General features: G+C 34.6%; 48 protein-coding genes, 5 tRNA genes and 2 pseudogenes (1 of these 55 running past the window's edge). 10 read left to right on the top strand and 45 right to left on the bottom strand.

What is annotated here, in order from left to right; translation table 11 throughout:
• From asp1 to AB5359_RS09200, 18 genes are all read right to left on the bottom strand, one after another.
• Positions 1-431, bottom strand: the start of a protein-coding gene (asp1, locus tag AB5359_RS09285; protein WP_048687369.1) for an accessory Sec system protein Asp1. It extends 1,081 nt beyond the left edge of the window; only the first 431 of its 1,512 coding nucleotides appear in the window; it begins with the start codon at positions 429-431; its stop codon lies off the left edge, out of view.
• A 1-nt stretch (position 432) separates the two neighbouring features.
• Positions 433-1,623 (bottom strand): accessory Sec system protein translocase subunit SecY2, encoded by a 1,191-nt coding sequence (gene secY2, locus AB5359_RS09280; protein ID WP_048687372.1) that lies wholly within the window; start codon positions 1,621-1,623, stop codon positions 433-435.
• Between the two features lie 163 nt (positions 1,624-1,786).
• A complete protein-coding gene (locus AB5359_RS09275; RefSeq protein ID WP_003648278.1) occupies positions 1,787-2,602 on the bottom strand; it encodes a Cof-type HAD-IIB family hydrolase in 816 nt (271 codons plus the stop codon).
• An 8-nt stretch (positions 2,603-2,610) separates the two neighbouring features.
• Positions 2,611-2,820, bottom strand: coding sequence for a hypothetical protein (locus AB5359_RS09270; protein WP_048687374.1), 210 nt, complete (start codon positions 2,818-2,820; stop codon positions 2,611-2,613).
• 52 nt (positions 2,821-2,872) lie between these two features.
• Positions 2,873-3,781, bottom strand: coding sequence for a diacylglycerol kinase (locus AB5359_RS09265; protein ID WP_003648277.1), 909 nt, complete (start codon positions 3,779-3,781; stop codon positions 2,873-2,875).
• Positions 3,782-3,804: 23 nt separating this feature from the next.
• Positions 3,805-5,235, bottom strand: coding sequence for an Asp-tRNA(Asn)/Glu-tRNA(Gln) amidotransferase subunit GatB (gatB, locus tag AB5359_RS09260; protein WP_003648276.1), 1,431 nt, complete (start codon positions 5,233-5,235; stop codon positions 3,805-3,807).
• Positions 5,236-5,238: 3 nt separating this feature from the next.
• The gene (gatA, locus tag AB5359_RS09255) at positions 5,239-6,678 is read right to left on the bottom strand and encodes an Asp-tRNA(Asn)/Glu-tRNA(Gln) amidotransferase subunit GatA (protein WP_368279901.1); all 1,440 of its coding nucleotides are present in this window, start codon (positions 6,676-6,678) and stop codon (positions 5,239-5,241) included.
• Positions 6,678-6,980: an Asp-tRNA(Asn)/Glu-tRNA(Gln) amidotransferase subunit GatC gene (gatC, locus tag AB5359_RS09250; protein ID WP_048687376.1), complete on the bottom strand. Its 303-nt coding sequence runs from the start codon at positions 6,978-6,980 to the stop codon at positions 6,678-6,680. Before gatC ends, gatA begins: the two co-directional genes overlap by 1 nt.
• A 10-nt stretch (positions 6,981-6,990) precedes the next feature.
• Positions 6,991-8,130, bottom strand: a complete 1,140-nt coding sequence (locus AB5359_RS09245) for a CamS family sex pheromone protein (RefSeq protein WP_020807406.1) — start codon at positions 8,128-8,130, stop codon at positions 6,991-6,993.
• A 22-nt stretch (positions 8,131-8,152) separates the two neighbouring features.
• Complete coding sequence (gene ligA / locus AB5359_RS09240; protein ID WP_048687379.1) at positions 8,153-10,159, bottom strand: NAD-dependent DNA ligase LigA; 2,007 nt, start codon at positions 10,157-10,159, stop codon at positions 8,153-8,155.
• A gap of 39 nt (positions 10,160-10,198) precedes the next feature.
• A complete protein-coding gene (gene pcrA, locus AB5359_RS09235; protein ID WP_048687381.1) occupies positions 10,199-12,442 on the bottom strand; it encodes a DNA helicase PcrA in 2,244 nt (747 codons plus the stop codon).
• Positions 12,443-12,540: 98 nt separating this feature from the next.
• The gene (locus AB5359_RS09230; protein ID WP_048687383.1) at positions 12,541-13,167 is read right to left on the bottom strand and encodes a glycoside hydrolase family 73 protein; all 627 of its coding nucleotides are present in this window, start codon (positions 13,165-13,167) and stop codon (positions 12,541-12,543) included.
• 1 nt (position 13,168) lies between these two features.
• Entirely contained in the window at positions 13,169-13,786 is a 618-nt protein-coding gene (locus AB5359_RS09225) for an ECF transporter S component (protein WP_048687424.1), read from the bottom strand.
• 71 nt (positions 13,787-13,857) lie between these two features.
• A tRNA-Leu gene (locus AB5359_RS09220) sits at positions 13,858-13,946 on the bottom strand.
• A gap of 56 nt (positions 13,947-14,002) precedes the next feature.
• On the bottom strand, positions 14,003-14,461 hold the full coding sequence (locus AB5359_RS09215; RefSeq protein ID WP_039155829.1) for a SprT family protein: 459 nt from the start codon (positions 14,459-14,461) through the stop codon (positions 14,003-14,005).
• Positions 14,461-15,162 carry a glycosyltransferase family 32 protein gene (locus tag AB5359_RS09210; RefSeq protein ID WP_020807411.1) on the bottom strand — a complete coding sequence of 234 codons (702 nt, stop codon included), beginning with the start codon at positions 15,160-15,162 and terminating at the stop codon, positions 14,461-14,463. The genes AB5359_RS09215 and AB5359_RS09210 overlap by 1 nt, the downstream gene beginning before the upstream one ends.
• Positions 15,159-16,595 (bottom strand): oligosaccharide flippase family protein, encoded by a 1,437-nt coding sequence (locus tag AB5359_RS09205; RefSeq protein ID WP_048687384.1) that lies wholly within the window; start codon positions 16,593-16,595, stop codon positions 15,159-15,161. The genes AB5359_RS09210 and AB5359_RS09205 overlap by 4 nt, the downstream gene beginning before the upstream one ends.
• Before the next feature lie 11 nt (positions 16,596-16,606).
• On the bottom strand, positions 16,607-17,755 hold the full coding sequence (locus AB5359_RS09200; RefSeq protein WP_048687388.1) for a CDP-glycerol--glycerophosphate glycerophosphotransferase: 1,149 nt from the start codon (positions 17,753-17,755) through the stop codon (positions 16,607-16,609).
• Positions 17,756-17,988: 233 nt separating this feature from the next.
• Between AB5359_RS09200 and AB5359_RS09195 the strand changes: the two genes are divergently transcribed.
• On the top strand, positions 17,989-18,795 hold the full coding sequence (locus AB5359_RS09195) for a helix-turn-helix domain-containing protein (RefSeq protein ID WP_048687389.1): 807 nt from the start codon (positions 17,989-17,991) through the stop codon (positions 18,793-18,795).
• Between the two features lie 102 nt (positions 18,796-18,897).
• Positions 18,898-20,466, top strand: a complete 1,569-nt coding sequence (locus AB5359_RS09190; RefSeq protein WP_368279898.1) for an ATP-binding cassette domain-containing protein — start codon at positions 18,898-18,900, stop codon at positions 20,464-20,466.
• 87 nt (positions 20,467-20,553) lie between these two features.
• On the opposite strand, the gene AB5359_RS09185 is transcribed toward AB5359_RS09190, so the two are convergent.
• The 6 genes from AB5359_RS09185 to AB5359_RS09160 form a co-directional block, all read right to left on the bottom strand.
• Positions 20,554-23,229: a calcium-translocating P-type ATPase, PMCA-type gene (locus tag AB5359_RS09185; RefSeq protein ID WP_048687393.1), complete on the bottom strand. Its 2,676-nt coding sequence runs from the start codon at positions 23,227-23,229 to the stop codon at positions 20,554-20,556.
• 171 nt (positions 23,230-23,400) lie between these two features.
• Positions 23,401-24,234: an ammonia-dependent NAD(+) synthetase gene (gene nadE / locus AB5359_RS09180; protein ID WP_048687395.1), complete on the bottom strand. Its 834-nt coding sequence runs from the start codon at positions 24,232-24,234 to the stop codon at positions 23,401-23,403.
• Position 24,235: 1 nt separating this feature from the next.
• Complete coding sequence (locus AB5359_RS09175) at positions 24,236-25,708, bottom strand: nicotinate phosphoribosyltransferase (RefSeq protein ID WP_048687397.1); 1,473 nt, start codon at positions 25,706-25,708, stop codon at positions 24,236-24,238.
• A gap of 111 nt (positions 25,709-25,819) precedes the next feature.
• Positions 25,820-27,793 carry a glycosyltransferase family 2 protein gene (locus AB5359_RS09170; RefSeq protein ID WP_048687399.1) on the bottom strand — a complete coding sequence of 658 codons (1,974 nt, stop codon included), beginning with the start codon at positions 27,791-27,793 and terminating at the stop codon, positions 25,820-25,822.
• Positions 27,793-28,893 (bottom strand): glycosyltransferase, encoded by a 1,101-nt coding sequence (locus tag AB5359_RS09165; RefSeq protein ID WP_020807420.1) that lies wholly within the window; start codon positions 28,891-28,893, stop codon positions 27,793-27,795. The genes AB5359_RS09170 and AB5359_RS09165 overlap by 1 nt, the downstream gene beginning before the upstream one ends.
• A 19-nt stretch (positions 28,894-28,912) precedes the next feature.
• Complete coding sequence (locus AB5359_RS09160) at positions 28,913-29,641, bottom strand: WecB/TagA/CpsF family glycosyltransferase (RefSeq protein WP_003648257.1); 729 nt, start codon at positions 29,639-29,641, stop codon at positions 28,913-28,915.
• Between the two features lie 142 nt (positions 29,642-29,783).
• Here AB5359_RS09160 and tagD point away from each other — a divergent pair, with 142 nt between their 5' ends.
• The gene (tagD, locus tag AB5359_RS09155) at positions 29,784-30,170 is read left to right on the top strand and encodes a glycerol-3-phosphate cytidylyltransferase (protein WP_003646836.1); all 387 of its coding nucleotides are present in this window, start codon (positions 29,784-29,786) and stop codon (positions 30,168-30,170) included.
• Between the two features lie 49 nt (positions 30,171-30,219).
• On the opposite strand, the gene AB5359_RS09150 is transcribed toward tagD, so the two are convergent.
• Entirely contained in the window at positions 30,220-30,921 is a 702-nt protein-coding gene (locus AB5359_RS09150) for a GntR family transcriptional regulator (protein WP_048687402.1), read from the bottom strand.
• Between the two features lie 54 nt (positions 30,922-30,975).
• The gene (locus tag AB5359_RS09145) at positions 30,976-32,097 is read right to left on the bottom strand and encodes a hypothetical protein (protein ID WP_048687404.1); all 1,122 of its coding nucleotides are present in this window, start codon (positions 32,095-32,097) and stop codon (positions 30,976-30,978) included.
• Between the two features lie 92 nt (positions 32,098-32,189).
• Here AB5359_RS09145 and AB5359_RS09140 point away from each other — a divergent pair, with 92 nt between their 5' ends.
• Entirely contained in the window at positions 32,190-32,492 is a 303-nt protein-coding gene (locus AB5359_RS09140) for a rhodanese-like domain-containing protein (protein WP_048687406.1), read from the top strand.
• A gap of 71 nt (positions 32,493-32,563) precedes the next feature.
• Here the strand turns inward: AB5359_RS09140 and AB5359_RS09135 are convergent.
• The 4 genes from AB5359_RS09135 to AB5359_RS09120 all read right to left on the bottom strand — a co-directional run bounded on the left by AB5359_RS09135 (position 32,564) and on the right by AB5359_RS09120 (position 34,688).
• A tRNA-Gln gene (locus AB5359_RS09135) sits at positions 32,564-32,635 on the bottom strand.
• Between the two features lie 54 nt (positions 32,636-32,689).
• Positions 32,690-32,771: transfer RNA gene (locus AB5359_RS09130), tRNA-Tyr, on the bottom strand.
• A 96-nt stretch (positions 32,772-32,867) separates the two neighbouring features.
• Positions 32,868-33,776 carry an L-lactate dehydrogenase gene (locus AB5359_RS09125; protein ID WP_368287209.1) on the bottom strand — a complete coding sequence of 303 codons (909 nt, stop codon included), beginning with the start codon at positions 33,774-33,776 and terminating at the stop codon, positions 32,868-32,870.
• Positions 33,777-33,848: 72 nt separating this feature from the next.
• Entirely contained in the window at positions 33,849-34,688 is an 840-nt protein-coding gene (locus tag AB5359_RS09120; protein ID WP_048685707.1) for a MurR/RpiR family transcriptional regulator, read from the bottom strand.
• A gap of 151 nt (positions 34,689-34,839) precedes the next feature.
• Between AB5359_RS09120 and AB5359_RS09115 the strand changes: the two genes are divergently transcribed.
• Complete coding sequence (locus AB5359_RS09115; protein ID WP_048685705.1) at positions 34,840-35,505, top strand: ribose-5-phosphate isomerase A; 666 nt, start codon at positions 34,840-34,842, stop codon at positions 35,503-35,505.
• Positions 35,506-35,510: 5 nt separating this feature from the next.
• Positions 35,511-36,496: pseudogene (locus tag AB5359_RS09110) on the top strand (Gfo/Idh/MocA family protein).
• 45 nt (positions 36,497-36,541) lie between these two features.
• On the opposite strand, the gene AB5359_RS09105 reads toward AB5359_RS09110, so the two are convergent.
• The 5 genes from AB5359_RS09105 to AB5359_RS09085 all read right to left on the bottom strand — a co-directional run bounded on the left by AB5359_RS09105 (position 36,542) and on the right by AB5359_RS09085 (position 40,026).
• On the bottom strand, positions 36,542-36,862 hold the full coding sequence (locus AB5359_RS09105) for a DUF898 family protein (RefSeq protein WP_020807429.1): 321 nt from the start codon (positions 36,860-36,862) through the stop codon (positions 36,542-36,544).
• A gap of 57 nt (positions 36,863-36,919) precedes the next feature.
• Positions 36,920-36,991, bottom strand: a tRNA-Gln gene (locus tag AB5359_RS09100).
• Positions 36,992-37,174: 183 nt separating this feature from the next.
• The gene (locus AB5359_RS09095) at positions 37,175-38,068 is read right to left on the bottom strand and encodes a hypothetical protein (RefSeq protein ID WP_020807430.1); all 894 of its coding nucleotides are present in this window, start codon (positions 38,066-38,068) and stop codon (positions 37,175-37,177) included.
• 226 nt (positions 38,069-38,294) lie between these two features.
• Positions 38,295-39,074, bottom strand: a complete 780-nt coding sequence (locus AB5359_RS09090) for a hypothetical protein (RefSeq protein ID WP_020807431.1) — start codon at positions 39,072-39,074, stop codon at positions 38,295-38,297.
• A 229-nt stretch (positions 39,075-39,303) separates the two neighbouring features.
• Positions 39,304-40,026 (bottom strand): putative ABC transporter permease, encoded by a 723-nt coding sequence (locus AB5359_RS09085; protein WP_048686668.1) that lies wholly within the window; start codon positions 40,024-40,026, stop codon positions 39,304-39,306.
• Positions 40,027-40,169: 143 nt separating this feature from the next.
• Here AB5359_RS09085 and psiE point away from each other — a divergent pair, with 143 nt between their 5' ends.
• Entirely contained in the window at positions 40,170-40,574 is a 405-nt protein-coding gene (gene psiE / locus AB5359_RS09080) for a phosphate-starvation-inducible protein PsiE (protein ID WP_048686666.1), read from the top strand.
• Here the strand turns inward: psiE and AB5359_RS09075 are convergent.
• The 5 genes from AB5359_RS09075 to AB5359_RS09055 all read right to left on the bottom strand — a co-directional run bounded on the left by AB5359_RS09075 (position 40,569) and on the right by AB5359_RS09055 (position 44,739).
• The gene (locus AB5359_RS09075) at positions 40,569-41,090 is read right to left on the bottom strand and encodes a GNAT family N-acetyltransferase (protein ID WP_048686665.1); all 522 of its coding nucleotides are present in this window, start codon (positions 41,088-41,090) and stop codon (positions 40,569-40,571) included. The two genes, psiE and AB5359_RS09075, sit on opposite strands and share 6 nt — an antisense overlap.
• Positions 41,091-41,169: 79 nt before the next feature.
• Positions 41,170-42,156 (bottom strand): Rpn family recombination-promoting nuclease/putative transposase, encoded by a 987-nt coding sequence (locus AB5359_RS09070; protein WP_048686663.1) that lies wholly within the window; start codon positions 42,154-42,156, stop codon positions 41,170-41,172.
• A gap of 146 nt (positions 42,157-42,302) precedes the next feature.
• Positions 42,303-42,375: transfer RNA gene (locus AB5359_RS09065), tRNA-Thr, on the bottom strand.
• A gap of 99 nt (positions 42,376-42,474) precedes the next feature.
• The gene (locus AB5359_RS09060) at positions 42,475-43,332 is read right to left on the bottom strand and encodes an aldo/keto reductase (protein WP_048686662.1); all 858 of its coding nucleotides are present in this window, start codon (positions 43,330-43,332) and stop codon (positions 42,475-42,477) included.
• 75 nt (positions 43,333-43,407) lie between these two features.
• Entirely contained in the window at positions 43,408-44,739 is a 1,332-nt protein-coding gene (locus tag AB5359_RS09055) for an FAD-containing oxidoreductase (RefSeq protein ID WP_003648241.1), read from the bottom strand.
• Positions 44,740-44,972: 233 nt separating this feature from the next.
• Between AB5359_RS09055 and galE the strand changes: the two genes are divergently transcribed.
• A complete protein-coding gene (gene galE / locus AB5359_RS09050; protein ID WP_077410484.1) occupies positions 44,973-45,965 on the top strand; it encodes a UDP-glucose 4-epimerase GalE in 993 nt (330 codons plus the stop codon).
• A 51-nt stretch (positions 45,966-46,016) separates the two neighbouring features.
• Here galE and AB5359_RS09045 read toward each other — a convergent pair whose 3' ends face one another.
• From AB5359_RS09045 to AB5359_RS09030, 4 genes are all read right to left on the bottom strand, one after another.
• On the bottom strand, positions 46,017-48,239 hold the full coding sequence (locus AB5359_RS09045; protein WP_048685233.1) for a DEAD/DEAH box helicase: 2,223 nt from the start codon (positions 48,237-48,239) through the stop codon (positions 46,017-46,019).
• A gap of 7 nt (positions 48,240-48,246) precedes the next feature.
• The gene (locus AB5359_RS09040; RefSeq protein WP_003648239.1) at positions 48,247-49,581 is read right to left on the bottom strand and encodes an ATP-binding protein; all 1,335 of its coding nucleotides are present in this window, start codon (positions 49,579-49,581) and stop codon (positions 48,247-48,249) included.
• A 4-nt stretch (positions 49,582-49,585) separates the two neighbouring features.
• Positions 49,586-51,475, bottom strand: coding sequence for a TerB N-terminal domain-containing protein (locus AB5359_RS09035; protein ID WP_048685236.1), 1,890 nt, complete (start codon positions 51,473-51,475; stop codon positions 49,586-49,588).
• Positions 51,476-51,584: 109 nt separating this feature from the next.
• A complete protein-coding gene (locus AB5359_RS09030; RefSeq protein WP_049148676.1) occupies positions 51,585-52,292 on the bottom strand; it encodes a carboxymuconolactone decarboxylase family protein in 708 nt (235 codons plus the stop codon).
• A 289-nt stretch (positions 52,293-52,581) separates the two neighbouring features.
• On the opposite strand from AB5359_RS09030, the pseudogene AB5359_RS09025 reads away from it, so the two are divergent.
• A pseudogene (locus AB5359_RS09025) lies at positions 52,582-52,999 on the top strand (hypothetical protein).
• 116 nt (positions 53,000-53,115) lie between these two features.
• On the opposite strand, the gene adhE reads toward AB5359_RS09025, so the two are convergent.
• Positions 53,116-55,725: a bifunctional acetaldehyde-CoA/alcohol dehydrogenase gene (gene adhE, locus AB5359_RS09020; protein ID WP_048685245.1), complete on the bottom strand. Its 2,610-nt coding sequence runs from the start codon at positions 55,723-55,725 to the stop codon at positions 53,116-53,118.
• Positions 55,726-56,030: 305 nt separating this feature from the next.
• On the opposite strand from adhE, the gene AB5359_RS09015 reads away from it, so the two are divergent.
• A complete protein-coding gene (locus AB5359_RS09015) occupies positions 56,031-57,404 on the top strand; it encodes an amino acid permease (RefSeq protein WP_048685247.1) in 1,374 nt (457 codons plus the stop codon).
• The last annotated feature ends 267 nt before the right edge of the window (positions 57,405-57,671 follow it).

Raw genomic sequence — 57,671 nt, 5'->3', positions numbered from 1 at the left:
CTATCCATGATCAATGTATAGTTTTCAGACGGTGTATCTCCATGATGCTCAATACGAATAACTTTTCCAGCAAAATCATAAAAGACTTTGTCAATGAATTTATCTTTATCTGCTATTATCGTTCTAAATGGAGTATAATCAAAAATTGCATTTTTCGGCCAAGCAAAATCATTTATTTCAACGACTCTACTTTCTAAATTGTGGATGCCTTGTAAATAATCATAAATTGAAAATAGCTGGTCAGGATAATAATTCAATTGATTTAGACGTGTCATCAGTCCGGGCTCATAAGTAGAAATAATAATTCCTACCTGATGACCATTATTTTGTAAAATACGCATATGACTTGTAGCATCTAAAATAGTAATCGATGGAATTGCAACAGCCCAATCACTATTGTCTTCATGCCAAGCTGGGATAAAGTATTCCATTTTATTTTTCTCTTTCTAAGCGGTCATACTTATATGGGAACAAGAGAGTTGCCACTTGATCACGAATCCCGCTCATAAACATAACTATCATTACCACATTCATTGGAATAACTGCAAAGCCTGCATATCTCCCCATAAAGCGCGAGCCATATAGTCCCAATACCAATTGTGCAGCATTCAATATAGCTCCAGGAAAGCCCAGAATCCAAATTAATTTTCGAAGATATGTTTGAGTCGGCCTACCTGGTGCGATTCCTAAAATATAATTATGATTATTTCTCATCGCCTTTGCCTGATCTTTAGGATTGAAAGCAACAAACATGAAAAAGTAAAATAGTAAAATTGCCATTACAGTTGAAAAAGTAGCTGAAAATTGCCAACTATTGAGTAATTTATTAGAACTAAAATATGGTGCAATCATCACCGGCAAAGTTAAAATGGCCATTCCAACCATGTACATCATCATTGCTGACATGTTTAAACCAATTGGAACAAGCATAGCCTTGCTTTTCGACGGCAAACTAGGATTAATAACTCTTAATGGATAGTAAGTTTTATTAAATGCCATCCAAAATAGAATAAATAGCAAAATAAACATAAATAATAAAGTAATCCAGATCCAAGAGTTTTTAAACTTTAGCAACATCTTAATATTATTAAAAATATTTGGAATAGCGCCGGTCATAATACTAGTCAAAATAATTGGAGCACTTGCACCAACTCCATATTTAATATTCCGATAGCATAGCCAAACAACTAGACAAGATCCAGCAATTAAAATTACAATCATCTCAAAGTCCCGCCAGAAATCTCTTTGTGGCGTCATACCAAAGACTAAAAGAACTGCTTGTAAAATTGTTAAAGCAAGTGTAATCACCTGCATAAAAAATTCAATTTGCGGCTGAGATAATGCATCAAAACCGAAAAGCTTGGTCATCATTAACAACTGCAAGATCAACATTGAAAACATAAGTGGATTAAGTCCCACAGAAAAAATTGATATGCGAGCATAATTGGCTCCACTAAATACTCCTAGCAAGGTAATCGGAGTATGATTCATAGTTTGTGCATATTGCTTTGTAATCTCTGCAAATGGCAACGGAATATATGTCCCCATGACGTAGATAATTACAATTCCTAAACTGAAACTAACTCTTTTAATGACATTCAAGAGATTTTTGTTTTTTATCAAAATAAAATGCCTCGTTATTGTATGTTGGAACTTAACTTATTTGTTATACAACTATAGTCTATCATTTTTTAGAGTTAACATTACAACTGTTTTGTTTTTTAATATATTAAAATAATTTTTTTGTAAAAAAATACCCCTGGCTGCTGTGCCAGAGGCTTTTGAATTAAATTACGAATTTTTTAAGTGCTTTTGCGATGCCATTATGGTCATTATCATCTGTAACAAAATCCGCTTTTTCCTTAATATCTTCAATTGCATTGCCCATCGCAATTTTCTTAAAGCTCGGATTTTCAAACATCGAAACATCATTACCTTGATCACCAAAGACCATGACATCTTCTGGACTAATCTTTAACCGTTCTGCTAGATTCATCAAGGCATTTCCCTTTGAAGCACCGATACCATTTAATTCAATGCAATTATCTAAACTACGAACAATATCGTAAGATTCAAAGGCCCAGTAAGGAATAGAATTCCAGAGCTTTTCAATTTGGTCGCTATCTTTTGGACAAGTAAAGCCAACTTTATTGAAGGTAAAGTCTTGCGGAATTTCTTTCCGTTCACGAACTCTAATTTCATTATCAGTTAAGGCCGCATTAATTTGCATTTGTACTGAAAGATCACGATCTAAAGTCCAAAAACGTTCAGTCGTTTCAAAGTGCAAGTTCACATGGGCAAGACGTTGCAGACGAAGCATTACTTCAAAATCACGGTAGTCCATCTCTTGACTCATTAAAACTTTTCCAGATAAATCTTGGACCACAGCTCCATTGAAAACAACTGCATATTCTTCTGATCCCTCAAGTCCTAACTGATTCTCAAATGGCATCACACCAGAAAGAGGACGTCCCGAAGCAAGTACAACTTTAATTCCCATACCATGCGCTACTTGCAAAGTTCTTAAGGTTTCAGGTGAAATTGCATTGCCACTATTGAGCAAAGTTCCGTCTAAATCTACTGCAATTAATTTAATCGCCATACATACTCCTATCTTCCAAATATCATATAGAAAATTACATTTAACACAAGTCCCAGCAGTGCCCAGCAAGCTGCTGCTTGAGCCTTGACTTTCTCTTTCCTTACTAAATATACCAAACTAGCAATGAACCCTACTAGAGGAAAAACTACATAAAAGAATAATATCCATTCACTAATTCCATTGACGTCTGTACTCAAATTACGAATAATCTTTTTCATTTTTCTCCCCATAAAAAATAGAGACTAACAAATTATTAGTCTCTATTTTATATTAACCAACATAAAATTCAATATGCTGCTTCAGATTTTCAAAATCAATTGGTAGATGTCCACCAATTTCGCCATCTAAATTAACGGGAATTGGTTCTTTATCTTTACTGTTATCTAGTAATTCAACTTTTAAGTACTTAGTCTTAGTATAGATAATTTGAGGATCATTAACATGATTTCCATTTAAGGCCATCGCCATTAAACGTAAAACATCTACCGGATTTGCGGTTTTAACCACGATTAACTGGAACAAACCATCAGATAATTGTGCATCAGGCATAATACGCTCAAAACCACCGATTGAATTAGTCATCCCTAAAAGAAACATTGATAAGTTTCCTTCATAGACACCATCATCATAGGTTAATCGCATCTTGTTACTGCTTATTTTTGGTAACATTTCTGCACCCTTAAGCAAATATGCACTATAGCCAAGAACCGATTTCACTTCTGAAGGAACGCCATAAGTTAATTCGGTTAATGAACCACTGGCCGCAATATTCATAAAATATTGTTTACCAGCACGTCCGATATCCATCTTTTGCGTTTTACCCGTCAGAATTACTTTAGCTGCATCAACTAAATTATCTCTTGGAATTTTTAAAGCTCGAGCAAAATCATTCGTTGTTCCTGCTGGAATAACAGCTAGCTTAGGTCTTTTTTCTAGGGGAGCTACACCATTGACTACTTCGTTAATCGTTCCGTCTCCACCAGCACCTACTAGCAAATCAAAACCAGCTAGGGCACATCTTTTTGCTTCATTTTGAGCAGACAAAGGTTCTGGCGTAGTTCTAAAGGCACTCGCTTCAAAACCAGCCTGTTCTAATACGTTTAAAATATCTGCGACATTTTGAAGCATCTGCTCGTGACCTGAAACAGGATTATAAATTAATCTTGCTTTTTTCGTCATCGCCTTTCGCCTCCCTAAAATGATTAACGACTTTGCAGTTCCTTATTAAGCAATTGGTTAACGACCTTAGGGTTAGCCTTACCACGAGTTTGCTTCATGATTTGACCAACTAAGAATCCAATTGCACGATCCTTACCATTCTTGAAGTCTTCAACAGATTGTGGATTGTCATCAACAACCTTAGTTACCATTGGCCCAAGAACAGAAACATCTGATAATTGGACCATGCCCTTGTCTTCAACATACTTCTTAGGATCAGTACCATTTTCAATAGATTCTTTGAAGACCTTCTTAGCAATCTTAGATGAAATAGTTCCATCTTTGATCATCTTGATCATTTCAGCTAAGTGTTCTGGCGTCAATTTAATATCTGCAATACCAACTTGGTTTTCATTCAAGTAACCATTAACTTGAGTGTTCAACCAGTTAGCAGCTAAAGTTGGATCAGCACCAGCAGCTACTGCAGCATCGTAGAAATCACTTGATTCCTTAGTTTGTAAAATAACGTCAGCATCATATTCCTTAATACCGTATTCTTCAACGTAGCGCTTGCGACGTTCAAATGGTGATTCAGGTAAACTTTCTGCAATTTCATCAATCCAGCTTTGCTTAATGTGGTAAGGTGCAATATCTGGTTCTGGGAAGTAACGATAATCTGCGTCACCTTCCTTAACACGCTCTAAGACGGTCTTACCAGTAGCTTCATCAAAACGACGAGTAGAAAGTTGAACTCTGCCACCAGAAAGAAGTACTTGTTGTTGACGTTTTTCTTCATATGCAAGAGAACGACGAACGTGGTCAAATGAGTTCAAGTTCTTCATTTCGACCTTAGTACCCAGCTTTTCTTGACCAGCAGGACGGATAGAAATGTTGGTATCAACACGCATTGAACCTTCTTCCATCTTAACGTCAGAAGCACCAGTAAATTGAACGATTTGACGTAATTTAGTCAAGTATGCGTAAGCTTCTTCTGGATCTTCCATATCAGGTTCAGAAACAACTTCAAGAAGTGGAACACCCTGACGGTTTAAGTCAACGTATGAATAACCATTAGCTCCGTGAGTGTTCTTACCAGCATCTTCTTCGATGTGCATTTCGTGAATACCAATGCGCTTCTTCTTACCACGAACTTCAACTTCGATGTAACCATCGCGAGCAAGTGGTTGGAAGAATTGCGTAATCTGGTAAGCCTTAGGGTTATCTGGGTAGAAGTAATTCTTACGGTCAAAGTGAGTTACAGGCAAGATATGTGAATGAGTTGCTAAAGCAACCATAATACCAAGACGGTAAACATCTTTATTTAAACGAGGTAAGACACCAGGCATAGCCCAGTCGATAACATTAGTTTCAGTGTTTGCTTCAGCACCATAAGTAACTGGTGATGGAGAAAAAATCTTACTCTTTGTTTTTAATTCGAAGTGGACTTCTAGACCAATAGTCGATTTAAAATTCATTAATTAATCCTCCATTCCTGTAGGTGTTTTTTCGTAGAATTTGTTATTACGTTCAATGAAATCAGCAACCTTAAATACAGTACCTTCATCAAAACGTTTAGCCATAATTTGAAGACCAGCAGGCATACCATCAACTAAACCTGCAGGTACACTAGCGGCTGGGATACCAGCTAAGTTAGCGGAAATTGTTAAGATATCGTTGTTGTACATCTTAATTGGGTCTGAAAGTTCTTCGCCAATGCCAAATGCTGGCTCAGTAGTTGTTGGTCCAACGATAACATCATTTTCTGCAAAGATCTTTTCAAAGTCGCGACAAATTAAAGTTCTAACTTGAGCAGCCTTCTTGAAGAATTCGTCATATGCACCTGCTGATAAAGCAAATGAACCCAGCATAATACGACGCTTAACTTCGTCGCCAAAGCCTTCACTTCTAGATTTTACGTAAACATCTAATAAGTTCTTAGTATCCTTTGCACGGTAGCCATAACGAATACCATCGTATCTTTGAAGGTTTGAAGAAGCTTCACTAGAGGCAACAATATAGTAAGTAGGAACAACATATTTAGTATGTGGCAATGAAACTTCATTAATAACTGCACCAGCATCCTTCAAGACATCAATTTGCTTTTGGACAACATCGCGCATTTCACCATCAACAGCATCCATGTATTCCTTAGGAACAGCTATGCGTAAGCCTTTAACATCTTGACCTAAGAAACTAGTAAAGTCAGGTACTTCTTTTTCTGAAACAGTTGCATCATGTTCATCAGAACCAGCAATTACGTTTAATACCTCTGCTGAATCCTTAACACGTTTACTCATAACACCGATTTGATCTAATGAAGAACCAAAGGCAATCAATCCCCAACGTGATACACGCCCATAAGTTGGCTTAATCCCAAAAATACCATTGAAAGCAGCTGGTTGACGAATAGAACCACCAGTATCAGAACCAAGAGCTGCTACAACTTCACCACTAGCAACTGCAGCTGCAGAACCACCAGATGAACCTCCAGGAACTTTTTCTAAGTTCCATGGGTTATGGGTTGCACCATAGTAAGAATGTTCAGTAGATGAACCCATTGCGAACTCATCCATGTTAGTCTTACCAACAAAGGTTGCTTGAGCTTTCTTTAACTTGCTAATTACAGTGGCATCATAAACTGGCATGTAATTGTAAAGAATATGGCTAGCTGCAGTAGTCTTCATACCATTAGTAATGATGTTATCCTTAATTGCAATTGGGATACCAGCCAATTTATTTTTAGCAAAATCTAAATCTTCTGCTGGCTTTGCGTCATCGTCAACAGTAATCCAGGCATTAATTTTTTTGTCTGTTTCTTTAATATTTTTAACTGTTTCCTTAGCTAAGTCTTCAGCTGTTATTTCGCCATCTTGTAATTTTTTATTTAATGAGTCAATGTTTTCATTTAAGTAATTCATTATTCATTATCATCCTTATCAATAATTACTGGCACCTTAATGAAGCCATCAGCTTTTTCAGGAACATTCTTCATTAATTCTGAGCGACTTTCCCAATGTTCAGGCTTGTCTTCTCTAAAGTCAGTCTCTCGATCAACAACTTGAACAGTTTCAGGAACTCCTTCAGTATCAACTTCGGCTAATTGATGTGCCATATTGATAATGTCACCCATTTGTTCAGTAAACTTATCAATTTCGTCTTCACCAAACTCAAGTCGAGATAGTGTTGCAACGTGATTGATTTCATCTTTTGTAATTTTCACCGTTTGCCTCCTATTCACCGCCAAAGACGTGGACATAATAACTATCGTCTGCGGAATTCTTAGCAATTAATGCCTGCGTATCATTAACAGAATTAATCTTAATTTCTATTGGTGCATCTTTAGGTAAGTACTTCTTAGCAGCTGAAAGCACAAGTCTTGAGAAACTCTCGATCTGTGCATAGCCAAAGAATTGCGTAGTTACAGTAATGTTCATTTGCGTCAAAGTTTTATTTTGATAGCGAACAGTTGCTGTTACCCCACTAATATTAGGGAAGTATCCTTGAATAGCAGCCTTGAAATCACTAAATGAAGCTGCATCAGTAGAATTAATTGCTTTTTCGCTTCCAACAGTCGGTAGTACTTGACTACGATTATTGACTGTTTTCCAATCATTTATTTTACTACTATTTGCATTAGCAATTCCATATGCAAAGTAATTTCCGCCAACTAGGGAATCTTTACTAGTCTTACTAAATAGTCCAACTAGAATTGGAATATCCTTTAATCCCTTCTTTTTACGCAAGTAAGAAACCAACTTGTTAGCTGCTTCCTTACCAAAAGTCTCCTGCTCTGCGCGAGAAATATCCTTATGATATTGTGGACCATCTTTAACTTTTTGATAGTAATCAACTGAGTTAAGGGCTAAGCCTACACTCATACCACCCATTTTGTAACTAGAATTAGATTTAGTCAAAAAATCTTGTTCCAAAATTTGGTCTAAAATGACTGGATTATAAGAATCTTTCTTAGTACTCTTTTCCGCATTTAAACCATCTGCATTGCTCTTAGACTTTCTTCCTAGCCAATCAGTCGCATCTGCAACAGAAATTTTTTGCCCTTCTTGGAAAACATACTTACTACTTGAAAAAGTATTTTGGGATAAATTTATTAATCCAGATTCTAAAGCACGACCGTCAACATTATTATCACTAGTATTTTCAGTTGTACCTTCAATTGGACTAGTTACATATTCACCATCTTTTAAGAGGACATTATAACCATTCTTACTTGTACTAGTCGTTTGATAGCTTTTCTTCTTGGTTGTCGAAGTTGTGGGATTATTGGCAAGATCGGAATTTTTTAAATTGCCACATGCACTTAAGCTCAAACCAGTTGCCACTAGCAGTGCTATTTGCAAAAATCTTTTCAATTTATTTTTCCTTCTTATTTCTTTATTTTTCAATTTTTGCAATTGCTTCTTGTTCAGTTAACATTGGAACTTGAAGTTTCTCCGCCTTATCTTTCTTAGAGCCGGCATCTGCACCATAAATCAGATAATCTGTCTTCTTAGATACTGATCCAGTCACTTTAGCTCCAAGATTTTGAAGTTTCTTAGTAAATTCACTTCGAGTAAAGTCTGATAACTTTCCAGTTAAAACAACAGTCTTTTCTTTAAAGAAATTATCTGGTGCTTCTTCTTCAACTGTTCCTAAATATTCCATATTTAATCCACTGTCACGCAACTCTTGCAACAACTTTTGCGCACTCGGCTGATTAAAATATGCTGTTAACGATTCCGCAATCGTCTCTCCTATTGTATCGATACTTATTAATTCTGGCACTGTTAATTGACTAACCTTTTCCAAATTTTTATATTTTTCCAAAATTAATCTAGCAGCTTTAGCACCAACGTGATCAATTCCAAGACCAAATAGTAATAATTCAGCTGAATTTTGCTTACTATTCTCAATTGAAGTTAACAAATTAGTAATTGACTTATCTTTAAAATGATCTAACTGACTTAATTGCTCATTAGTTAAATGATACAAGTCAGCTACATCGTTGACAAATTTTTTATCAATTAGCTGTTTTACGATTCTTGGACCAAGTCCCATAATGTTCATCGCGCCGCGTGAAGCAAAGTGAATAATTCCTTCTTCAACTTGAGCTGGACACATTGGATTGATGCAGCGGAGGGCTACTTCATCTTGCAAGTGAACCAAGTCTTGCCCACAAGATGGACATTTATTAGGAATCTCATAAGGCTCACTATCTTTAGGTCTTTTATTTAAAACGACACTAGAAATTTCTGGAATAATATCCCCAGCCTTGTGCAATTTAACTGTATCGCCAATCCGTACTCCCTTTTCTCTTAGGTAATCAGGATTATGCAAAGAAGCACGTGAAACAACAGTACCAGCAAGCTGAACGGGATTCATCACCGCAGTCGGCGTGACTACTCCAGTTCGGCCAACTGTCCATTCGATCTCTTTAACTATCGTTTCTTGTTCTTCAGGAGGAAACTTATAGGCAATTTCCCAACGCGGTACCTTGACGGTATTTCCTAATTCATTTTGTAAGCTCAAATCGTCAACTTTTAAAACGATTCCATCGATACCATAGCTTAAATCGTTACGCTTAGCAGTATATTCATCAATAAACTTAAATACTTCATCCATTGATTCTAGACGACGACCAGTTTGATTAGTGTGAAAGCCTAAGCGATTCATTTCATCAATTGCCTGGTGCTGACTAGTAATGTTTCTTGGTGGATTAACCCAAGTATAAATAAAAGTACTTAAATTTCTCTTTTTAGTAATCCGCGCATCTAATTGTCTCAAAGACCCAGCTGCTGCATTTCTAGGATTAGCAAATACTTGCTCGCCTTTTTCATCGCGTTCCGCATTTAGCTTGGCAAATGCTTCTTTTTCCATATAGCATTCACCACGAACCTCAGTTGTTAAAGGCTCAGGCAAAGTTTGTGGGATATCCTTAATGAACTTGGCATTAGCTGTCACATCTTCACCAACACGACCGTTTCCTCTAGTAGATGCGCGTGTTAATTTACCAGCTGTATATTCTAGCGATAAAGATAAGCCATCAATTTTTAATTCAACGTTGTAAGCCACAGGATGTCCAACTAGCTTTGTAATTCTGTCATCAAATTCTTTAAGCTCATCTTTTGAGAAAACATCCCCCATTGAGAGCATTGGAATAGGATGTTCCACTTTAGAAAGATCACTCTTAATTTCGCCACCAACTCGCTGCGTAATTGAGTCAGATGTTACTAAGTCAGGAAACTGCTTTTCTAATTCTACTAGTTCTTGATAAGCCTTGTCATAAACTGCGTCTTCAACTATTGGTGCGTCTTTTGCGTAATAATCTTCTGCCCATTCATCGAGCTTTTTTCTTAATTCATCGACTTTCTGAGAAGCCTGATTGTGAGTTAAAACTGCCATTATTTCAGTCCTTATCTAAACCAAACTACTTCAATCTCATTATATCTTTTTAATTGGTGCAAAGGCAGCTAAAAGGCGCTTTACTCCTTGACTAGCAAAAGCAATATCTAATTCCATATCTTCTCCGCTGCCGTTAACTTTGACGACAACACCCTTTCCCCAAGCCTTATGAGAAACTTGATCGCCAACATTCCAGGTCTTCTTATCTGCGCCAACTGCACCACTAGCCTTCTTAGCTGTTTCAATTCTAGTTTTGGGACGATAAACTTGAGAAGTTGCACGTTCACTACTTTTAGCAAAAGGAATCGACATTGAAGAATTAGATTGAACTGGATTAACAAATTCTAGATCCTTATCTTCAATTTCATCAATAAAACGAGATGGCTGATTATTTTGCGGACGACCATACATTGTTCTAGAAAAGGCATTCGTGATGTAAAGTTTCTTTTCAGCACGCGTAATACCTACATAGGCTAAACGACGCTCTTCTTCAAGTTCACTTGGATCGCTTGCCGCTCTTGAAAGCGGGAATAGACCTTCTTCCATGCCAACTAAAAAGACAACTGGAAACTCTAATCCTTTAGCTGCATGAAGCGTCATTAAAGCTACTTGATTATCTTGATTTTCTAAATCATCTTGATCGCTTAAGAGTGAAATTTCTGAAAGAAAATCACCTAAGGCAGTCGAATCTTCATCTTCTGGCTCATAATTATCATCAAAACGCTTAGTAACAGTTAAGAATTCGTTCAAGTTTTCTAATCTGGTATCAGCTTCAATTGTATGTTCATTTTCTAGGGCTTCTTTATAGCCAAAGTCAGCTAATAATTTTTCAGTTAAACCAGTTACGCTATGCGTCTTACTGTACTCAATTGCATCTTTTAGGGCAGTCCCAAAAGTTGCTAAAGTCTTAGCTGGACGTCCTGTAATTGGTGCTAAGCTTAAGTTCTTAAATGTTTCTTCAACTGTGAAATCATTGTCATTGGCAAAACCATTAAACTTAGCCATCGTTGTTGGACCTAATCCCCGCTTTGGCACATTGATAATTCGATTAAAACTCATCGAATCAGCAGGGTTTGCTACAACCTTCAAGTAGGCCAAAATATCTTTAATTTCTTTTCGATCATAGAATTTATGACCGCCAACAATTCGGTAAGGAATGTTTGATTTAACTAAAGCTTCTTCGACGTTACGAGATTGGGCATTTGTACGGTAAAGAACTGCAAAATCCTTGTAGTCTCTGTGATGCTCTTTTATTTCTTCGTTGATCTTTGAAACAATAAAGAGTGCCTCATCGTTACCACTTTGAGCACGATAATAGTTGATCTTATCGCCGTCGCCTTTATCAGTCCAAAGTTTCTTAGGTTTACGATTTTGATTATTCTTAATAACTGAGTTAGCAGCATCTAAGATATGACCAGTTGAACGATAATTTTGTTCAAGTTTAATCGTATTAACTTCATCATCTTGATAGTCATGCTCAAAATTAAGAATATTTTCCATGTTAGCACCGCGCCAACCATAGATCGACTGGTCTGCATCCCCAACAACGCAAATATTCTTATACTGAGCAGCTAAAGCCACACAAAGTTGATATTGAGCTTCGTTTGTATCCTGATACTCGTCAACTAAAATATAGCGGAACTTATTTTGGTAATAATGAAGCGTTTCTTTATCTTTCTTAAACAAGACTAGCGTTTGCATAATCAAATCATCAAAGTCCATAATTTGATCTCGCTTTAAGCGGTGCTGATATTCTGCATAAACTTGCGCTGTTACTTTTTCAAAAGGACTAGCTGCTTGTTCTTTGAAATCTTTTGGCGTAAGTAAGTCATTTTTGCCGTTAGAAATAGCACCTAAAATAGCCTTAGGATCATACATCTTAGGATTAATATTAAGATCCTTTTCAATTCGCTTAATTAAAGTTAACTGTTCTGCTGAATCAGCAATTGAAAAGTTATTAGAATAGCCGATTTTTTCTGCATCGCGGCGTAAGATTCTCACACATAAAGCGTGAAAAGTTGACATCCAAACACTATCAGCAGCTGGCCCTAAAAGCTTTTGGACACGTTCTTTCATTTCAGTTGCAGCCTTATTAGTAAAAGTAATGGCTAAAACATTCCATGGCGCAACGCCCTTTTCTTCAATTAAATAGGCAATTCGACGTGTTAAAACTGATGTTTTTCCACTACCAGCTCCAGCAACTACTAAAAGTGGACCTTCAGTACACTGCACAGCTTTTTTCTGCTGCGGATTTAATCCTGCAAGAATTGTTTCTTCGCTCATTGCTTCTCTCTTTCCTGATAACTTAAACACTAAAATAGACCTGTCTATTATAACAAAAAACGACGATAGCTTTTACCTTAACTATCATCGTTTTGGAATTAATCATATTGCGTTAAATTGAACTCTTTAATTAAATCAATTAGCTTTTTAGCATAACCTGGATCAGTCGCATAACCATCCGTCTCTAAAGCTTGCGCTTGACTTGCATAATCTTTTGCAGCTAAAACATGCTGATATTGATCTTTATTCCAGCTAGTTCCATTCACAAATAACAGCGTATGTGCCTGAATAGATTCTTCATAAGAATTATAAATTTGAAAACGACCAGTTACAGTTTCCCAGTGATCATTAACAAATTCCGAAGTCGTCAGCTCTCGGCTAGTATTAGGATCGGTTCCCTTGACACCGAACAAATTATAATATTTTTTTGAAAGCTCACTTTGACCAAAATTACTTTCTAAGCATGCTTGCGCAATGGTAACACTTGGAAATAAACCATAAGGCTTATCTGCTCTTTGAGCAATTGGAGCTACTACTTTAATAAACCTTTCTTTACTTTGAAGAGCGCGTTCCTTTTCTAACTGCGCTTGCCTTAATTGTTCATTAACCGCGACCTCGTGACGCCAGTACAAAAAGCCTGATAAAATTACTACCAAAGTAAAGCAAATAGCAAAGGCTCTTGCAATTACATATTGAATATTTTTTTGACGGCGTCTACGCGGCATTTTAACTCATCTTCCTTTTCATTACTTGCTTCAAAGGCATCGCAATTGCTGGCGTAAGGATAGCAGTAAAGATTGCTTCTACAACACCATTAACACCTAAAACACTTAATAAAATTGCAATTAAAGGAGCTGAATTTTGAGTTTGGCCTAGGCTTTGAAGCAAGGCAGCTGGATTATTCATAAACCATAAACTAGTAATACTAATCACCAGTAAAGTATTAGCAAGTGACGTACATAAGCCTGCAATTGTATAAACAACGGTCTTCTGAAGTTTTGATTCATCTTTTGCAGCTTGACCAATCATTCCAGCAATAAAGCCAGCTGCTGCCCGCGGAACTAACGCAATAAAGATATTTCGAAACAACAACATGCTGACAATATCGCCAGGTTGCGTATAAGCAACAAATAAACTTAATAAGCCCCAAAATAAGCCAATCGACGTACCGAACCCAGGTCCCATTAAGCAACCAGCTAAAGCCACGGTCAAAGGAATAGTTGTAATTGAAGGCAATCCCGGCAGAATTCTAATGTAGCCGATGTAAGGAACAAAAGTCTGAACTAAAATAATTGCAACAAAAATAGCACTAATAGCAATTCTAAAGGTCTTCTTATTAATCATAGTCTTTCCTACTTTTATCAAGTATATCTTTAACAAAAAAGGAAGCCGCATTTGCGACTTCCTTTTCTTAGTGGTGCGGGCGAGAAGACTCGAACTTCCACGATCTAAAAGCGATCACAAGATCCTTAGTCTTGCGCGTCTGCCATTCCGCCACGCCCGCGGTACTTAACTAATATACCAAATAATTTTTCTTTTAGCAAATGGAAATTTGTTTTTTTACTTATTTCTTCTAACTAATTTTAGTCTACCACCACATCTGCCGCAGCGATATTTTCTTGTATTTACTTTACGAACACGGGGATATTGAAAATGGCAGTCTTCACATTCATAAAGATAGTTTTTAACTTGCCTGCGTCTTAACCCAATGTCAGGTGTATAACGACTACCACCAACACGAGCTAATAAGTTCTTAAAATCACGATTGCGGTGCTGATAGCCTAGTCCCGCTAAGTGTAAATGATAATGCGTCAACTCATGCTTAATTATTCCCACTAAGTCTGAGCGATATTTTTCATCTAAAAAATGACCATTAATATCAATATGATGGTCATTTAGAAAATATCTTCCTCCAGTTGTCGTCATGCGATTATTAATCTTAACTTCATGCCTGAAAGGAAGGTGAAAATATTTTAATGAAATTTCTTCTACTAATTTTTGTAATTCTGTTTGATTCATTATTTTCGAATTAATTTTTGATATAAACTAGCCTGTCTTGGAGAGGATATTCTTCTCTTTAGACCGGTCACAATTTTTTGCTTTACTGACTGCTGCCCATCAATCCAAGTACCAGTAAATAAGTGAATAGAGTATGAATCTTTACTTGGATTACACAAAAAGCCATCTGGATAAACATGAACGCCATCTTTTAAAAGCTGCTCGCAGTTACCTGTTTTTAGCCCATACTTTTCTTTCAAAATATCAGTTACTGACAAACTATTCACGCCCGCCATTTGATTATTTTTGTCAAAAGTAAACTCTTTGTCTTGATAATAATCGAGAATGTCTTTTATGAATGGATGATAGGCCTCTGCACCAAAAATAGCAGCTGACAAGTAGTCATTATTTTCAAAACCAATAAACGCCTGATTCTTTAAAAGTGGATCTAGCTTTTTAAGAACTCTAACATCTGTATCTAAATAGATTCCGCCCTGTTCATAAATAGCACGAGCGCGAATATAGTCAGACACAAAGGCCCATTTTTTAGCCTGATAAGCTTCTTCAAGATAGCGATTCTCATGCATATCAAAATTACTTTCATTCCACTCAATAATTTCATAGTCAGGCAACTTCTTTTTCCAAGTCGTAAGACACTCTTTAATTAATGGCGACTTGGGGTTATGTCCTACCCAGACGTAATGAATTTTTTTAGGAATCATCTTTTTACCTTTCTAAGAAAGCGAGTTATAAAGTCCATGATATCTTGATTAAAGTCTAACTTCATCATAAACATAATTCCAGCATAAATAATTAACATCAAAATTGATTTAACTGCCATGTTCAAAAAACTTGAACTAATTAGGTTAGGCATAAGCATCCCTACAATTAACGTAATTATTCCAATTAAGAAATACTTTGGCACGTCGCTAAATGCATTTTTAAAACTATAATCATCTCTCACAATCCAAAGCCGCAAAATTAGAACTACAAATTCCGTAATTAGAATTGCGACTGTTGCTCCACTAGCTCCATATGGTCGATCAAGTAGCGCCGCTAAGACAACTTCGATAAGCGCCCCAATCACAACTGGAATGGCGTATTCCTTATCTCTTCTGTTAGCCAGCGCAAACTGATTAGCAAATACTCCTCCCATCGGAATCATGATGATCGTTAAGGCAAAAAAGAACATCAAAGGCGTCATTGGAATAAATTTCTTACCAAAGAAGAATGGCACAAATTGCTTAGTATTAGCCATAATAATGACTGCGAATAAGGTTCCAAGCATCGTCGTTGCTTCAAGCGACTTTTTTAAGACAACTTTCTGCGTTTCTTTTTCTTCGCTAGCCATCTTCGGCATGATGACTAAAGAAATACTAGTAATTACTCCTAAGATCATATTAGAAATTCGTTGCGAATTGTCATAAAAGGCAACTTGTGTTGAATTGCTAAAAAAACCTAGGATTGGCTTATCAAGCGAGGTATAAATCTGCGTTGCTATCTGCGGAATCATTAAGGTAATGATTGAAACAATCGTTGTTTTATATTTATAAAAATGACTAACCGGCTTTCCTACATAGCGGTGAATATCAAGCCAAAAGACAAAAGACCCAAGCATTGTCGAAACTGACATAATTAAAAAATACTTCCAAAGATCAGCTGGTGACTTAATTAATAATAAAATCAAAACCACACTAGCTAACTTAACAGCAGTATTTTTTAACACTACCCGACCAAAATCAGCTAAACCTTGAAAGAACCAAGAAATATCGACTTGAGCCGAGATTAAATACGGAACCATTAAGATCAAATAATTCCAGTATTGAATATGAAAAATATTAGCAATTAACAGCGTAATTAAAATAGTCACTAAACCAGCAATTGCTTGGAAATACCATAATCCCCAGAAAGCTTCTGTCAATTCCTGAGGCGTACCATAAGTTCTGGTTCGAGAAACAGTTCGAATTCCAATATAGGAAACTGACAAAGTGCAAAATACCATTAAAAATTGCACAGTATTATTTATACTACCATAAATACCATAAGTTTTAGGTCCTAAAACACGAGATAAATATGGAACTGTAATTAGCGGCACTAAAACTAGAAAGATTTGATAGACCGCATTATATAAAATATTAAGAAAAGTTCGCTTCACTACTTTTTCCTCTAAAATTTCTTTGTCATGTAATTGAAGATAGGCTCGCAAGAATCAAGATTATCAACTTCATCAATTAACTCACGCCAATAAAAACGTTGATTTTTGTATTGATGATCATCAGGATGCCTCAAAACTTGTAAAAATTCCTCTTGTGACTTAACACAGGGACCTGGCGTAACGTCCTCATATGGACTCAATAATAAGCCGCGGACCTTTTCATATTGCTTTAGATAGTTGGTAATGAAAATAATTGGCTTATCTAAGTACAAATAATCAAAATAAATTGATGAAAAATCAGTAATTAATAAATCAGTATTTCCAAGCAGCTCGTATAAGTCGAGATCATTTTTAAATAAATAATCATTATTTAAGAAGGCGATGTTTGAAAATTGACTGTTAAAGTCTTCAAACATCCGCATTTCATAAGGATGAAGCTTCACGATTAGATACTGATGCTTTGCTTTTAATGCATCATTTAATTTATAAGGATCAAAATCTTGAAAGGCAAAATAATTTCCTTGCTTTATTTTTTCCATAACCAATGGATCTTCAAGCTCATAACGAAAAGTTGGCATGTAGATTCCTATTTGAGCTTGATCATCTCTAGTTTTAAATAAATCTACTAATAATTTTTCCTTAGAGATTGCTGGATGGTTAATGTAATCAATTCTAGGAAAGCCCAGCTTTTGATATTTTTTACCTTCAATTGCCATACAGGCACTCATTAAACTTTCGTAGAGATCAGAGCTTGAAGTTACCAGGTCTGCATTTTTATGCCATAGCTTTTGGTTACGCTTATTATCACGATAGTGCGTATTATGAGCCATAAAGCCCATACGTTTTAAAGGTACGCCATGCCAGAACTGAATATTAACTTGAGCAGAACGTGCTTTAAAAGGTTGATGAGTAGTAATCACATATTTAGCTACACCAATTTTCTTCCAGGTTTCCCATGATAAGTGAGAAGATGGCCAAGGTTCAACTAAGGTAATGTTGTAGTCTGGATGATTAGCCTTAATGTATTTATAAAATAAATAGCCGTTTGAGCCAGATCTGCCTGAGCCGTTTAAGACTACAATGTTCTTTTCTTTAATTGGACGAAGACTTGCAAGGAAGCTTATTCCCCATAAGTACAAGCGAAAAAATAAACTTTTCATTTAGATGTTCCTTAATAAATGAATTTGTTGACAAATATTTAATATTTGTCAATTATATACTCATTACTAAGGGTATAAAAAAAGCTTGAGTAAACTCAAGCTTTTTTTGATTATTTGATAAAACTTTATTTTATTTTCTTCTACTATTCCATTTCATTTTATTTCTATATTTTCCATTTAAAGTTTCATATAATTCATAACTAGATAGACCTTTATAGATTGGAGATTACAACATGAACATTGGCGAAGCATTAAAACAATATCGTACTAGCGCAGGACTGACTCAAAAAGAATTCACTCAAAATATCCTTTCTCCAGCGCATTACTCGAAAATAGAACGTAATCTACATGAAATATCAGCAAATGACCTGCTAAAACTGTTGAGTCAAAATAAAATACGTTATTCAGATTTTTTCTCATCCCTCGATCAAAACAACGTAAAAGACCAAGATGAAAAACTTAGTGAGCAATTATTATCTGCTTACTATGACCGAGATCTCGATAAAGCAAAGGAAATCTATACTCAAATTAATACATCTAATGATGATTTACTTAAATTACAAGCTCAACTTATTCTCAATACTCTACAATCAGGTCGTCATAAATTTTCTAAAAACAAAGATAAAATTATACAAAAAGTCTTTTCAGGTACTCATTGGCTCAATGATTCTCACAAAATTCTGATATTAGCTACCTTTATTGAAGTTCTTGATCCCTTTGACTTACCTTTCTTTTTAAATCAAATTTATCAGAAATATCAAAACAATCTTGGTAAACAAACTCTAAAAATTCAAGAAAGCGTTGCATCTTTCTGTATCAACTATTTATATTCAGCATCCCAAAACAGAAATATTAGTTCAACTAATAAAGCTATTCAACTATTAACTCAATTAACAGAATATCCCGAATTAGGTATTGAGAAAATTATAGGTTATTACTATCATTGTTACTTTACAAATCAAAAAGAACAATTAAAGACCATTATTACTATTTTAAAGAAAAGTAACTTAAGTAAAACAATAAATATCTTGCCACAATAAACTGCATATACGCAACTCGCTGATCAATTATGCAAAAAAAATCCTCTTCATTACGCAAATACCTTATCATTTATCTCATCTTAAATGAAAAGAGGAGTAACAATGAAGAAGTTTATCAACAAAAAATATTTTGCCTTAAGCATCTTGCTTTCATGCTTGAGTGGCTTAGAATTGCCTTTTGGAACTTGGTCATATTCAGAAATATTCTCTTTAATTACTGAAAAAAATATTCCTAATACTATCAGGATGGTAGCAGTTATTACTATTGCCCAAATTCTTTTGGTCATTATTAAGTATTTAAATACACGGGTACTTAACAGAAATATCGCTTGTTTTAATCAAAACGTGCGTGAATTTCTAATGAAAAGCAACTTTATTGAAATCAGTGAAAACAATGTATCAAAGCAAATTTCTTTTCTTTCAAATGATCTTAACTTAATAGAAGAGAACTATTTGAAGCAACTTTTTCAATTAATTTCAATGATTGTAACAATTGTCGGTACTTCAATAGTTGCAGTTGGCAATAGTTTTTTATTAACTTTAGTTTTTATTTCATTCGCTATTTTTTCAAGTATTATCCCTAATTTTTTTAGCAAGAAAACAGCCCAGCAGTCAAATAATTGGAGTACTTCTACTGGAACTTACATAACATTTATGTCCGATTTTTTAAAGAATATTAGGACAGTTTTAAATTACAATGCATTAGATACCTTTATTAAAAAAGGGCAAAAAATTATTACTCAATCTACTGAAAATAAGAGATTACGTGACAATACAATTGCTAAAAGCAATTTTTGGGTTAATATATTCGTTTATTCTTTTGACTTTTTACCTATTGGAATAGGAATAATTATGGTTATCAAAGGGATGCTTACTCTAGCCTCATTTGTAGCTGTCCAATACTCCAGTACTTGGATTATTAACAGTTTTTACAGTATTAATAGCTGCCGTAATCAAATGTCATCAGCCAAACCTATGATAGATAAGCTACTTTCTTTTAAACCAGAAGAATTTGACAAAAATATTCCTAATTCTAACCTAAATACCTTAACCCTTAACAATATTAGCTTTGGATATAAGCCAGGAGAATTAGTACTAGACAAAATCAACTTAAAAATTAAAAGAGGTGATAAATTATTACTTACTGGTAAGTCTGGTCAAGGAAAGTCTACCCTTCTTAATCTTTTAACTGGTCAACTAAAACCTACTAAAGGAAACGTGCTCGTCAATGGGATGACCAATCAAAATTATACATTTAGTGAGGTACAACAGACTTCTCAAATATTTAATGATACTTTACTTTTCAACCTAACATTAGGTAAAAAGTTTGATGATTTCAAAATTAAAGAAGCTATCAAAAAGGCTGGACTATTGCCATATGTTAATCGGTATGGCTTAAATACGATTATAGAAGAAAATGGAAATAACTTATCTGGCGGTGAAAAGAAACGAATAGAATTGGCACGAGCTTTTCTATATGAAAGAGATTTTTTAATTGTTGACGAAGGGACAGCTTCGCTTGATCCCACCACAGCTAATCAGATTCATGAAGTGTTCTTAGATTCTCCATTAACAGTAATTGAAATAGATCATCATATTCCACCTAAAATTATGCAAATGTTTAATCATCATTATGATCTGCACGACAAGCAATTAGAACGGATATTCTAATTTGTAAAAAAAGGCAGCTAGAAAATTTAAACTAGCTGTCTTTTTTCATGCATATTTTTTATTCTACCTGCTAGAAGATGATATTTATTATTTTCTAGCAGTCCGTCTTTCAAAGAATTTAACGATTTCAACAATGATAATCATTAAAAGTCCTGCAATAATTACAACCAACCATTGCATTCCATCTAATTCAGTCACATCAAAAATCTTAGTCAAAAATGGAATTTCTACTGCAGCCATAACTAAAGCAGAAATAATAATTGCTCCGTTGAACCACTTATTTTCAAATGTTTGCCCTCTAAAGATTGACTTGTGAATAAATTTAGAGTTAAAGGCATGGAACAACTGAATTAAGCCTAAAGTAAGGAAGGCCATAGTTAAAGCATCTGCATGTTGCATAGCTGCGTTTCCAACGTGAGGTCCGACATGTAAACCAAACTGATATGCACCTAAAACTAAAATGCCTTCTAAAATACCTTGATAAATAATCGAACTTGCAACACCGCCGCTAAAGAAGTTTGATTTTCTACCACGCGGCTTCTTCTTCATAATTCCTGGCTCAACTGGTTCAACACCCAAGGCAATTGCTGGTAAGGTATCAGTAACCAAGTTAATCCATAACAATTGCACTGGCATTAGAATATCCCAACCAAGCATTGTCATCATGAAGACTGTCAAAACTTCACCAACGTTACAACTCATTAGGTAAAGAATTGCCTTTTGAATATTCGCAAATACCTTACGTCCTTGCTTAATTGCTTCAACGATTGTCGCAAAGTTATCATCAGCTAATACCATATCAGCTGCACCTTTTGATACTTCAGTACCTGTAATTCCCATGCCAATACCAATATCAGCTTGCTTTAAACTAGGTGCATCATTTACACCATCCCCAGTCATTGCAACGATCTTATTATTTGCCTGCCAAGCTTTAACAATTCTAACCTTATTTTCAGGAGATACACGAGCATAAACGCTGTAGTCTTGAACGTGCTTGTTAAAGTAATCATCTGACAACTTATCAAGTTCAGCACCTGTAATTACGGACTTATCTTTGTCTGAACCTGCTTCTAATATACCTAAACGAGAAGCAATTGCAGCAGCAGTGATTTGGTGGTCACCAGTAATCATAACTGTTCTAATACCAGCACTCTTGGCTTCTGCGACGGCTGCTTTAGCCTCTGGTCTTTCTGGATCAATCATTCCGACTAAACCAGCAAAAATTAAATCTTGCTCAACGTTATTAGTAGTTGGATCGTCATAAGCCTTATCCACAATCTTGTAAGCCAGTCCCAAAACACGTAAGGCTTGTTCAGCCATATTCTTGTTAGAAGCTAAGATGTTTTCCTTTTCACTGTCAGAAACTGGCGTTACTTGACCCTTTTTTTCGATCTTAGTTACACGTTTTAATAATTCGTCAGGTGCACCCTTTACAGCAACAAAGAATTTATCACCATAATGGTTAACCGTCGACATTAATTTTCTCTCTGAATCAAAAGGAACTTCTTGAACACGGCTATCTTTTTTTAGTAAATCTTCAACCTTAATATTTTGATCAAAAGCATATTGAATCAAAGCTGTTTCAGTTGGATCTCCTAAAAGCCGTCCACCATCTTCAATTTTAGTGTCGTTAGCCAAAATCATGGCCATCATAGCTGGATTATCTACCTTAACTGCCTCTTCATCATTATGAAGTTCACCATCATAGTAAACTTTTTCAACAGTCATTTGATTTTGAGTTAAAGTACCAGTTTTATCAGAACAAATAATATCTGTTGCACCTAAAGTTTCAACAGCAGGTAGCTTTCTAACAATCGCCCTATGCTTAGCCATCGTTTGCGTACCAAGAGCTAAAATAATCGTTACAATTGCTGGTAAACCTTCTGGAATTGCAGCGACAGCTAAAGAAACAGCAACTAAGAACATGTCAATAATTAACTTATTAGTTGGCTCGCTTCCTTGCTTGGTAAACATCCCCACGACAAAGACAATTACACAAATTGCTAAAATCATGATGGTTAATGTCTTACCAAGTTGATTTAAGTTTTCCTTTAATGGAGTAGCTGTTTCATCGGCGTTGTTTAACATTGTCGCAATTTTACCGACTTCAGTCTTCATCCCTGTTCCAACCACAATACCTTCTGCTCGACCATAAGTTACATTAGTATTGGCATAAGCCATATTAACGCGGTCACCTAAAGCTACATCATCAGCTTTTAAGATGTCGCTATCTTTTTCAACCGGAACTGATTCACCAGTCAAAGCAGACTCTTCCACCTTTAAACTAGCTGTCTTAGCTAAACGCATATCAGCAGGAACAACGTCTCCTGCTTCAAGTAGCACAACATCACCCGGCACAATGTCAGTACTTGGAATCTCTAGAATTGCTCCTCCGCGTCTTACATGTGCATTCGGCGTCGACATTTCTTTCAAGGCATCAATTGCGGCTTCTGATCTGGCTTCTTGAATTACGCCTAAAATTGCATTTAGCAAGACAACAATCATAATAATTGCTGCATCCGTCCACTCATTTGCCACAACTCCTGATAAAACTGCGGCTACAATCAAGACAATGATCATAAAATCCTTAAATTGATCAATGAAGCGCATGAACATACTGCGTTTTTTCTTTGATGCTAAAGAATTAGGCCCCTCTGAAGCTAATCGTTTCTTAGCTTCATCATCAGACAGCCCATTATCTAGTGATGTATGTAGTTCTTTCTCGATTTGAGAAATATCTTGAGCATAGTACTTCTCTTTCAAAGCCAATCCCTCCAATAACTAAAAAAGACTTATAACGAACCCATCGTCATAAGTCTCACTAATTAAGATAAGCCCAGAGACATTCATCCCGGTTGTTGAACTTATCGCAATAAATTGCCGTTACTCTCTTATGCAAGTTTATTATATTAAACTAACGAGTCCGACACAAGTTTAGTTCTTTTTATAAAAATCATCAAAAATAGTTACTGGCAAGTGACGCTTATGCTCACTCTTCTTCCATAACTTTTCAATTTGTTCAGCAGCTTTATCGCTTACTTCTTTACCTTCTAAGTAATCGTCAACTTCCTTGTAAGTTACGCCTAAAGCTACTTCATCTGGTAAATCTGGTTTTTCTTCTTCTAAATCAGCAGTAGGTGCCTTTTCATACAGATGTTTAGGACAACCAAGCTCTTTAAGCATCGCCTTTCCTTGACGCTTGTCTAAGCGGAAAAGTGGTGTAAGATCAGCTGCACCGTCACCATATTTGGTATAAAAACCAGAGAAGTTTTCAGCAGCATGGTCAGTTCCGACAACTGCCCCATTATTTGCACCAGCAATTGCATATTGAACAACCATTCTTTGACGCGCCTTAATGTTACCCTTATTAAAATCAGTAATCTTTTGACCAGTTGCTTCAACTACTTTGACCATTGCATCAACTGGTTCTTTAATATTTACGATTAGATCTTGATCGGGCTTTTGAAAAGCGATTGCATCTGCCGCATCACTTGCATCGGCTTGAACGCCATAAGGAAGACGAACAGCGATAAATTGGTAAGAATCGTCGCCAGTTTCTTCACGCATTTCTTCAATTGCCATTTGGCAAAGCTTACCTGTTAAGGTTGAATCTTGACCACCAGAAATTCCCAAAACATAGCTCTTTAAAAATGGATTTTCTTTTAAATAATCTTTTAGAAAATCAATTGATTTACGAATTTCTTCTTTAGGATCAATTTCTGGTAATACATGCTCATAAGCAATAATTTTTTCTTGTAATGGGCGCATTCTAATATCCTCTTTTCACAATTCGGCTGCGAATATTATTAATCAAGTTTACCTTGTTGTCATATAATTTTTGCGATAAATCGACTGGGTAGTCTTGTGGATTCAAGCTACGCTTGTATTCATCCCATAAACCATCGAGGTTATTTGCGGCAAACTCTTTCGTTTCTTTTAGAGTAGGTTCTTGATAAACTAACTTACCTTCATGGAAGATTTCGTGCAATAACGGACGAGCAGTATAGTCGGTAACAACCTTATTGATATAAGTATATTGAGGGTGGAACATGAAAAGAGCATCGAACTTTCTTGGGTCTTCATCATAGCGTGATACCCAATCACCTTCATTTTTCTTTTCAGAGTTAGCTTGAATTCTCCAAACTTGCTTTTTACCTGGAGTAGATACTTTTTCAGCATTTGAAGAAATCTTCAAAGTATCACGCATATTACCATCTTTATCTTCAATAGCAACTAGCTTGTATACCCCACCTAGAGCAGGTTGGTCAAAAGCCGTAATTAATTTAGTACCAATTCCCCAAACATCAATTTTTGCGCCTTGCATCTTAAGGTTTTGAATAGTCTTTTCATCCAAGTCATTTGAAGCATAAATCTTTGCATCAGGGAAGCCAGCATCATCTAATTGCTTGCGCACTTTTTTAGAAATATATGCCATATCTCCCGAGTCAATTCGAACGCCTTGGAAGTTAATCTTGTCGCCCATTTCTTTAGCAACTCTGATAGCAGTTGGAACACCACTTCTTAAGGTATCGTAAGTATCCACTAAGAATACACAATTCTTATGTGTTTCCGCATATGCCTTAAAAGCATCATATTCACTATTAAAAGCTTCAACTAAGGAGTGAGCGTGAGTTCCAGCAACAGGAATACCAAATAATTTTCCTGCTCTAACATTACTAGTAGCATCAAAACCACCAATGTATGCTGCACGAGTTCCCCAAATAGCCGCATCAGTTTCTTGAGCACGACGTGAACCAAATTCCATTAAACCGTCATTACCAACTGCAACCTTAATTCTAGCTGCCTTAGTTGCAATTAAAGTTTGGAAGTTAATAATATTCAAAATTGCTGTTTCAACTAATTGAGCTTGTGCCAATGGCCCTTCGATTTGCATAATTGGCTCATTAGCAAAAACCAATTCACCTTCTCGAGCACTGCGAATGGTTAATTTTAATTTTAGATTACGTAAATAATCAATAAATTCATCATCATAACCACAAGTTTCCTTGAGATATTCTAAGTCGCTTTCCTTAAAATGGAGGTTATTCAAGTATTGAATAACATGGCTTAAACCAGCATTAACTGCGTAGCCGTTACCAAAAGGTTCTTTTCTAAAAAATACTTCAAATACTGAATTTCTTTCACTTACACCCTTTTTAAAATAGGTATACATCATATTAATTTCATACAAGTCTGTATGAAGAATTAAAGAATCGTCTTGATCAATTTGTGGGTAAAACATTTTGTCTCCCTCATCACTAAATAAATAATTTCTTTCTTGTACCTTATTATAATCAAAGAGACGCAGATATCAAAAAGAGACACCAAAATGATGTCTCTAAAAATATTTAAGCTATTTACTTATGATCTTTACATAGTCTCTAATTGTAAAAAATTCTAAAATTTCAGTTAATTTTTCTCGATCTTTTTTGTTCACCACGTAAAGGCTTGTTCCCTGACTAATTACTTTCATTAAATTAGCGTAAAAAGGCGCTAGTTTATTTTGTTTGAGCTTTTGAATAAATTCTTCAATATCTGCTCCGTGGTACACTTTTAGGTCTTTAGGAATAATGATTTCTATCTTTTTTTCAGGATTATAGTTAGTACCAAAACCGACAATTGTTTGTAAGTAAGGTGACTTAACATTCTTAAGCCTATTTTCAATAATTAACGGAGTAATTTCTTTCAATGAGGTCTTACCCTGCTTAAAAATCACTGGACAAAGCGAAGCAATATGACACTTATTAAATGCATAATAAATAGCAGCTTGAGGACGATAAAATGGTATTTTAATTTTACTTGTAATGTGATGCAGAGTGCGTAATTCTGCTATAACCTGATCTTGATTCAATTGCTTATCTGCTGGCTTTTTATTTTTAACAATTCGATATTTTAGACCTACAAAGTTACCATTGACCATTCTTAGACCAAAATTAATTTGAGCATTACACCAAGATGGCATTCCATTCACTAAATAGTTCTCTCGCACACTAGTTTCAAAAACTTCTCTGCGCCAAAAAGCATAATTAGTATAAATGTTTACACCCATGCCGAGTGCTGTTTTTACCAAACTAATTTGATTACGATAATATGGTCTAATTAAATGCAATTTACCATCTTTTAAGCGTTGATACATTGCTCGAATACCAACAAACATTCCATCGCATTTTTCACCATAAAGCGTACTAGCTGCACGATAAAAGACATTCTGATTAAATAAAACTTTATCAGCATCTAGAACAAAAATTATTGAGCCTTCTACAAATTTTGTTCCGTATTCAATCGCATGCAAATAATTATGCTGCTTTTGCTTATGATATTTAACTGGTAAAGGCGTATTTTCTAAATAACGCTTAACAATTGTTTCCGTTTCATCATTTGAACCATCATTAATTAAGATTATCTCCCAATCACGGTACGTCTGATTCTTGATTGATTCTAACGCCTCAACAATTGTATTAGCACTATTATGAGCTGGAATGATAACTGAAATTTTTCGCTGATTTCTGCCTAATTCAATATTGCCGAATACGTTGACTATACATAAATCTATGATCAAGACTAAAACTAAATAACTGGTATTAATTACATTTGATTCAGCAATAATCAAACTACCTTCGTTAATAATTAAAAATAATACAGTCCCTAAAATTAAATGACTGTTTATGTTCAACTGCCTTTTAAGCCTTATATAGACAATTGCTCCCAGCGTTTCTAACAATAAAGAAATTGCTTCAATATTCCAGGAAAGATTTTTAAAAACAAAGTCAGTAAACTCAGGTGTGTACCAAACTAGCGAAACGAGCAAAACAATTAAATAAACGCATAGTAAAAAGGGTCTCAATTGTTCACTAAAAGTAACTACTACTCTAATTACATAGAAAATAAAAGTTAAAACAGCAACAATTAAAATTAAGATTGTTCCGGACCTAACTGATAATTGAGCTAGAATATTTAAATTCAACAAAAGCAATACTAAATTTTTAGTATTAAAATGTCTATCTAAGAAATATAAGGTTCCCATATAAGCAATTATAGCTAAACGGTATAACGATCCTATCTCAGCAAAGGGCAAAACTTCGCTCTTATTCAAAATCGCTGTCAAAGATAGAAAAACTGATAAATAGCTTAGAGCCTTTTCTGCAAACCACTGATCTAGATCTTCAATTTCAATTGATAAAGTTAACAAAAGCAAGATCAAACCATATGCCGCGCTAATTATAAAAAAGCCATTATCGCCATGCCAAATATTGCTGCTTAGTTCAAAAATTAGCGGTAGAATTCCAATCAAAATTGCCAGCAGACTACTTTTATGATAATTTTCCACTATTTTTCACCCAAGATGAATTTGTAATAATTTTCAATTGCCACTAACTGATTTTTCATTGAAAAGGCATGCATCAAATACGTCTTTTCTTTTTCTGCCATCTCTTCAAGTTTTTCTTGACTAGTTGAAATTGCCTGCTTTAGCTTTTCACTAATATCATTTAAGTTTCCAATTTTAGCAACAAATCCATACTTTTCACTAGGAATCATTTTTTCAATATCGCCAACATCTGTTGACATAATTGGTACTAAATTATCGCTAGCTTCAAGTAATACCAAAGGAAAACTTTCTGAATAAGACGTCAAAACAGCCAAATCCATTTTTTGATAGAGTTTGCGGATCTCTTTCTGGTTCAAAAAGCCGTGGAAAGTTACCTGTGAACTAATCCCTAGATCTCGCGCAAGTGCTCTTAAATTATTAAATTCGCTTCCATCACCAGCAATATGTAAGCGAACGTTTTTATCATTGATCTTTTTAATGGCCTTTAAAAGCAAATCTTGTCCCTTAACTTTTTCTGTTCTTCCAACATTAATTATATTGAAATAGGGATGAGCATATTTTTTAGGTAATTCTTTATTGTCATGGAAAAAAATTCCATTATAGATTACACAAATTTTAGTTTTCGGAATGCCTACCTTTTCAACTAAAAGATCAGAAAAGTTCTGCGTAATCGCAAAAATACCATCAGCTTTTTTTAAAGCCATAATGTTCAACTTAGTAAAAATGTTTCCAATCATTCCCCGTCCTTCAAAATCTTTTAAAGGATCAGAATGAACTGTGATAATCCATTTAGCCTTAATTTGCTTTTTAATCATCGAAACAAATAAATTAGCTCGTGCACCATGAGTATGAACGATATCAAAGTTGCCATTATTAATGAATTTAGCGAGTCTTTTTAAAACAGTTAAATCATAACGACTTTGGGCACCTAAAATCGTTGTCTTAATTCCTGCTTTTTTGGCAGCTTTTGCCACCGGGCCATCTGCTAAGGTCAGCAATTCAAAATCAGCATCTTGCCGATTAGCTTCTGTTAATAAATTAACAATATGAGACAGGCCCCCGCCCTTTTCTAATCCAGCGTTAACATGTAAAACTTTCATTTAATTTATATTCTTTCTATTATTTTTGTTTCTTAGACTTTTCGACTTCAACTACAAATTCTGGTAAGGCCAGCATCCGTTTAAAACGTGTTGGATTGGTAATCAAGCGATAAAACCATTCAAGATGAGTTTTTTGAAATACTTCCGGAGCACGTTTAACCGCACCCGAAAAGACATCAAAACTTCCGCCCACTCCCATCATAATTGCTGGCACCTCTGCTTGCCGCAATAAAGAAATTAACTCTTCTTGTCTAGGAAAACCAATTGCTGCAAAAACCAAATCAGGCTCAGTATTTTCAATTCTTTTAGCAACGGTTTTAAGATCATCCTTAAAGTAGCCATCTTCAGCCCCAACTAATTCGATTCCTGGATAATCTTTAGCAATTTTGGCCTTAGTAATTTTCATTACTGCAGGCGTTGCACCAATTAAATAGACACGGAGCTTTCTTAAATTTCCCACATGCAAAAGCCAGGTAAACAAATCATAGCCTGTTACACGTTCCTTGACTGGAGTTTTAAGCATTTTTCCGCCTAAAACAATTCCAATTCCATCAGCTGTAACTAAATCTGCATCCTTTTTGATAAGTTCCATAAATTTAGGATCTTTATTTGCAGCCATCACAATTTCAGGATTAGCTGTTACCACCATAGTTGATACTTTATTGTTTAACCGGTTAATTAATCTATCTTTAAATTCTTCTAACGAATAATTATCAAATTCTATTCCTAAAATACTAACTTTATTCATGCTCTGTTTTTAACCATTTCTAATCGAAATATATCTTTACTTTCCATTTTAACAAAAAAGTGCTACTAACTTTTTTAAACATAAAAGTTTCACTTTTTTCTACTTCTGCTAGAATAGTAACTATTACAAGGGAGTATTTATTATGAAAAAAATTATTACCTACGGTACCTTTGATCTACTGCATTATGGCCATATTCGTCTTCTAAAAAGAGCGCGTGCACTAGGAGACTACCTAATAGTAGGACTATCAACAGACGAATTTAATGAATTCAGCAAGCATAAGCAGGCTTACAATAATTATGCCGAAAGAAAATATATTCTTGAAGCAATTCGATATGTGGATCAAGTTATCCCTGAAGAAAATTGGGATCAAAAAATCAGCGATGTCCAAAAATATGATATTGATACTTTCGTAATGGGGAATGATTGGGAAGGAAAATTTGACTTTCTAAAACCCTACTGCAAAGTAAAATATCTTGAAAGAACCCCTGGAATTTCTACTACTCAAATCAAAGAAGACTTAAAATAAAAAATGCATGGTGCAGTCAATAAATCAAAATCAACTGTACTATGCATTTTTATTTTTCAAAAGTAAATTCAAATCTTTCAGCTACATAAGATGCACGAACGTACTCAAAAGGATAGTGATCGTTAAGTTCTGTAACTTGCCGTCTCGTTACTAATGGTTCACCCTTTTTCACTGATAATAAGCGCGCTTCATTTTCATTGGCAACAGATGCACCAATATTTTCAACTACACTACCAATCTTATAACCACCTTTTTTTTCAAGAGTTTGATATAAACTACTCGAAATCTCATCTTTAGAGAAACGTGAAACTAATTTATAAGGAATTGTAGCTACTTCATAACAAATTGGCACATTATCAGCAAAACGAATACGTTCCATTCTTAAAACATTATCCGTATCCTTAATCTTTAACTTTTCTTTTTCAGATAAAGAAGGCTTAGTTACGCGGTAAGACAATAATTTACTAGAAGGGACTTGACCATTAGCACGAGTTATATCCGTAAAGCTCATAATTCCAGACATTTTTTCTTGCACCTTTTGGCTAGAAACATAAGTCCCGCTTCCTAAGCGTCTTTCTAAAATTCCTTCATCTTCCAATGTCTTAATTGCTTGACGTAATGTCATTCTAGAAACATTAAATTTCAAGGCTAATTGCCGCTCAGCAGGGATTCGCTCTCCAACTTTATATTTTTTATTTTCAATATCACGCTTTATTTGGTTGTGAATTTTAATATACATCGGTTCTTGCATGATAAACCCTCACTTCATTATCCTATCAAGTTTATTTTAGCTTAAAGTAGCCAATTAGTCATTGTTCTTCTTTGCTTCCCAACGCATTCCTAAAATATTTACATTAGGCCGACTATTACATTCTACTTCTAAATCTTTGCTGCTGCTTGAAACAATATTCAGCTTGATCTTAGCATCATCTTGAACTGCAAGCGTACTACCATTAGGGTTAAGAATTAAATCTCTACCACCTAAACTCGCTTGCCCATTTAAAGCTAAAAAGTATTCGAAATCATCTCTACCAGAAAAAGCAACTCTAGTCGCATCAGCACTTGCCTTATCCTGAAAATCAGCATGGCTCACAATACTTGAATTATTGAGTGTAACTTTAGCATTATCACAGGCAATTAAACGATCTATTTTACTATTTTGAATTAAAGTTTTAGTATTCTTATCAATAAAAACTCCGCCTTTAAATTCAGATTGTAAAATATTTACCCAAGAATCATCAGAAATATAAAAGCTAGAATCATCATTTTTTTCAACAGTCGAATTAAGCATATTTACCCAGGTCTGTCCATGAATTAACCCATAAGAAATCGAGGTATTATTCAAATCAACTTCTGCATTTGAATCAGGATAAGTACTTAAATTACCGTGAATCACACTATTAGAAATAATTGCCGTCCCTTTTCCCTGAATACCTAAAGCAGCGTAATCTTTAGAATCATAATCAATTAAAGAATCAGTCATGGTCAATCTAAAATTAGCTTGCGCAAATAAAGAAACGCTAGAATTTAAAATTTTACTGGAAAACAGCTCAAGGGTGCACTTACCATTTACAGCAATTGCGGCCATATCATTTTCATCGCCGTAAAGATTAGTGTTGCGCAAAGTCAGATAAGTATCCGCGTTGTCTTCAACATAAATAGTATTATGGTCAGATTTTGTTTGAAGACAAATATTTTCTAAAGTAAAAAAACTGCAATCCCTATCAAGTACAAAAAAGCCGCTAATTACAGTTTCTTCTGGTGCATTACCTGTTCCTTTGATAGTAATATTATTTACTTCTAAGCCTTGATTTAGCTCATAAAAACCTGGCGCAAGCAATAATACGTCATCAGGCTGTAAGTCTTTTAGTGCACTTTTCCAATCAGTCCCGTCTCCGCGACCACTAACTTTAACAAGACGTGTCATATCGACTAATCCTTTCTACACATAAATTTCACACATTATTCCTTCAAATTTCAATTTTTTTAGCTTAAATATAATTGTTAATGGAGGTAACTATGATTAACATTACTACAAATCAATTAGCAGAAATTCTAGCAAAAGATTCTACAATTAATTTATATGATTTACGAACACCAATTGAATTTGCATCAGGACATATTCCTGATAGTCATAATCTTCCCTTTGAAGAATTAAAATACTTCAATGATCCCAAAAACGAGACCTACTACTTCATTTGTCGGTCCGGAGACCTTTCTCATTATGCTTGCCAAACCTTAAAATCTAAGGGTTATAAACACCTAATTAATATTAACGACGGCATCCTTAATTGGAAGGGAAAAATGCAAAGTTTAACTTAAAAAATATAATACAACAAAAAAGGTCATCAAATGATGACCTTTTTTTTCGGGTTGGGTGTTCTTTCGAACGATTGGGTTAGCTGGATTCGAACCAGCGCATGATGGTACCAAAAACCATTGCCTTACCACTTGGCTATAACCCATTTGATTGAACTTTTACTTGTTGTTCAATGCAACCAGCTGGAATAATCCAGCAATGGAGGCCAGTGGATTCGAACCACCGAACTCAGAGAGAGCGGTTTTACAGACCGCCGCGTTTAGCCACTTCGCTAGGCCTCCGAAACGTTACTTAATTATAATAACGAACCGCCTAGCAAAAAGCAAGTAAAAAAATAAAAAAGTTGGAAAAACTCCAACTTTTTATTTTCTAGCTTTCTATTTTAGTTGAGCAATATGCTTTTTAATAATTTCAGCTGACTCTCTTAGTTTTTGATCTTCTTCACTAGGTAACTCTAAAGGAATAACTTTTTCTACACCATTTTTACCAATAATTGCTGGATAACCAATATATGTTCCAACCTCATCTAAATAAACTGAAGCTGGTGCAAACAAGCGTGCATTACTAAAGACAGCCTGAATTAAGCGCACTCCGCATGTAGCAATTGCATAGGAAGTATATCCTTTACCAAAGGCAACTTTCATTGAGTTCTTATTAGGCTGTGCGCTCAATTTTTCTTCTTGTTCTTTTGTAAACAATTCTTTAGCGGTTTTGCCATTAATCGATACCGTCGACCAAGCAGTAAATTGGGATGCTCCATGTTCACCTAAAACAAAGCCAGCAACATTTCTTGGATCTTTATTTAATTCTTCACCAACAATTCTTTGCATTCTAGCCGTATCTAAGAAAGTACCTGTGCCCAAGACTTGCTTTCTTGATAAACCAGTCGTTTCTTGCAAAATAGTTGAAATAGCATCACATGGATTTGAAATATTAATTAAAACACCATTGAAACCTGATTCTTTAATTTTTGCTCCGACTTCTTTAGCATTTTTAGCGTTAATCTCAAATTCACCAAATCTGTCCCCAGTCTTAACTGTTGCGGCAATATCACCAAAAGAAGTTACAATAATATCTACATTCTTTAAATCATTGTAGTCGCCTAAAAATACATTAACATGATAATCATTTCTAGCTAAAGTATCACGTAAATCATTGTATTCAGCTTCTGCTTTAGCTTGATTTTTATCTAATAAATATAAATTATCAACAATTCCATGAGTAAACAAAGTGAATGCGACTGTTGCACCAACGTGTCCCATTCCAATTACGGCTACATTTCTCATTATAATTCCCGCTTTCTATAAAATTTCTTACACCTTTAGGATAATCCACTTAAGACAAGTTTTAAATTATTTTTAGATTTTTTGACTAGAAATAATTTGTTCGTGCTGTTTAATATTCTCAATTCGCTTCTCGTTCCTTTTTATAAGTAATAAAAATAGAGCTTCAGTAATCGTAAAAGCTGCTACACGAGAAAAATAATATTGATTTTGCAAAATTGTCTGTCTTACACCAGTCTTTAAATGATAGTCACTCGCTAAAGCAATTGGAGAAGCAGGATTATTAGTGATACTAATAACTTTTAGCTTATTTTTGTGTGCTAACTTTATTTCCTTTAACAAAGCTGCTGATTCCCCAGAATTTGAAATAACAATTAGACAATCCTTCTTGCCTAAATTCATTGTTTGCGCATCAGCTGTTTCAACATTTCCACCAGAAGCAAATGACAATAAGCCGATTTGATTAAATTTGTAGACAGCATCGGCAGCTACTGGATAAGTATCACCTTCTGCGCTAATCTGGATGATTCGGCTTGCTTCAATAATAGAAAGAATCTTTTCTAATTCATCAGTTGGAATTTGATTTAAAGTAGCGTGAATTTCACCAACTTTATTTTTTTCTATCTCTCCTAGCGCTGCCTGCATATCGTCTTTTGGTAGTTTCTTTAACGATTCACTTTCTTTTTGACCAATGCATTGTGCTAATAAAATTTTTAGCTCATGAAAACCAGATAAGGATAAATTACGACAAAATCTTGTAATAGATGCATCACTTACACCTGCTCTTTTAGCTAATTGAGAAATTGTAATGTTTATAATCGTTGCTGGATTCTTGAGAATTGTTCTACCTACCTTTTGATCAGAAGGAGACATGCTACTCATTTGTGCATAAATTTTATCAATAATATTTTCCACGGTTCTACCTCATTTCATAGAAATTATATCATGATTGTAAAATTATTTTCACATATTGATATTTGACTAAAATAATTTTTAATATTATTATTTCTCATGTAAATAATTTTCATGTAATTTATCAGTTGAAAATAATTAACGGAGATTTTTCATGTCAATAATTAGTAAAAAAGCGCTTAGTAAAATACAACCTAATATGACCGTTAGTCTTGGTGGCGGAAGCAACGTTTTAACCCTAGCTAAAGACATGAATAACGCACAAATACCAGGCTTACGCCTTTACTCACCATCTGAGATTACTAAGTTTCAATGTGAGCAGCTTGGATTAAATATTTTAGCTTTAAATGACAATATGCCTAAATTTGATCTAGCATTTGATGGTTGTGATAGTATTGATCAAAATTTTAACGCATTAAAAAGTGGTGGCGGAATCCATCTTTTTGAAAAAATGGCCGCTGAAAATGCAAAAGAATATATTTTATTATTACCAAAAGAACGTTTTAAAGAGACGCTTAATCCTACTATTTCCTTGTGTATTGAAATCATTCCAAATTGTTTAAATAATTTAATGAAAAAAATACCCCAAGGATATACAGCTAAGATTCGTTTGAGCCAGTCAGTAGCATCATTCGCTCATTCACCATTGGGCAATCTCTTAATTGATATTTATCCCAACAATTCTTGGTCAGACATTGAACAATTAAATGATTTTCTTCTAAAGCAAAATGGCGTTATAAGTAGTTCTTATTTTAAAAATCTTGTTACAAGTATTATTACCGAAAACAACAATGAAGCAATTGAAATAAAGAAAGGATAATTAAAATGACAAAATATAATTGGGGAATTATTGGTACCGGTTGGATTGCACATGAAATGGCAGATGCTCTTCAAGCAGTTAAAGGCGAAATATATGCAGCTGCTAACCCAAATGAAATTAGTTTAAAAAAATTTGCAGCTGAAAAAACATCAAGCATTTATTCACCAGTCCAGATGAAATGATTCAAGATCCAAATATCAATATCATTTATATTGCTACACCACATACTTTTCATTATGACTATATCAAAAAAGCCTTAAAGGCTGGTAAACATGTTTTCTGCGAAAAGGCCATTACGGTCAATGCAGATCAATTTGACGAAGTGGAAAAATTAGCAAAAGATAAGCATTTAATTCTTTCTGAAGGATTTACGCTTTACCATATGCCTATTTATCAAAAGGTAAAAAAATTGATTAGTGATGGTAAGCTTGGTCAAATTAAGCTAGTCCAAGTCAATTTTGGTAGCTTAAAAGATTATGATCCTAATAACCGCTTCTTTAATAAAGATTTAGCAGGTGGAGCTCTGCTTGATATTGGCGGCTACGCTACTGCATTTGCCAGAATGTTTTTATCAAAACAACCTGAAAGTATTCTTACCACAGTAAAATTTTTTGAAACTGGTGTTGATGAACAATCAGGAATCATTCTTAAGAACACTAAAGATGAGATGGCAGTCATGGCTCTTTCAATGCGAGCTAATCAACCAAAGCGCGGTGTAATTTCCGGAACTAAAGGTTATATTGAGATATCAAATTATCCGCGTGCAACAGAAGCGCAAATTACTTATACAGCTAGTGCTCATGAAGAACGTCATGAGACAATCAATGCTGGAAGCACTTCTGAGGCCCTTGAATATGAAGTCAAAGACATGGAACGTTATATATCTCAAGGACATGATGATGGTGAATTAGCAATTTCACGAGATGTAGCCCATATTTTAACTAGTGTCCGTACCTCATGGGGGATGAAATATCCTTTTGACGAAAAATAACTGTATATAAAACATAAAGACTAGGAAAAATTCCTAGTCTTTTTATTAATTAATGAAAATCGTATTTCTAGCCTTCCAGTCTCTAATCTTTATTCCAACCCAGAAGCCATAAATGCCAAGAGTAATAATCGTTAATAGAAGCCACTTTATCCAATTACCAAATAAACCAAATGCACTTCCGGTAAATTTCATCCGATATCCTTCGATTACAGTATGATTGATTTCCCATCCATAAATCATGCACACTGCCCAAGGGTAACAAATACCGAAAGTACAAACTGTAATAATTGTTCCTAATAGGTGCCAGCCAATGAAAGATAGCAAACCACCATCAAAAAATGAATTACGCCCATGTCTTGTTTCCATCAGAATAAACCTCATTTCTAGGTACAAAAAAAGCCAGGTAACAACCTGGCAAAACTATTGGGTTAGCTGGATTCGAACCAGCGCATGATGGTACCAAAAACCATTGCCTTACCACTTGGCTATAACCCATCCTTCAAGCCTTTTACTTGTTGGCTCTATTTGAATGAACTTAATCACTCAACGTTTAATATCATATTATAAATAGTAAAAGCTGTCAACAAAATTATCAAAATAAACTTTATTATCTTAAAAAAGTTAAATAAAAAAAAGACCACCAAAAAGGTGATCTTCCTAATTATAATTCAGTTGATATTAGTACCAACCGTTAGTTTGCCAGAACTTTTGAGCACCAGTCCATGAACCGTAGCGTGATTTTACGTAGTTATCTGCTACACGTTCTTGGTTTGCTGCTGAGTAGTCTCCACCAAGGTATGATGCTGATAATTGGTATTTACCGATGTATTGACCATTTCTTGCTGAGTATGAACCACCTGATTCACGTCCTGCAATCCAAGCCTTAGCTGCAGCTTCAGAGCCAGAAGCATTTGAAGTGTAGCTAGTAGTTGTTTGGGTCTTTTGTGCTACTTGAGTAGTTTGTTTTTGTGCTGAAGCGTAGCTGTAAGTTCTTTGTTGTACTGGAGCTGAGTAAGTACGTTGTACATTGTAGTTGTAGTTAGTCTTAGGAGCTTGTGCAACAGTTTGGTGTTGAACTTGAGTTGCAGCCTTAGCTTGAGTATTTACTTGTTGTGAAGCTACAGAAGTAGTTTGCTTTTGTGCTGATTGTTGTACTTGGGTAGTTTGTTGCTTTTGTACTGAAGCTTGAGCTTGTTGAACAGGAGCTTGAGCAGTTGTAGCAGTAGCAACTTTAGCAGTTGCAGCATTTCCACCTTCTACAGTGTACTTAGCCATGATCCATTGGTTTGCGCCAAGGTCATACCACTTATTACCCATGGCATCATAAGCAGTTCTGATAACTTTCCAAGTTGTACCATGTACTAATTCTTTGCCAGTAAAGTGAGCATTTTCAACGCCATCCCAAACGGCAACAGTAGAATTTGCATTATTAATAGTTACAACATTAGTATCATTTTGAACAATAGTAGCAGCTTGTGCGTCATTAGTATTTTGTGAATTTAAAGCTACCAAACCAGTTGCGGTAAGAGCAGCTGCTGCAAGTGACTTAGTTAAGATAGATTGAAATTTCAAGAGAAATTCTTCCTTTCATATTTGTCAGTCATTTAATTTACAAGTTACATAATACAGTCTCAAAATGTCAAAACTATAACATAAATGCTACTACATTATTAAATAAAAGTGCCTTATGTTACAGTTTGTGTAATATTTGTAATTTACACACGCTTTCTTGTAATATTCGGGGGGTACAAAAAAGAGATGTCATTGAAACATCTCTTTTTTAACTATTCGCTATTTTTTAGTACCAGCCGTTTGATTGCCAGAAACTTTGAGCATTAGTCCATGAACCGTAACGTGACTTTACGTAGTTATCTGCTACACGTTCTTGGTTTGCTGCTGAGTAGTCTCCACCAAGGTATGATGCTGATAATTGGTACTTACCAATGTATTGACCATTTCTTGCTGAGTATGAACCACCTGATTCACGTCCTGCAATCCATGCCTTAGCTGCTGCTTCAGAACCAGATACGTTTGAAGTGTAGCTTGATTGTGATTGTGAAGGTTGTGCTTTTTGTACTGGAGCTTGTTGAGTTTGAGTACTTTGTACTGATGAGTAAGAACCTACTGAAGTCTTAGGAGCTGAGTATGAACCTTGAGTAGTTTGAGTTTGTGCTGCAGTATTGTATGAACTTGCTTGTGAAGTAAACAATTCTGAAGCAACATTAGGGTCAACAGTATCTTTACCTAAGCGAGTGTACTTCGCCATTACCCATTGGTTCGCACCAAGGTCGTACCACTTGTTACCTGCATCATCGTAGGCAGCTCTGATAACTTTCCAAGCAGTTGCGTGTGGTAAGTATTGACCAGTCATTTGCTTATCAGGACCGTATGAATTCCAAACTGCAATGCTCTTATGTGGAAGGTAATTGATTGTAACAATCTTTTCTTGTTGGCCAACAGTAACTTCTGCAGCCTTTACAGTATTTTGAGTATTATTTACAATTGCGGCACCTGCTAAAGTAAGAGCAGCTGCTGCAGCGGTTTTAGTTAAAGTTGATTTCAAATTATTGTTAAGCATATTCAAAATTAAATTCTCTCCTTGATAAATTCGATTTGAATCATTTATTTCGTCAATTTCAATTTACAGCATATATAATACATGCCCAATATTTCAGAATAGTTCCCGGAAAATTAAGGATATATTTCATCTTGTTACATTCTTGTAATATTTGTGCTTTAAATTACAATAATGTAACGATGTAACCTTTCTGTAGCAAAAAGGGCAAAAAAAATAAGGGCTAGTAGCTCTAACTCTTATTTTTCCTTCTAATCATTCTTTTATGCTTAATTGCATTAAATTGATCTATATCCGTAAATTTAAGTTGTGGGAAACTTGTAAGAAATCTTTTTTGATTCCATGACAGTGACTCAAGTAATTTATCAAAACGTTGATTAAGCTTATTTTCATCTAGCTTTATCTGCGTATTTAATCGCTCGTCCCATCGTTTAGTACTAATATGAAACTTTTCAACACTGATAATTGTAAGAACAAAGTCTGTCCCCATTCCTAATAAAATGATTAATGCCAAGTAGCCATGAGTTCTCGCTTCTTCCCAATTAATTATCTTTTGAATAAAAGGTTGAATGATTTTTACTAAAAAGACCACTCCTACTCCCCAAAATAAAGAAATTACTGGAGCAACTCTCCCCTGTACATTCCCCCACAAATGGGAGTAATCCCATAGCTTCATATGAAAAACATATTGTAAAAATACACTTGCGCAATACTCAAAAATTGTCGCCACTATTATTCCTACTACATACAATAGGAAAAGATTATCCTGAATATGATAAGTAAAGATTAAAATGGTAGTTACTGCAAATCCATAAACCGGACAATACGGGCCAAACAAAAATCCGCGATAATCATAATGATGATCTTTAATTGAACAATATATCGTCTCCCACATCCAACCAATCACTGAATATGTAAAAAAGAGCACGATAATTTCAGAAAAAGTAAATGGCATTTTTAATACCTCATGAACAAACTTTAGTATTTCTTCTATATTAAAGATATCATTATTTAACTAAATAGCATCCTAAAACAACTCTGGAAAAATTAGCTAAAAAGCGTAAAAATAAACTTATCTACATATGAAAGGTATATACAATGAAGAAATTCAATAAAATTGCTAGCAAATATGCAAACTTTCTCCGCTTTTTTATCATGATCGCTTTAGGAATTTTAGGCGCGTTACTTATTGTTCTAATGTTTGGACAACTACTTGCAATTGGACAAAGAATGATTAGAAATAGCTTCATTCACATACCAATCAAAGTTTTGGATGAGATTGTTACTTTCTTCCTCTTTTTTGAGTTTTCAGCAATGATTGTTGCAGCCCTTAAACACATGGGACATACAAGCTTAAATTTTTTGATGAGCTTAGGAATTACCGCCTTGTTAAGAAATTTAATTACTGCTCATGGGGAGCCTATGCAAATTTTAATTCATTCAATTGCAATTTTATTATTAATTATCGGAATCGTTATTTTGAATAGACACATAAAACTATAAATTCAATTCATAGGCTAATCGATTAGGATCTTTTGGATCCTCCTCTACCTGAATAATTCCTCGTTCACTAAAATTATGCTTTAAAGCCAAATGTTGCATGATTCTATTTTTACGTGACGTATCAATTCTAAAATTTCTAATTTCTTGGCTAACCATTATTGAGATTAGATCCGAAAACATCAAGTTTGCAAGATGCATTCCGCGGTATTTATTACTAATAGCTAATCGATGAAAAGTCGCATAATCAGATGTCTTATTTTTCCAAGAACCATCAATCTTTTGGTAGGTTGGCTCTTCGCCAATTATACTGGCTGCATAACCAGCAACTTGATTATCTACTACTAAGACAAAAGCACATTTATTTCTGATATCATTTTGTATCGTTTCTTCATTAGGATAACTGCCCTGCCACTGACTACTTCCGCTTTGCTTTAGAAATAATTTTGCTTCATTAATAATTGTCATAATTTCAGATAAATCATGATTATTAGCATAACGTGTATAAATTAAAGTCACTATTTTTCACTACTTTCATTTTTCTAATAGTATACCTAAAAAAGCAGGGAAAAAACCCTGCTTTTCATAATGTTTATTTCTAACTTTCCTTCAAAAATTTTTCTAATTCTTCCTTAGAAAAACTATCTCCATAATCTTTTTCTAAACGTTGTAAAATTTGTTGATCGTTTCCACCAAAATCTTTTAGAGCTAGAATCAATTTCTTTATTCCTATTAATTTTTCTTTTTTCTTTCCTTCTTTCGTCCCTTGTTCGATACCTTGCTGAATCCCTTGACGAATGCCTTGCTGTATTCCTTGTTGTATTCCTTGCTGCATCCCTTGCTGCATTCCTTGCTGCATTCCCTGATTTATTCCTTTTTCAATTCCTCGTTTTAAGCCTCTCTCTTCTGCATCTTGTTCACGTTCTAGCAGCTTAGTTTCATAATCCATAATCATATCCCTCCATTTCTCATCACTATTAATTTCTTTAATTCTATTTTGAGCAATATCAAAATATGCATCACCAGATATAGGCAAGTTTTTCATTAGCTTTACCAAATTAAGTAAAGTCTTAGTTTCATTTCCACTAGGAATTCCATTTGAATTAATTATAATTTTGGTCAGTCCATCCTGCAATACATCTGTTTGGTTATCAGAATTTATAGTTAAATACTTACTTTTAATTGGCTTCTTTTCAGCTAAATTAAATGAGCAGAGAAAAATTATATAGACATTCTTTAGATTTCGATATGTACTTCCTTTCTTCAAAGTATATCTTTGATCTGCCTTCGCAGCATAGTAACGCATTCTGCGTGCTATATCATCAGTGTTTGTTGTCTGTACTTCAATGTTATAGAGATTATGATTATAATCTTCAACTAAGATATCTAAACGAACGTCTTTCTGATCATAATGTTCGGGATCATTTATTTCTTCTTGCTTATGTGGAAAATAGATGTCTTCAATAGCTAACTCTGGCAAGATTCCTTGCAAAACATGCTTGCAAAATTCTTTATTTGACATTACTTCGCCAAATACCTTGTCTTCTGTAAAACCGAACCATGGTTTTTTATGCATATTTTTCATTCGGCACCTCTTTCATACTTTTGTTCTATTAGTTATTACGCGAAAAAATGCCGAATTTTTTCATTATATTAAAAATGTGTAAAAAAAGCCTTTCAAAGCAAGTTCTACGGAACTCTTTGAAAGGCTTCTTTAGTTAATACCCTGAGTGCTGAATGCCAGAATCGAACTGGCGACCTCTTCTTTACGAGGGAAGCGCTCTACCAACTGAGCTAATTCAGCAACTAACATTAGAATTATAACAAAGATTTTCTTTCTCTGTAAAGTATCAACAAATTTTTGCAAATAAAAAATCGAAGTAGTATCTACTCCGACTTCTAATTAAAAATTAGCTGCATCTGGATCAGTAGCTAAGCCACTAACTCCATGTAAACTATCTAATTTATTCATCTGTTCAGAACTCAAGTTAAAATCAAACACTCCAGCGTTTGCTCGAATGTACTTGTCATGAACTGACTTAGGTAGTGGTAAAAATCCATGTTCTAAAGACCAGCGAATTAAAACTTGTGCTGGAGATTTTCCTACTTCACTAGCTATTTCATTGACAGTTTCATTACCTAATAATCCACCAGTACCTAAAGGACTATATGCTTCACTAAGTAATTTTAATTCATTATTAACTTTAACTACATCTGGTTGTAAATCACTTGGATTAAGCATAATTTGGTTAACCACAGGTTTTATTTCTGCAGTTTTCAGAAGTTCATCTAAATGACGTTTTCTAAAATTAGAAACTCCAATTGCCCTAATCTTTCCAGCTTGTACTGCTTCTTCCATTGCTCGCCAGCTTTCAGCATTTGCTTCAGCCCAATGGTCACGCATATCAACAGGATTAGGCCAGTGAATTAAGTATAAGTCTAAATAATCAACCTTTAAACTTTGCAAACTCCTATCAATTGCTGCCTTAGCCGATTTATAACCATGGTCTGTATTCCAAAGCTTAGTTGTAATAAACAAATCATGACGATTTATGCCACTATTTTTTATCGCTTGACCAACACTTTTTTCATTACCATAAGCTGCTGCTGTATCAATATGCCGATAGCCTGCATTAAGTGCTACTTCAACTGCATGTTTTGCAATATCTCCATCAGGTGTTTGCCAAGTTCCAAAACCAATAATTGGAATCTTTACACCATTATTTAATGTATATGTATCTTCAAGTGAATTAAAATTCATACATCTACCTCATTTCTATATCTAACCGTATTATAAAAGTAAATTAAGAAACTTTTATAACAGAGATGCTCCTATCTACTTAAATAAATCGTTAAAGGCTTCTGACATAGTTGGATGAGTATAAATCTGATCTCTTAAAACCGTATAAGAAAGATGTGCCTTCATTGCCAAAGAAATCATATTAATTAACTCATAAGATTCAATTCCATATAAAGTTGCGCCTAGAATTTCTTCAGTCTCAGGATCAACTAAAGCCTTAAACAAACCTCTACTATCTTTAGCAACTTTTGCTTTTGGAATGGCTGCAACTGGCAACTTAAATAATTTATATTCCTTATTTTGATTGTGTGCTTGCTTTTCATTTAAGCCAACTTGAGACAAAGCAGGTGAAATAAAGACACTATAAGGAACCACTTTACGATCACTGATCATCCGTGCACCTGTACCAAATAATTGATCTTTAATAATTCTAAAATCATCTAAAGAAATATATGTAAATTGAAGACCACCCTTAACATCTCCAATCGCCCATACTTTATCAACTGTTGTTCTTAAAAAATCATCTACTTTAACTGCACCGCGGTCTGTTATTTCAATTGAAGTATTTTCTAAACCAAGATTTTCAATATTCGGCTTTCTTCCCGTTGCAGCTAAGATCCGATTTGCGCTAATTTCTTTTTCTTGACCGTTTATTTGATAACGAACTTTTGCTTCATTTTCTTCATCAATAATTTCTTTGATATCAGCTCCAAGTTCAAAATGAACCCCTGCATCTTCTAAGTCCTTTTTGACTAATTGACTAATATCAGCATCTTCTCTACTTAAAAATTCTCTGCTATGATCAAGCACTGTTACTTTACTGCCGTATTTTGCAAACATACTTGCAAATTCTAACCCAATATAACCAGCACCAATAATTGTTAGATTTTCTGGCATTTTCTTTTCATCCATTGCCTGCGTAGAATCAAGAATATACTTACTTTCTTTTAAACCTGGAATTGGTAACATTACCGGAACAGCTCCGGTATTAATAAAAATACGCTCTCCCTTAAACTGCTCCTTTTCACCATTAGTTAAAACTACTTCAATTTCATGATCCGCAATAAAGTGAGCTTCACCATCCAAAACTGTCACTGTCTTTTCATCTGCTAACATATGATAGTTTTTATTCCGCAATTGTGCAGTCATTTCATTTTTTCCACTCACTGCATCCACATATGAGACACCATTTGAAGCTTCAATAATTAATCTTTTTGACGGTAAGCAGGCGATATTAATACAAGTACCACCGTACATTTTATTAGATTTTTCAATTACTAATACTTCTTCACCTTTTTGAGCTAAAAACTTAGCTAAAGTTTTCCCACCTTTACCAAAACCAATGATAATATTTTTAATTGTTTTCATAATTTTATCCTCTTACTTTTTATAAGCTTGCTTCTTTAACTATTATTTTAAACATATAATATAAAATTGCACTATTTTTGCTTATAATTTTTTGTGATTATCTAATATCAAAGAAAAAATAAAGAATCATAGTGGCAACACACAAATTTTTTAATTAGAATTTTCAAAATAAGTTATTGTGCTAAAATTAACTTGATTCGGTTATTATTTAATAAAAAAGGAGTAACTAGTTAATGCGAGTATTAGTTATTGGTGGGGCCGGTTATATTGGTTCTCACGCTGTTAGAAAATTAATTGAAGAAGGTAACGATGTCGTTGTCCTTGATTCTCTCTATACTGGCCACAGAAAGGCTGTTGACAAGAAAGCCAAGTTTTACCAAGGCGATATTGAAGACACTAATTTAGTAAGCAAAATCTTACGTGATGAAAACATTGATGCTGTAATGCACTTTGCCGCTTACTCATTAGTTCCTGAATCAGTTAAGAAACCACTTAAGTACTACGACAATAACGTTTCAGGTATGATTTCTCTTCTGCAAGCAATGGATGACGCTAAAGTTAAATACCTAGTATTCTCATCTTCTGCTGCAACTTACGGTATTCCAAAGACTTTACCAATTACTGAATATACACCGCTTGATCCAATCAACCCATATGGCGAAACCAAGATGATGATGGAAAAGATTATGCACTGGGCTGACAAAGCTGACGGCATTAAGTCAATCGCTCTTCGCTACTTTAATGTGGCTGGTGCTTCAAGCGACGGTTCAATTGGTGAAGACCATGGTCCTGAAACTCACTTAATTCCAAACATCTTAAAGAGTGCTATTTCTGGCGATGGCAACTTTACTATCTTTGGTGACGACTATGACACTAAAGACGGTACTAATGTCCGCGACTACGTTCAAGTTGAAGACTTAATTGACGCTCACATCTTGGCACTTAAGCACGTGATGGAAACTAACAAGTCTGACGTCTTCAACCTAGGTACTGCTCAAGGCTACTCAAACTTAGAAATCCTTGAAGCTGCTAAAAAAGTTACTGGCATTGACATTCCTTACACTATTGGACCAAGAAGAGGCGGAGATCCTGATTCTTTAGTTGCTGACTCAAGCAAGGCTCGTAAAGTCTTAGGCTGGAAGCCAAAACATGAAAATGTTGATGATGTAATTGCAACTGCTTGGAACTGGCACAAGAGCCATCCAAAGGGCTACGAAGATAAGTAAAAGGTAATAAAAATAACCATTCAGTGATAGACTAACTGAATGGTTATTTTTTTACTTCAATTTATTAACGCACTTTCTCATTTCTTTAATATCCAAAATACTTCGTGCGAATTCTTTTCTTACTAATTCATCTGGTAAATACTCATCATATTTATCAAAAACAGGGACTTCTTTCGGATAAACTAATTCCAAGGGATCAAAATCTTTATTTGCTTCTTCTTTCAGAATTTCTAAAAATTCATCTTTACCTACATCCATCGCAAATTGCATAAAATATGGACGGCTAGAATTGAAGCCTCTTAAGCCAAGACGTTTAGCACATTTTATCTTGATTAGTCTTTCTAATGCTAAAAAAGCATAAGTACCAGTCCAAGGAAAAAGGCACCACATTTTTCCACCAAGCTTAATTAAATTACTCTCTAGCATCCCTGAAATTTGTGCTGTATTCCGAACTTCTTTTAGACGCGCCACAGCTTGTTTCATTAAATATGGATATTGCGTTCTTTCACCTAAAATTTTCCTCATCCTTTGCAAAATTTTAGGTTGAATGTCTCCTGCTACATCCCCAAAATAAGCTGGAATACGCCCTTTAACTGGATGACAATACACTTGATGTCGTTTTCGGTCTACATCCTCTACCACCCAGACCCGGCCAGCAATCGCAATCTTATCTCCAACTGGAGGTGGCTTAACAATTGTTCCCAATTCTTCAGAATCAGATTTAACAGAATATTCTTCATTTTCTTGAAAAACAGCATAAAACTTAAAATTGTTTATTACTCGTTCTCCAGCTAATCCAACAATCAAACCACCGTTTTCGGTTTGTTGAATATGATCTTCTTTGATCAAATAACGCAATAGAACTCGATAATCATTTTGACTAACGTTATGGAAATAATGCAGCGTCAATACACGAGATGCCAGTTCAGCAGGAGTCATTTCCCCGCTTGAAGCTAAGGTAGACATTGTTTGATGATACAACAAACTATAAGGTAATCTGTTTGGTTCTGGTGGCTCTACCCATTTTTCTTCTAAATATAGCTGAACTAAAGCAATTCCTTGGAGTAATGACCAAGGAATAATTTCTGGTAGCATCGCACGGGACTCAGGATGTGACTCCCGCATCACAAACCACATTTCTGCTGGATTTCCTCTGCGTCCAGTTCTACCCATCCTTTGTAAAAATCCAGAGACTGTAAAAGGAGCATCAATTTGAAAGGCACGCTCTAATTTTCCAATATCAATACCTAATTCAAGCGTTGCCGTCGCGCAAGTTGTCATTAATGAATCTTCATTCTTCATTTCAGCTTCTGCAGTTTGCCGATACGCAGCTGACAAATTACCATGATGGATTAAAAAACGATCTGGTTCATGATTTACTTCACAATATTGTCTTAAAACCTGACATACTGCCTCGCATTCTTCTCGACTATTAGTAAAAACCAAACATTTCTTTCCACGTGTATGTTCGAAAATATAAGCCATCGATGGATCAGCCATTTGAGGTGCCTGATCACTTTTCTCATCTAAAACTGGCTGAGCTGGATCAAAGTCATTACTATCAGCTTGTGGTCCATTATCATAAAAATGTTCCATCGATAATCGCCAAACTTGACCCCCACTTTCTGCGTTAGGAACCGTAGTTTTGCGTCTTGAACCTGCTCCTAAAAATCTAGCGGCAGATTTAGTATCACCGATCGTGGCTGAAAGTCCGACTCGCCGGGGATCAACACCAGCCATTTTCGATAATCTCTCAATCAAACAAAAAGTTTGTCCTCCTCGATCTGATCGTAAAAAAGAATGGAGCTCGTCAATTACCACATATCTTAAATCATGGAACAAATTAGGAATATCCATATGCTTATTAATCATCAACGATTCTAATGATTCTGGCGTAATTTGCAAAATTCCCGATGGATGCTTAAGCAATTTTCTTTTTTGTGTTTGAGCTACTTCACCATGCCAGCGCCAAACTGGAATATTAGCATCTTGGCAAAGATCCGTTAACCGTTCATATTGGTCATTAATTAGCGCCTTTAATGGTGAAATATATAGAACCCCAACTGAGTGAGCAGGATTTTCATATAGATCCGTCAAAATTGGAAAAAAAGCAGCTTCAGTCTTACCAGATGCTGTCGAAGCAGCTAATAAGACGTTGTCTTGACTATTAAAAATTGTTTCTGCTGCGCCAACTTGAATTGAACGTAAATTTTTCCAATTATGTTCATAAATATAGTCCTGAATAAAAGGAGCAAAACGTGTAAAAATATCCATTTTTCACTTAAATTCTAAACTCAGCAAAATTATCAGACTTTTTATCGGAAACAGCTTCTGACTCAGTATAAGAAAACTTATCAGAATTAAGTAGCTGCTCAATATTAGTCTTGGGATTTTGCCAAACAATATCTAATAATTCAATAAAATCACGAATAATCTCACGTGGCGTGATATTGGAAGAAGCACCCACGCGTGAATATTCAATTTTAATAAATTTTTCTAAGTCATCCTCTGTAATTGTTCTTTCATATCCATATAAATGAGCGTGCATGTCTGCCAATTTTTCAGCCAAAACTAACATTTCTTCAGGAGTAAGAGGATCAAGTTTGATAACAGGAGCATACATGTCCCTATTACCAGCTTCTGAAAATTTTCCGCTAGCAAGACGTGAACGTAAAGCCTCGTAAGAATATACGCCTCGTCTCTTATCTTCAACAGCTTGAGGCGTACCACACATAATAATTCCCAAATACTTTGATTTTCCTTGTAAAGCATCATTATACATTGTTAGTATCTTTTCATAATTGTACTGCCGGCTGATACTATTCGGAATTTTATAAATATTAACTAATTCATCAATCATGATCATTAAACCTGCATATCCAGCCTGTCTAAAGAATGAAGCAAATAGCTTAAGATACTCATACCAATCATCATCCGAGATTACAATATCTACTCCTAACTCCTTTTTAGCCTGAGTCTTATTTGCATATTCTCCCCTAAACCATTTAACAACTTTGGCTTTAGTTTCTTCATCATCATTAATATAGGCTTGATAATACATTTCGAGCAATTTAGCAAAATCAAAACCATGCACTAATTCAGAAAGATTAGAAATTACAGCATAGATCTTTTTATTAACTGCTTCTTCAAAAGCAGGATCATCCGTATTTAAGTTAGTCTCGGTGGCAACCTGCATTTGAATTGTATTAATCCAGCGATCAAGAATTAAAGTTAAGGCCCCACCTTCTGGTCTAGTCTTAGTAGAAAGATTTTGAATCAACTCACGATAAGTAGCTAATCCTTGTCCCTTTCCACCTTGCAGGCGTCTTTCAGGCGATAAATCTCCATCAACTACGACAAAATTCTTATCCATTACATAATTTCTAATTGTTTGAAGCAAAAAGCTTTTCCCAGACCCATATCGACCAACAATAAATCTAAAAGATGCACCACCATTTTCAATTAATTCTACATCGTGTAACAAGGCTTCAATCTCAGCTTTTCTTCCAACGGTAATATAGGGTAAGCCAATTCTTGGAACTACTCCTCCTTTTAGGGAATTTAATATAGTTTGAGCTATTCTCTTAGGTACTTTTCTTGTCTTATTAATAGCCATCTTTCTAATTTTTTCCTTTCAAAAACATGTCTTCTATATCTTCTTGATAGTCTTCAATTATTGTTGGCACATCATTGAGAAATTCGATCACATTATCGCCGATTTCATCAAAAAGTCTTTCATTTATATTGTCGACCACAACTGCTGTCATTAGATGCTTTCCTTTAAGATATTGATCTGGATTCTCGCCTTTTAAAAGCATCTTAATAGTATGCAATTCTGCTTGACTCAGACCATAATCTTCAAAATCCTCGTCTTTATCTTTTTCATTTATTTCTTCAAGTTGCCTTTTTTCTTCTTTTTCAGCTCGTAGTTCTTCTTCAGTTAATAAACTATCCCTCGTACCAGCGGCATCTTCTCTAATGGTAGACAAATGCGCTAAATTAATTTCAATCTTTGGTTGTTTTAATTTATATTCTTCAATTTTGTACTTTTTAATTCCATCTTTTATAGCCTGAAGATAATGCTTTTCAATTTTTCTAGGCTTTAAGCTTCGTCCTACATTAAAGTTCTTCCTAACTTCACGATCAACTTCATGCAATAAATTTCCAATGATACTTTTTTGACCAGCTAGTCCCCAATAAGATTCACAATACCACGAATCCTTTTCTTTATCATAAAAATACTTTCTAATTTGATCAATTTCAAAATTAACTGTTTTAGGCATCAGTTTATGATTGAACACTGCAGCGGAAAATAACTGAACCGTCATTTGATTTTTATAAGTAATATAATTGGTCAAAAAATCAAAACCATCTTGGCGTAAATCTAATATTTGCTGCCAAACTAAAACTAATAAATGTTCAAATTTTTCTGGATTCTTTTTATACAAAGGACAATTTTCAATTTTATAATTAGATAAATTTATTAAGCTTTCTGCAACTTCATGCTCAGAAAATTGTTTTGGGTACAACAAATGCTCATATTTTTTATCCTTTTCTTGTTCTTTCTGAAAAAATTCATTTCTTTTTTCACTAATATTATAAAAAATAATATAGTCACGAATCCATCTATCAAGATATGCTGCCATTTCTGGGGAAAAGCTTTGAGCATAATTTTTATCAAAATCTATTAACTTATCTAACCCTTCTTGAGGATTCTCTACGCCTATTCCATTTAATAACTCATATAAATAAATATAAGCATATGAATTCGATACCTTTTCATAAATACTATTCCTAATCTTGGCACGCCAAGTAAAATAAGTCCTTGCTTGTCCAACCGTTAAGTCATGATAAGCCGGATAATAACGCAAAAATGACTGCCTTTTTTGATAATTGTCTTCATAAGTAGCCATTAATTTGCCTTGTAAATAAAAATTTTGTTCTCTGCGAACTGAACCTGCCAAATCATAACGATATGCCTTAATCATTTTCTGAATTTGCTCAGGAACAGATTCCGTATTTTCAAAATTTAATTCTATTTTTTCTTTGGGAGAATTATTTTGTTTAGAATTATTAGTTTTTTCCCAACTATCAAAGTTTATTTTTTGTTCGTGATAAACATTTTGCTGATTCAATTTATCCGTACTCGCATCAGGTATATAAATTAACTTTTCAGGATTAGGAGCCTTATTTGACATGAGCACTACTTTAAAGGCATATTCTAAAGCTTGTTTTATTTTTTGCTCGCTTAAAAGCAAACTAACTTCTACCCATTTATTATCCTTTATCAAAGAAGCAGCTGAGAACCCAGGTAAATCTTTAATAGTCGTTGCAAAATTGCCACAATTAATATTTAATTTTTTATTTTTAGGATCTAAATCTAAAAGAGCAAACCAATTTTTAGTAATCGGTGAACTAAAAGCAACTAAATTAGAATTATCATTAAGCTCACTAACACTATTCTTTCCAAAGTGTCTAATAGCATAGCTCAAGAGTTCATCAATATTCATGGCTTCAGCTCCTTTCGAACGTATATTCTACTATATTTTACTTGGTTGATCCATAAACTTGCAGTAAAAAAGGCACCGAAATTATTCAATTTCAGTGCCTTGAAAATGATTATTTTACTTGATTAATGACATTAATTGCATTCAGGCTACGTGGATAGCCAATAAATGGGACATTAGCTAAAACTATTTTGGTTAAAAATTGTTGATCATTTCCTAATCCCACATTCGCCTTAGCATGAGCTAATAATTGTGGTTCACAACCGCCTTGGGCAGCTAAGTAACAAAATGTAATCATTTCGCGCTCTTTGTCACTAAAACCTTTCCTCGTATAATAATCACCAAAACAATTATCCACCAACCATTTATTAATAGTCCCTTTTTTAGCAAAATCCTTCATTTGAGGACCAAACAATCTCATTTGAGTTTCCTCGCCTTTTTCAAGTCTGTTTTCCATAGTTGTTGTAGCTTGTTTTGGCAAAGGTAACTTTTCTCCACGATCAAGTAAAATAGTATTAGTTACTTTAAAAAATGGCATTACGCGTCCTAATCCTAAATAATCAACTGCTTGATAAACAATTTCTTTTACTTCAACTGGACTTACACCATTATCTAAAGCTACAGGTAACATCAAGCGATATTCTTCTAAGCCCTGCATCCCTAATAAATAAGCTAAATTAGAAATTAATTTTGTCTTATTTGGTAAATCTACATCATCTTGAACTTCTTCGAAAGTAAAATGACTAATTCGCTCCCATGCTTCTGGATCATTTTCTTTTAAAACTTTTTCATGAATATTTTTTACATCTTCTCTAAACATTAGTTCACGCCTCTTTCTTATGTTTTATATTATAAAGAGAGCCAGATGGATTGAAAATTACTTTCTTTCTATGTAGAAATATGCCATTAAAGTATAGAATAAAAATAGTAAATATAATAACAGCTAAAACTATAGAATAAATTAATTACGTCTGTATTTATGTTGATATTAGTTATTTCAAACCTATACGTTTATTTTATAAAATAACATATTATTCTTGAAGTAATGACAGTTAGCTTTTATATTAAAGATGATTAAATTAACAAATTGATTTGAGAAGGTATATGTAATGACTGATTATGCAAAAAGAGAATTTAAAAGCATTAGACAGAATTGCTAAGAAAATTTCAGATGCAGAAAGTCATTTAACAAAGATTGAAGATAGTATTGATGATAAGAAACATCGCACCGCTCAACACGAAACAATTAAAGATATTAAATCAATTCTTAAGCACGCAAGAAAAGTCGATAAAGACGAAGATAAGATCGAACAATTCAAAGGCGAAGGTCCTAAAGATTCAACAGAAAATCACTACGTCTACGAACAAGAAGAAGAACCTGTTATCAACGATTTAAAGAAAGATTTTAATGAACTAAATAATAAGCTTTCTAAATTAAACGACTTTAACGGCGGAGATATTGATGCTTTTAGAACTGAACACCACTATCTTGAAAAAAGCTGGAAAATTGAACTAATTAATTTATAAAAGGTAATCTAGTAATTAATTTACATACACATCAAAAAAGGAGAAGCAAAATTGCTTCTCCTTTTTATATGCGAATTCATATTGATATTTAAATGAGATATTGGAATAGAGATAAACTAGGCTTCAATACCCTTTCCCTTATAAGTTTCTTTCATTAAGTCTTTAATTTCACTAATTAATAAAGCGGAAGGATTAGTTACGACATTTTGATCTCCATAAGCTTCAACAGCCATAGCGTCAACTTTGTTATTGAAATCAGCCTCATCAACTCCGTTAGCCTTAAGACTAAGTTTCATTCCTACACCGTGCCCTAATTCAACAACTTTCTTAATTAAAGCATCCACTAATTCTTGATCCGTATTACCTTTTAAGCCTAAGCTGCGAGCAATTGCAGCATAATCCTTATCAGCTCTGAAAGTTGAATAGTGAGGACGCATAGCAAGTTTTCTTGGTTTCTTAGAATTAAATCTAATTACATATGGCATAGCAATTGCATCACTCAAGCCACTTGGAATACCAAATTCAGATGATTCAGTATGAGCAATTGCATGTCCTACTCCTAAGAAAGCATTAGCATATGCCATTCCAGCTAGAGTAGCCGCATTATGCATTCTACTTCTTGCGTTTTGATCGCCGTTATATGATTTTTCTAAGTTTTCAAAAATCAACTTAATAGCTTCCATTGACCAGCCACGAGTAAAATCGGTAGCCATTGTAGAAACGTAACTTTCTACTGCGTGAGCTAATGCTTCAAAGCCAGAACGTGCAATCAATTCTTTAGGCATTGTTTCTACAAATTGATCATCAACAATGGCAACATCAGGATTTAAAGAATAATCACAAAGAGTATGTTTAATGCCAGTTACAGTATCTTTAATAATGGAAAATGGTGATACTTCTGAGCCAGTGCCTGAAGTTGTTGGGATACATACTAATTGAATGGCGTTATATTTTGGAAACCTTACCGTTCTTTTTCTAATGTCTAAAAACTTTGAATAGGCATCTTCAAAACTCATATCTGGATTTTCATAGAATAAACGCATTGCTTTAGCAGCATCCATTACAGAACCACCACCAACAGCAATAACTACATCTGGTTTAAAGATATTCATTCTGTGAACACCATCAGCAATTATAGTGGTATCTGGATCTTTAGTTACTGCTTGAAAGACTTCATAGCTCTTCTTTCCACGACGTTGACTAATGATATCGGTAATTTCATTAATGTACTTACTTGCTACGCCTTCATCAGTCACAATGAAAAATCTTTCAACATCTGGCATATGTTTTAAGTAATTTGCAGCATTATGTTCAAAATACGTCTTCTTTGGTACTTTAATCCACTGCATATTATCGCGACGCTTTGCAACGGTCTTAATATTAAGCAAGTCTCTAGCACCAATATTATGTGAGAAAGTATTTGCTCCGTATGAACCAGTTCCCAAAGTAAGAGAAGGAAGCATATTGTTGTATAAATCACCAACCCCACCAACTGAAGCAGGAGAGTTTACTAAGATACGACATGCATCCATTTTCATTGAAAAGTCATCAATAACCTTTTCATCTTGTGAGTGAACGCCAGCAGTATGTCCACGACCACCATAGTTTAGAAGATCAGTACAAATCTTATAGGCATCTTCATGATCTTTAGCCTTGTACATAGTAAATACTGGGGAAAGTTTTTCAGCAGATAAAGGATACTTTTTACCTACACCCTTATATTCAGCAATGATTACTTTGGTATCTTCTGGAACATCTACGCCACATAACTTAGCAATTTGATAAGCTGAACGTCCTGCGACTGGACCAGCAACTGTTCCTCTTCTAGGATCGATAAACTTTTCTTCAAATTTTTTAATTTCATCTGGTTTCAAGAAATAGCAGTTCCAAGACTTAAATTCATCTTTTACTTTGTTGTAAATTTCTTCATCAACTACTACAGAGTTTTCAGATGAACAAATCATTCCATTATCAAAAGTCTTAGACAAGACAATGTCATAAACAGATTCTGGAATATTAGCAGTCTTTTCAATATAAGATGGACCATTACCAGGACCAACACCAATAGCAGGCTTACCAGATGAATAAGCTGCCTTAACCATTCCGGGACCACCAGTAGCCAAGATAGTTTGAACATTTGGATGATTCATTAAAGCACTAGTGGCTTCAAGACTTGGATATTCAATCCATTGAATAGCATCTTTAGGTGCACCCGCCTTAATTGCAGCCTCACGAATAATTTCACCAGTTTTTACACAACTCTTCTGTGCTTGTGGGTGAAAACCAAAAATAATAGCATTTCTAGTCTTTAAAGCAAGCATTGCCTTAAAAATTACAGTTGAAGTTGGGTTAGTAACTGGAGTTACACCAGCAATTACACCCTTAGGTTCTGCAATTTTGACTAATTGCTTTTCCTTATCTTCTTCAATAACACCTACAGTTTTTTCGTGGCGAAGACTATTCCAAATATTTTCACTAGCAAACATGTTCTTGATTGTTTTGTCTTCTACTACACCACGACCAGTTTCTTCAACTGCCATTTTTGCAAGAAGATAACTGTTTTGCTCTCCAGCACTTGCAATAGCTTCACATATTTTATCAACTTGTTCTTGATTGAAATCGGCCATCTCATCTAAAGCAACATGAGCTTTTTCAACATAGCCATCAATCATTTTATTTACATCAATTGTTTTTTCTTCTTTTGTAGCCTTTTTATCTTGCACCATCTAAATTGGGCCTCCTACTCGGAAATCTAGGCATATTTTTATGAACAATGACAGTATAGCGCCTATCTTAGACATTTGTAAATGACTTTGTGCACTCTTTTACAAATTCACAATATGATAAAAAGTAAGAAATAGCTGTTTTAAGTAATGATATCGTTTACATTTTTGATAATATTGAAAAATATTTCACAATATAACTTTGATTTACAATCTTATAAAAAATATTAAAACCTATACGTTTTAACTATTGTCATAGATTTTTATGTTAAAATTTTAATAAACTATGAAAGGAGTTTTACATCTTAATGTCAAAAAACAACTCAGAAACATCTGAGATTAAAACTATGAAGCGTAGTTTAACAAATACCCATATCCAACTAATTGCATTAGGGGGAACAATTGGAACTGGGCTTTTTCTAGGAGTCGGAAACAGTATTGAACTAGCCGGGCCAGCAGTAATTTTTATTTATTGCCTAGTTGGTTTCTTCCTTTTTCTTTTAATGAGAGCACTAGGAGAATTGATACTTTCTGATATTAAGAAAAATACCTATATCGATTTTATTACAGAATACCTAGGAAAAAGTATTGGTACAACAACTGGATATTTATATTGGTTTAGTTGGCTGACGTTAGCTATGGCAGAAATTACCGCTTTAGGTATTTACTTTCAATATTGGTGGCCAAATTTGCAAAGCTGGATTCCAGGATTGATTACTTTATTGTTTTTACTATCTATTAACCTAATTTCAGCTCGAGTATTCGGTAACTTAGAATTTAGCTTTGCAATTATTAAAATCGTAACAATTATTGCGTTTGTTATTCTAATTTTTTATTTATTAATCACAAACTCTGCAACAAAATACGGACACGTAAGCTGGCAGAATATGGTTATTGATGGCGGAATTTTCGCTAAAGGTCCCAAAGGTTTTTTATTAGGTTTCCAAATGGTTATCTTCAGTTTTATCGGAGTTGAGTTAATTGGATTAACAGCTGCAGAAGCCAAAGAGCCTAAAAAAACAATTACTCGAGCAGTTGATCAATTACCAATTAGAATCATTTTATTCTACGTCTTAGCAATTTTAAGTATCTTATTAGCTATCCCTTGGGATAAGGTGTCCACGTCTAGTTCACCTTTTGTTCAAACATTAGGTGCTACTGGTATCAAAAATGCTGGCTCAATAATTAACTTTGTTGTAATAAGTGCAGCTATTTCATCAACCAATAGTTTTATCTATAGTGCAGGGCGGTTATTATTTTCAATAAATTACAAGGGTAAAACTAAATTAAGTAAGCATTTAGGAAAACTAGATCGGCGACAATTACCTAAAAATGCATTAATATTTTCAACAATTTTAATCGCTTTAGCACCACTTTTGAATTTCTTTTTAAAAGATGCCTTTACTTTCATTTCTGCTACAGCGACCAGCATGTTTTTAGTAATTTGGTCAATCATGATCATTACCCATATGACTTACCGAAAGAAAAGCTTAGAAAGCGAACTACCAACCTTCAAAATGCCATTATATCCTTTATCTGATATAGCAGTACTAACTTTCTTTATAGCTATGATCATTATTCTATTAATTTTTCCAAATTATCGTATCCCAATGATTAGTGCAGGCATAATTTTCATAGTACTAGTATGTATAACTCACTTTATACAGAAAGAAATGAATTAGTTCTTTACAGTCTCTAGTTAACTCTAGAGACTTTTTATATACTCTATTAACCTACAAAAAAAGAGAGAATGAAAATATTTTCGTTCTCTCTCTTTCATTTCTTCATTTACTTACTCCGGCTGTCAGGCTCGAACCTGTGACCTCCTGCTTGTAAGGCAGATGCTCTCCCAGCTGAGCTAATCCTCCATTTAGCACGGCGACTGCCTACCCTCGCAGGCAGTTTCCCACCAACTACTCTCGGCGTTAAGAAGCTTAACTTCTGTGTTC

Origin of the sequence: Lactobacillus sp. RTP31084st1_F9_RTP31084_210423 (assembly GCF_040919545.1) — a bacterium.
GTDB lineage: Bacteria > Bacillota > Bacilli > Lactobacillales > Lactobacillaceae > Lactobacillus > Lactobacillus paragasseri.
This window is presented reverse-complemented; position numbering and strand designations above follow the sequence as displayed.

Bases quoted from the DNA above. Each gene is read 5' to 3' on its own strand.
- AB5359_RS09225 (WP_048687424.1), bottom strand. From the start codon at position 13,786: ATGATTAATAAGAAGACCTTTAGAATTGCTATTAGTGCTATTTTTGTT.
- gatA (WP_368279901.1), bottom strand. From the start codon at position 6,678: ATGAATTACTTAAATGAAAACATTGACTCATTAAATAAAAAATTACAA.
- AB5359_RS09060 (WP_048686662.1), bottom strand. From the start codon at position 43,332: ATGAATTTTAATTCACTTGAAGATACATATACATTAAATAATGGTGTA.
- AB5359_RS09015 (WP_048685247.1), top strand. From the start codon at position 56,031: ATGTCAAAAAACAACTCAGAAACATCTGAGATTAAAACTATGAAGCGT.
- AB5359_RS09035 (WP_048685236.1), bottom strand. From the start codon at position 51,475: ATGAATATTGATGAACTCTTGAGCTATGCTATTAGACACTTTGGAAAG.
- AB5359_RS09210 (WP_020807411.1), bottom strand. From the start codon at position 15,162: ATGATTCCTAAAAAAATTCATTACGTCTGGGTAGGACATAACCCCAAG.
- AB5359_RS09040 (WP_003648239.1), bottom strand. From the start codon at position 49,581: ATGGCTATTAATAAGACAAGAAAAGTACCTAAGAGAATAGCTCAAACT.
- AB5359_RS09070 (WP_048686663.1), bottom strand. From the start codon at position 42,156: ATGAAAAATATGCATAAAAAACCATGGTTCGGTTTTACAGAAGACAAG.
- AB5359_RS09175 (WP_048687397.1), bottom strand. From the start codon at position 25,708: ATGTTTTACCCACAAATTGATCAAGACGATTCTTTAATTCTTCATACA.
- AB5359_RS09145 (WP_048687404.1), bottom strand. From the start codon at position 32,097: ATGACACGTCTTGTTAAAGTTAGTGGTCGCGGAGACGGGACTGATTGG.
- AB5359_RS09270 (WP_048687374.1), bottom strand. From the start codon at position 2,820: ATGAAAAAGATTATTCGTAATTTGAGTACAGACGTCAATGGAATTAGT.
- galE (WP_077410484.1), top strand. From the start codon at position 44,973: ATGCGAGTATTAGTTATTGGTGGGGCCGGTTATATTGGTTCTCACGCT.
- AB5359_RS09085 (WP_048686668.1), bottom strand. From the start codon at position 40,026: ATGCCATTTACTTTTTCTGAAATTATCGTGCTCTTTTTTACATATTCA.
- AB5359_RS09275 (WP_003648278.1), bottom strand. From the start codon at position 2,602: ATGGCGATTAAATTAATTGCAGTAGATTTAGACGGAACTTTGCTCAAT.
- AB5359_RS09200 (WP_048687388.1), bottom strand. From the start codon at position 17,755: ATGAAAAGTTTATTTTTTCGCTTGTACTTATGGGGAATAAGCTTCCTT.
- AB5359_RS09265 (WP_003648277.1), bottom strand. From the start codon at position 3,781: ATGACGAAAAAAGCAAGATTAATTTATAATCCTGTTTCAGGTCACGAG.
- tagD (WP_003646836.1), top strand. From the start codon at position 29,784: ATGAAAAAAATTATTACCTACGGTACCTTTGATCTACTGCATTATGGC.
- AB5359_RS09215 (WP_039155829.1), bottom strand. From the start codon at position 14,461: ATGAATCAAACAGAATTACAAAAATTAGTAGAAGAAATTTCATTAAAA.
- AB5359_RS09195 (WP_048687389.1), top strand. From the start codon at position 17,989: ATGAACATTGGCGAAGCATTAAAACAATATCGTACTAGCGCAGGACTG.
- gatB (WP_003648276.1), bottom strand. From the start codon at position 5,235: ATGAATTTTAAATCGACTATTGGTCTAGAAGTCCACTTCGAATTAAAA.
- ligA (WP_048687379.1), bottom strand. From the start codon at position 10,159: ATGGCAGTTTTAACTCACAATCAGGCTTCTCAGAAAGTCGATGAATTA.
- AB5359_RS09160 (WP_003648257.1), bottom strand. From the start codon at position 29,641: ATGAATAAAGTTAGTATTTTAGGAATAGAATTTGATAATTATTCGTTA.
- psiE (WP_048686666.1), top strand. From the start codon at position 40,170: ATGAAGAAATTCAATAAAATTGCTAGCAAATATGCAAACTTTCTCCGC.
- AB5359_RS09105 (WP_020807429.1), bottom strand. From the start codon at position 36,862: ATGGAAACAAGACATGGGCGTAATTCATTTTTTGATGGTGGTTTGCTA.
- AB5359_RS09030 (WP_049148676.1), bottom strand. From the start codon at position 52,292: ATGTTTAGAGAAGATGTAAAAAATATTCATGAAAAAGTTTTAAAAGAA.
- AB5359_RS09165 (WP_020807420.1), bottom strand. From the start codon at position 28,893: ATGAAAGTTTTACATGTTAACGCTGGATTAGAAAAGGGCGGGGGCCTG.
- AB5359_RS09055 (WP_003648241.1), bottom strand. From the start codon at position 44,739: ATGAAAACAATTAAAAATATTATCATTGGTTTTGGTAAAGGTGGGAAA.
- adhE (WP_048685245.1), bottom strand. From the start codon at position 55,725: ATGGTGCAAGATAAAAAGGCTACAAAAGAAGAAAAAACAATTGATGTA.
- AB5359_RS09115 (WP_048685705.1), top strand. From the start codon at position 34,840: ATGTCAATAATTAGTAAAAAAGCGCTTAGTAAAATACAACCTAATATG.
- AB5359_RS09090 (WP_020807431.1), bottom strand. From the start codon at position 39,074: ATGCTTAACAATAATTTGAAATCAACTTTAACTAAAACCGCTGCAGCA.
- nadE (WP_048687395.1), bottom strand. From the start codon at position 24,234: ATGCGCCCATTACAAGAAAAAATTATTGCTTATGAGCATGTATTACCA.
- AB5359_RS09190 (WP_368279898.1), top strand. From the start codon at position 18,898: ATGAAGAAGTTTATCAACAAAAAATATTTTGCCTTAAGCATCTTGCTT.
- AB5359_RS09045 (WP_048685233.1), bottom strand. From the start codon at position 48,239: ATGGATATTTTTACACGTTTTGCTCCTTTTATTCAGGACTATATTTAT.
- pcrA (WP_048687381.1), bottom strand. From the start codon at position 12,442: ATGAGCGAAGAAACAATTCTTGCAGGATTAAATCCGCAGCAGAAAAAA.
- AB5359_RS09150 (WP_048687402.1), bottom strand. From the start codon at position 30,921: ATGCAAGAACCGATGTATATTAAAATTCACAACCAAATAAAGCGTGAT.
- AB5359_RS09125 (WP_368287209.1), bottom strand. From the start codon at position 33,776: ATGAGAAATGTAGCCGTAATTGGAATGGGACACGTTGGTGCAACAGTC.
- AB5359_RS09140 (WP_048687406.1), top strand. From the start codon at position 32,190: ATGATTAACATTACTACAAATCAATTAGCAGAAATTCTAGCAAAAGAT.
- AB5359_RS09230 (WP_048687383.1), bottom strand. From the start codon at position 13,167: ATGCCGCGTAGACGCCGTCAAAAAAATATTCAATATGTAATTGCAAGA.